General features: G+C 68.5%; 43 protein-coding genes (2 of these 43 cut by a window edge). 20 read left to right on the top strand and 23 right to left on the bottom strand.

The features are described from left to right. The 4 genes from PWS46_RS19425 to PWS46_RS19410 form a co-directional block, all read right to left on the bottom strand. Positions 1-1,442, bottom strand: the beginning of a protein-coding gene (locus tag PWS46_RS19425) for a tetratricopeptide repeat protein (protein ID WP_434622130.1). Its footprint begins 2,590 nt before the window's first position; 1,442 of the gene's 4,032 nt are visible here — the first part of the coding sequence; it begins with the start codon at positions 1,440-1,442; its stop codon lies off the left edge, out of view. 2 nt (positions 1,443-1,444) lie between these two features. Continuing rightward, the gene (locus PWS46_RS19420; RefSeq protein ID WP_434622128.1) at positions 1,445-3,463 is read right to left on the bottom strand and encodes a tetratricopeptide repeat protein; all 2,019 of its coding nucleotides are present in this window, start codon (positions 3,461-3,463) and stop codon (positions 1,445-1,447) included. A 97-nt stretch (positions 3,464-3,560) separates the two neighbouring features. Continuing rightward, positions 3,561-5,873 (bottom strand): NADP-dependent malic enzyme, encoded by a 2,313-nt coding sequence (locus tag PWS46_RS19415; protein WP_434622126.1) that lies wholly within the window; start codon positions 5,871-5,873, stop codon positions 3,561-3,563. Positions 5,874-6,113: 240 nt separating this feature from the next. Further along, a complete protein-coding gene (locus PWS46_RS19410) occupies positions 6,114-7,430 on the bottom strand; it encodes a dicarboxylate/amino acid:cation symporter (protein WP_434622124.1) in 1,317 nt (438 codons plus the stop codon). 271 nt (positions 7,431-7,701) lie between these two features. Between PWS46_RS19410 and PWS46_RS19405 the strand changes: the two genes are divergently transcribed. Continuing rightward, positions 7,702-9,537 carry an ATP-binding protein gene (locus tag PWS46_RS19405; protein ID WP_434622122.1) on the top strand — a complete coding sequence of 612 codons (1,836 nt, stop codon included), beginning with the start codon at positions 7,702-7,704 and terminating at the stop codon, positions 9,535-9,537. Then, positions 9,534-10,889 carry a sigma-54-dependent transcriptional regulator gene (locus tag PWS46_RS19400; protein WP_434622120.1) on the top strand — a complete coding sequence of 452 codons (1,356 nt, stop codon included), beginning with the start codon at positions 9,534-9,536 and terminating at the stop codon, positions 10,887-10,889. The genes PWS46_RS19405 and PWS46_RS19400 overlap by 4 nt, the downstream gene beginning before the upstream one ends. A gap of 26 nt (positions 10,890-10,915) precedes the next feature. Here PWS46_RS19400 and PWS46_RS19395 read toward each other — a convergent pair whose 3' ends face one another. After that, the gene (locus PWS46_RS19395; RefSeq protein WP_434622118.1) at positions 10,916-11,239 is read right to left on the bottom strand and encodes a hypothetical protein; all 324 of its coding nucleotides are present in this window, start codon (positions 11,237-11,239) and stop codon (positions 10,916-10,918) included. A 383-nt stretch (positions 11,240-11,622) separates the two neighbouring features. Here PWS46_RS19395 and PWS46_RS19390 point away from each other — a divergent pair, with 383 nt between their 5' ends. The 3 genes from PWS46_RS19390 to treY all read left to right on the top strand — a co-directional run bounded on the left by PWS46_RS19390 (position 11,623) and on the right by treY (position 20,505). Beyond that, positions 11,623-11,931, top strand: a complete 309-nt coding sequence (locus PWS46_RS19390; protein ID WP_434622116.1) for a hypothetical protein — start codon at positions 11,623-11,625, stop codon at positions 11,929-11,931. Positions 11,932-12,051: 120 nt separating this feature from the next. Next, entirely contained in the window at positions 12,052-17,670 is a 5,619-nt protein-coding gene (gene treZ, locus PWS46_RS19385; protein ID WP_434622114.1) for a malto-oligosyltrehalose trehalohydrolase, read from the top strand. 54 nt (positions 17,671-17,724) lie between these two features. After that, the gene (gene treY, locus PWS46_RS19380; RefSeq protein ID WP_434622112.1) at positions 17,725-20,505 is read left to right on the top strand and encodes a malto-oligosyltrehalose synthase; all 2,781 of its coding nucleotides are present in this window, start codon (positions 17,725-17,727) and stop codon (positions 20,503-20,505) included. Between the two features lie 68 nt (positions 20,506-20,573). On the opposite strand, the gene PWS46_RS19375 is transcribed toward treY, so the two are convergent. Then, positions 20,574-20,939, bottom strand: a complete 366-nt coding sequence (locus PWS46_RS19375; RefSeq protein ID WP_434622110.1) for a hypothetical protein — start codon at positions 20,937-20,939, stop codon at positions 20,574-20,576. 224 nt (positions 20,940-21,163) lie between these two features. After that, entirely contained in the window at positions 21,164-21,625 is a 462-nt protein-coding gene (locus PWS46_RS19370) for a response regulator (RefSeq protein WP_434622108.1), read from the bottom strand. Positions 21,626-21,853: 228 nt separating this feature from the next. Between PWS46_RS19370 and PWS46_RS19365 the strand changes: the two genes are divergently transcribed. Beyond that, positions 21,854-22,072 carry a hypothetical protein gene (locus tag PWS46_RS19365; RefSeq protein WP_434622106.1) on the top strand — a complete coding sequence of 73 codons (219 nt, stop codon included), beginning with the start codon at positions 21,854-21,856 and terminating at the stop codon, positions 22,070-22,072. Positions 22,073-22,080: 8 nt separating this feature from the next. On the opposite strand, the gene PWS46_RS19360 is transcribed toward PWS46_RS19365, so the two are convergent. From PWS46_RS19360 to PWS46_RS19320, 9 genes are all read right to left on the bottom strand, one after another. After that, on the bottom strand, positions 22,081-22,863 hold the full coding sequence (locus PWS46_RS19360; protein ID WP_434622104.1) for an oxepin-CoA hydrolase, alternative type: 783 nt from the start codon (positions 22,861-22,863) through the stop codon (positions 22,081-22,083). After that, entirely contained in the window at positions 22,860-23,291 is a 432-nt protein-coding gene (locus tag PWS46_RS19355; protein ID WP_434622102.1) for a PaaI family thioesterase, read from the bottom strand. The genes PWS46_RS19360 and PWS46_RS19355 overlap by 4 nt, the downstream gene beginning before the upstream one ends. An 11-nt stretch (positions 23,292-23,302) precedes the next feature. Then, on the bottom strand, positions 23,303-24,025 hold the full coding sequence (locus PWS46_RS19350) for an ABC transporter ATP-binding protein (protein ID WP_434622100.1): 723 nt from the start codon (positions 24,023-24,025) through the stop codon (positions 23,303-23,305). Beyond that, positions 24,022-24,747: an ABC transporter ATP-binding protein gene (locus PWS46_RS19345; RefSeq protein ID WP_434622098.1), complete on the bottom strand. Its 726-nt coding sequence runs from the start codon at positions 24,745-24,747 to the stop codon at positions 24,022-24,024. Before PWS46_RS19345 ends, PWS46_RS19350 begins: the two co-directional genes overlap by 4 nt. Further along, positions 24,734-25,690 carry a branched-chain amino acid ABC transporter permease gene (locus PWS46_RS19340; RefSeq protein ID WP_434622096.1) on the bottom strand — a complete coding sequence of 319 codons (957 nt, stop codon included), beginning with the start codon at positions 25,688-25,690 and terminating at the stop codon, positions 24,734-24,736. Before PWS46_RS19340 ends, PWS46_RS19345 begins: the two co-directional genes overlap by 14 nt. Before the next feature lie 11 nt (positions 25,691-25,701). After that, complete coding sequence (locus tag PWS46_RS19335; RefSeq protein WP_434622094.1) at positions 25,702-26,580, bottom strand: branched-chain amino acid ABC transporter permease; 879 nt, start codon at positions 26,578-26,580, stop codon at positions 25,702-25,704. 154 nt (positions 26,581-26,734) lie between these two features. Next, positions 26,735-27,913, bottom strand: a complete 1,179-nt coding sequence (locus PWS46_RS19330) for an ABC transporter substrate-binding protein (protein ID WP_434622092.1) — start codon at positions 27,911-27,913, stop codon at positions 26,735-26,737. A gap of 51 nt (positions 27,914-27,964) precedes the next feature. Next, positions 27,965-29,533, bottom strand: coding sequence for a class I adenylate-forming enzyme family protein (locus PWS46_RS19325; RefSeq protein ID WP_434622090.1), 1,569 nt, complete (start codon positions 29,531-29,533; stop codon positions 27,965-27,967). Continuing rightward, a complete protein-coding gene (locus tag PWS46_RS19320; protein WP_434622088.1) occupies positions 29,530-30,681 on the bottom strand; it encodes an acyl-CoA dehydrogenase family protein in 1,152 nt (383 codons plus the stop codon). The genes PWS46_RS19325 and PWS46_RS19320 overlap by 4 nt, the downstream gene beginning before the upstream one ends. A gap of 272 nt (positions 30,682-30,953) precedes the next feature. On the opposite strand from PWS46_RS19320, the gene PWS46_RS19315 reads away from it, so the two are divergent. The 6 genes from PWS46_RS19315 (at position 30,954) to PWS46_RS19290 (ending at position 39,374) form a co-directional block, all read left to right on the top strand. Then, positions 30,954-31,661, top strand: coding sequence for a glutathione binding-like protein (locus PWS46_RS19315; RefSeq protein ID WP_434622086.1), 708 nt, complete (start codon positions 30,954-30,956; stop codon positions 31,659-31,661). Positions 31,662-31,840: 179 nt separating this feature from the next. Continuing rightward, positions 31,841-33,058: a GNAT family N-acetyltransferase gene (locus tag PWS46_RS19310; protein ID WP_434622084.1), complete on the top strand. Its 1,218-nt coding sequence runs from the start codon at positions 31,841-31,843 to the stop codon at positions 33,056-33,058. An 18-nt stretch (positions 33,059-33,076) separates the two neighbouring features. Continuing rightward, the gene (locus PWS46_RS19305) at positions 33,077-34,267 is read left to right on the top strand and encodes an ATP-grasp domain-containing protein (protein WP_434622082.1); all 1,191 of its coding nucleotides are present in this window, start codon (positions 33,077-33,079) and stop codon (positions 34,265-34,267) included. 11 nt (positions 34,268-34,278) lie between these two features. After that, positions 34,279-35,112 (top strand): metallophosphoesterase family protein, encoded by an 834-nt coding sequence (locus PWS46_RS19300; protein ID WP_434622080.1) that lies wholly within the window; start codon positions 34,279-34,281, stop codon positions 35,110-35,112. 81 nt (positions 35,113-35,193) lie between these two features. Beyond that, entirely contained in the window at positions 35,194-36,825 is a 1,632-nt protein-coding gene (locus PWS46_RS19295; RefSeq protein ID WP_434622078.1) for a bifunctional metallophosphatase/5'-nucleotidase, read from the top strand. Continuing rightward, positions 36,825-39,374: an ATP-binding protein gene (locus PWS46_RS19290; RefSeq protein ID WP_434622076.1), complete on the top strand. Its 2,550-nt coding sequence runs from the start codon at positions 36,825-36,827 to the stop codon at positions 39,372-39,374. The genes PWS46_RS19295 and PWS46_RS19290 overlap by 1 nt, the downstream gene beginning before the upstream one ends. Before the next feature lie 8 nt (positions 39,375-39,382). On the opposite strand, the gene PWS46_RS19285 is transcribed toward PWS46_RS19290, so the two are convergent. After that, entirely contained in the window at positions 39,383-39,721 is a 339-nt protein-coding gene (locus PWS46_RS19285) for a DUF1491 family protein (RefSeq protein ID WP_434622074.1), read from the bottom strand. 82 nt (positions 39,722-39,803) lie between these two features. On the opposite strand from PWS46_RS19285, the gene PWS46_RS19280 reads away from it, so the two are divergent. The 4 genes from PWS46_RS19280 (at position 39,804) to PWS46_RS19265 (ending at position 47,744) form a co-directional block, all read left to right on the top strand. Continuing rightward, positions 39,804-41,306 (top strand): tetratricopeptide repeat protein, encoded by a 1,503-nt coding sequence (locus PWS46_RS19280; RefSeq protein ID WP_434622072.1) that lies wholly within the window; start codon positions 39,804-39,806, stop codon positions 41,304-41,306. Positions 41,307-41,515: 209 nt separating this feature from the next. Beyond that, entirely contained in the window at positions 41,516-44,146 is a 2,631-nt protein-coding gene (locus tag PWS46_RS19275; RefSeq protein WP_434622070.1) for a flagellar hook-basal body complex protein, read from the top strand. 143 nt (positions 44,147-44,289) lie between these two features. Then, on the top strand, positions 44,290-45,699 hold the full coding sequence (gene flgK / locus PWS46_RS19270) for a flagellar hook-associated protein FlgK (RefSeq protein ID WP_434622068.1): 1,410 nt from the start codon (positions 44,290-44,292) through the stop codon (positions 45,697-45,699). Then, positions 45,696-47,744, top strand: a complete 2,049-nt coding sequence (locus tag PWS46_RS19265) for a hypothetical protein (protein ID WP_434622066.1) — start codon at positions 45,696-45,698, stop codon at positions 47,742-47,744. Before flgK ends, PWS46_RS19265 begins: the two co-directional genes overlap by 4 nt. Positions 47,745-47,821: 77 nt before the next feature. Here PWS46_RS19265 and PWS46_RS19260 read toward each other — a convergent pair whose 3' ends face one another. Together PWS46_RS19260 and PWS46_RS19255 are read right to left on the bottom strand one after the other, a co-directional pair. Next, the gene (locus tag PWS46_RS19260; RefSeq protein WP_434622064.1) at positions 47,822-48,922 is read right to left on the bottom strand and encodes a TRAP transporter substrate-binding protein; all 1,101 of its coding nucleotides are present in this window, start codon (positions 48,920-48,922) and stop codon (positions 47,822-47,824) included. Between the two features lie 152 nt (positions 48,923-49,074). After that, complete coding sequence (locus tag PWS46_RS19255) at positions 49,075-50,736, bottom strand: alpha-amylase family glycosyl hydrolase (RefSeq protein WP_434622062.1); 1,662 nt, start codon at positions 50,734-50,736, stop codon at positions 49,075-49,077. Between the two features lie 213 nt (positions 50,737-50,949). On the opposite strand from PWS46_RS19255, the gene PWS46_RS19250 reads away from it, so the two are divergent. After that, entirely contained in the window at positions 50,950-52,521 is a 1,572-nt protein-coding gene (locus tag PWS46_RS19250) for a serine/threonine protein kinase (protein WP_434623023.1), read from the top strand. A gap of 9 nt (positions 52,522-52,530) precedes the next feature. On the opposite strand, the gene PWS46_RS19245 is transcribed toward PWS46_RS19250, so the two are convergent. Next, a complete protein-coding gene (locus tag PWS46_RS19245) occupies positions 52,531-53,364 on the bottom strand; it encodes a PP2C family protein-serine/threonine phosphatase (protein ID WP_434623022.1) in 834 nt (277 codons plus the stop codon). Positions 53,365-53,663: 299 nt separating this feature from the next. On the opposite strand from PWS46_RS19245, the gene PWS46_RS19240 reads away from it, so the two are divergent. After that, positions 53,664-54,068 (top strand): flagellar basal body rod protein FlgC, encoded by a 405-nt coding sequence (locus tag PWS46_RS19240; protein ID WP_434623021.1) that lies wholly within the window; start codon positions 53,664-53,666, stop codon positions 54,066-54,068. 26 nt (positions 54,069-54,094) lie between these two features. Here PWS46_RS19240 and PWS46_RS19235 read toward each other — a convergent pair whose 3' ends face one another. Both PWS46_RS19235 and PWS46_RS19230 read right to left on the bottom strand, forming a co-directional pair. After that, entirely contained in the window at positions 54,095-54,295 is a 201-nt protein-coding gene (locus PWS46_RS19235) for a putative motility protein (protein ID WP_085083569.1), read from the bottom strand. A 46-nt stretch (positions 54,296-54,341) separates the two neighbouring features. After that, positions 54,342-54,944: a hypothetical protein gene (locus PWS46_RS19230; RefSeq protein WP_434623020.1), complete on the bottom strand. Its 603-nt coding sequence runs from the start codon at positions 54,942-54,944 to the stop codon at positions 54,342-54,344. Between the two features lie 210 nt (positions 54,945-55,154). Between PWS46_RS19230 and PWS46_RS19225 the strand changes: the two genes are divergently transcribed. Then, complete coding sequence (locus tag PWS46_RS19225; protein ID WP_434623019.1) at positions 55,155-56,057, top strand: tetratricopeptide repeat protein; 903 nt, start codon at positions 55,155-55,157, stop codon at positions 56,055-56,057. Here PWS46_RS19225 and PWS46_RS19220 read toward each other — a convergent pair. After that, a complete protein-coding gene (locus tag PWS46_RS19220) occupies positions 56,054-57,307 on the bottom strand; it encodes a tetratricopeptide repeat protein (protein ID WP_434623018.1) in 1,254 nt (417 codons plus the stop codon). The genes PWS46_RS19225 and PWS46_RS19220 overlap by 4 nt on opposite strands. 150 nt (positions 57,308-57,457) lie before the next feature. Here PWS46_RS19220 and PWS46_RS19215 point away from each other — a divergent pair, with 150 nt between their 5' ends. Then, positions 57,458-57,671, top strand: partial view of a tetratricopeptide repeat protein gene (locus PWS46_RS19215; RefSeq protein ID WP_434623017.1) — the beginning only. The gene runs 3,344 nt beyond the window's last position; only the first 214 of its 3,558 coding nucleotides appear in the window; the start codon lies at positions 57,458-57,460; its stop codon lies beyond the right edge, outside the window.

The following is a 57,671-nucleotide window of genomic DNA, read 5'->3' as shown; positions in this document are numbered from 1 at the left end:
CGGCCCTGCCCGACCTGTCCCGAGCCGAAGCGCCAGGCGTAACCGGGCCAGCCTTGGTCGAGATCGCCGGCCTCCAGCCGCAGCAGACCCTTGTTGAAGTGAGCCAGCGACAAGTCGGGCCGCAGCGTCAGTGCCCGGTCATAGCATCGTTCCGCCCCGGCATTGTCGCCCAACCGCTGGCGGGCCAGCCCCAGATTGCTCCAGGCCTCGCCAAAGGCGGGGTCCAGCGCCAGTGCGCTGCGGTAGCAGTCGGCGGCGCCGGCATGGTCGTGCCGGCCCTGGCGCAGATGACCCAGGTTGTTGCGGGCGGGCGCCTCCAGCGGCGCGAGCCGGATTGCGCGGCATTGCGACCGCTCGGCCCCGGTGAAATACTCTGCGCCGCGCAGGGCGTTGCCCAGGTTGGTGTGGGTTTCCGGCAGGGCGGGATCGAGAGTGAGCGCCACATGCCAAGCCCTCCAGGCGTCGGACGTGCGGCCGGCGGCGTGGCGGGCATTGCCGAGATTGTTCCAGGCGCCGGCGAAGTCGGGACGGTGGCGGATCGCTTGCCCGTGCAGGGACTCCGCCTCGGCATGCCGGTTCTGGGCGTTGCGGATGCTGCCGAGATTGTCCAGCGCATCGGCGTGATCGGGCTGGATGGCGGTGGCCGCATCGAAGCAGGCGGCGGCATCATCCAGTTGACCAAGCGCCTTAAGACAGAGCCCCAACCCATTGAGGGAGAACGCATCACGCGGATGGACGCGAAGGGCGTCGGCGTAACGCTCCGCCGCGTCCTCCATCCGTCTGGCGGCATGGAGCGCGGCGGCGAGAGCGGACAGCGCCGTGGGGTCGGAGCTGCCGCCGCCCAGCGTCGCCGCCATGCGCAAGGCGTCGGCTGCCTCCTTCACACGACCGAGATGCTGAAGGCTGACGGCCCGGTTGGTCCAGGGGCGCGGGTCGCCGGGAAGCAGGTCCGCGGCGCGGGCGTGGGCCGCCAAGGCCTCTTCCGCCCGGCCGATCTGCTGCAGGGCGGCACCGAGATTCAGATGGGCGTCGGCCAAGCCGGGAGACAGCCGGGCGGCCTCGGCATACTCGGCGGCAGCTTCCGCCAGCCGGCCTTGCGCCGCCAGCACCAGCCCCAAATTGAAATGGGCGCCGACATGGGTGGGGTCGCGCTCCAGCGCGCCGCGCTGCGCCACCTCAGCTTCCTTCAGGCGGCCAAGCCGCTGCAGAACGATGCCCCGATTGGCGTGATAATCCGCCACCTCCGGCGCGATCTCAACCGCTTTATCAATCAGAGCAATGGCTTGAGCGTTGTCGTTGCGCTGGTGGTTTAGCACGCCCAGCAGATGCAGGGCGTCGGAATGGCGCGGTTCGGCATCCAATACGCGTCGGTACAGGGGTTCGGCTGCGGCCAGAGCGCCGGCTTGATGGTGGCGCAGCGCCTCGGCAAACCAGTCGGACACGCTCACAGATCACCTGCGGAAAGTCTGGTAAGCATCTGTACAGCCTTGGGAATAGTGCCAGCGATGCCGGCCTCCCCATCGGGATGGATGCAGCGCATGGTGGGGAACCAGGGACGTACCGCGGTGCCGAGTTGGGTCCAGTCGCGCCGGCACAGCCGCCAGACCGGCAGGCCCAGCGCCGCCGCCATTTCCCCGGCGGAGGACGCGACGGTGATCGCCAGATCCAGGTTCGCCATCAGGGCGGCGGTGCCCTCCAGATCGGCGATCTGGTCGAGGTCGGGCCAACGGTGGATGGGCCGGCCAATGCGCTCCTCGACGGCAGCGATCTCTTCCTCGCGTCCGTCATATTGCAGGCTGACGGCATGGATGCCGGGCAGGCGAAGCAGCGGAGCCCACTCCTTCAACTCCGTATAGGATTGCCGCCGCTCGGTGGTGAGGCGTTGGCTGGTCCAGGCGATGCCGACCTTCAGGCCCGGGCTGAGCGCGTCCAGCCGCGACCGCCATGCCGTCACCCTCTCCGGATCCGGCTTCAACCAGCCGGCGGGCGGGAGCGTGACTGGAGCGGTCTTCCACAGCAGGCGCGGCAGCGAGCCGAAGGACAGGTGGCAGTCGGCATCGTCCGGCCGCCGCGTCGGTGCTCGCACCGTGGTGCCGGGAAAGGAGCGCTGGAACAGCGGGACCAGCCGGGGTTCGCATTCGACGATGGCATCGGGGAAACGCGACAGGCCTTCCGGCAGAAGGGAGCCGAACATGAGTTCGTCGCCCAGCCCCTGCTCGGCCCACAGCAGCAGGCGGCGCCCGGCAAGCTCGCCCCCCTCCCATTCCGGGATGTTGAAAGGGCGTCTCGGGCGCAGGCGTCCGGACTCGAAGCGGACGGTGTAATCTTCCCATCCCTCGGCCAATCGGCCTTGCCGCAGGCGCAGGATGGCGCGGTTGAAGCGGGCGAGCGCCTGCGCCGGGTCGGCGTCCAGGGCATTGGTGAACTCCCGCTCCGCGCCGGCTTCGTCGCCCAGATCCTGAAGGGCAAGCGCCAGATTCGTATGGGCGGCGGCATATCCGGGGCGCAGGTCCAGCGCCCGGCGCTGCAACTCGGCGGAGACCGCGGCCTGTCCCTGCAGGCGGCGGATGGTGCCGAGATTGGTCATCGCCTCCGCCATAGTCGGGTCGAGCCGCAGGGCGCGGGCGAAGGCATCGGCGGCGGGTCCGATGTGGTCGGCGGCTTGCAGGGCAAGACCGTAAGCGTTCCAGCCCTCGGCATCCGCCGGTTCCAGCGTCAGGTAGCGGCGATAGGCCGGCTCCGCGTCCCCGCCCCGGCGTTGCCGCGATCCGGCCAATGCCAGAGCTGCCGCGGCATGATCCGGCCGGCGGGCCAGCACGGCCCGCAACGCCGCCTCCCCCTCGTCGGCATGCCCGAGGTCGAGCAGGGCAAGGCCCAAAGCGGCACGCGCCTCCGTCAGTGCGGGATTGGCGGCGAGCGCGTGGCGCAACAGCGGTTCCGCCTCCGCCGAGCGGCCGAGGCTGCGCAGCACGGCACCCAGGTTGCCCTCCGCCTCGGCATAGTCGGGACGGGCGCGCAGGGCGACACGGTAGGCCTCGGCGGCCTCGGCGGCCTTGCCTTGGGCGTTCAGGGCGTTGCCCAGCGTGTTGGCGGCCTCCGGGAACGGGCGGCGCAGGCGCAGGGCGTTGCGGGCGGCGCGTTCCGCCTCCGCCGAGCGGCCGAGCGCCTGGAGGGCGTAGGCGAGATTGGCGTGGTAATCGGCAACGTCGCGCTTGGCCGCCACCGCCTGCCCGATCAGCTCGGCGGCCTCAGCAAAGCGGCCGGTCTGGCAGGCGATCATGCCGAGCAGATGCAGGGCATCCGGCTGGCGCGGCTGGGTGGCGACCGCCTGTCGGTAGAGAGCTTCGGCGTCGGCCAAGCGGCCCGCCTGGTGCAGCGGCACGGCCTGCCCGACCAGCGCCGCGGCGGTGGCGGCAGCGGAATTGCCGGATTTGCGCTGGCCAGAATCGCGCTTGTTGCTCATGCCCCGTGCCGGATTGGTTGGCTACGGGTAAGGGATAGCACGAATTGGATGCAGGGAAATGGGGCGCGGCGAACACCGCGCCCCTGTCGTCCCTGATTTACGCTTCCACGCCCGCCGGCGGGGTCGGGGCAGCGTTGACCGGTTCGGCGAGCTGGGCGTCGACCACGGCGACAGCGGTCATGTTGACCAGGCCGCGGGTGGTGACAGACGGGGTGACGATGTGGACCGGCCGCTGGACGCCCAGCAGGATCGGGCCGACGTTCTGTGCCTCGCCCAGGATTTTCATCATGTTGAAGGCGATGTTGGCGGCATCCAGCGTCGGCATCACCAGCAGGTTCGCCTCGCCTTTCAGCGGACTGTCGGGCAGCAGCTCCTTGCGGATGGCGGGGGCGAGAGCGGCGTCGGCATGCATCTCGCCGTCGATCTCGACATCCGGCATCTGCTTCCAGGCCAGTTCCACCGCAGCGCGCATCTTGCGGGCCGACGGCGTGTCGGCGCTGCCGAAGTTGGAGTGGGACAGCAGGGCCACCTTCGGCTCGATGCCGAAGCGCATCACCTCGTCCGCCGCCAGCCGGGCGATCTCGGCCACCTGCTCGGCGGTCGGGTCGGGGTTGACGTAGGTGTCGGTGATGAAATGGACGCCCTTCTGCGAGATCAGCGCGTTCATCGTCGCGGCGACCTTGACGCCGTCACGCAGGCCGATCAGGCCGCAAATGTGCGCCCAATGCTCGTTGAAGCGGCCGGTGGTGCCGCAGACCAGCGCGTCGGCCTCGCCGCGGCGGACCATCAGGGCGCCGAAGACGGTCGGTTGGGTGCGGACGACGTTGGCGGCATGGGCGGGCGACACGCCGCGGCGGCCCATCAGCTTGCGGAAGTGCTCAGTGAAGTTGTGATAGCGCGGGTCGCGGATGATCTCGATGACCTCCACGTCCTGGCCGATCTTCAGGCGCAGGCCCATCTCGCCGATCACCCGTTCGATCACCTCGCGGCGGCCGATCAGCACCGGATGCGCGATGCCGTCATCGACCACCACCTGGGCACAGCGGATCACGCGCGGGTCCTCGCCTTCGGCATAGACGACGCGCTTGGGCGCGGTCTTGGCCTTGGTGATGACCGGCTTCATGAACAGGCCGGAGCGGATGACATACTGGTTCAACTGGTCGCGGTAGGCGCGGAAATCGGCGATCGGCCGGGTGGCGACGCCGCTGTCCATGGCGGCCTTGGCGACGGCCGACGACACTTCGACGATCAGGCGGGGATCGAAGGGCTTGGGCAGGATGTAGTCCGGGCCGAAGCGCAGCGATTCACCGACATAGGCCGCAGCCACCACGTCCGACGGTTCGGCGCGGGCGAGATTGGCCATGGCGTGGGTCGCCGCGATCTTCATCTCCTCGTTCACCGTGGTGGCGCCGACGTCCAGCGCGCCGCGGAAGATGAAGGGGAAGCACAGGACGTTGTTGACCTGATTGGGGAAATCGGAGCGGCCGGTGGCGATGATGGCGTCGGGACGCGCCTCACGGGCCAGATCCGGCATGATCTCCGGCTCCGGGTTGGCGAGCGCCAGGATCAGCGGCTTGTCGGCCATGCGGGCCAGCAGCTCCGGCTTCAGCACCTTGGCGCCGGACAGGCCGAGGAAGATGTCGGCGCCGTCGATGACGTCGGAGAGCGTGCGCGCCTCGGTGACGTGGGCGTAGGCTTCCTTGTACTCGTTCATCTCCTCGTTGCGGCCCTTGTGGACCACGCCGATGCGGTCGACCAGCCAGACATTCTCGCGGCGCACGCCCAGCGACAGCATCAGGTCGAGGCAGGCGATGCCGGCCGCGCCACCGCCGGTGGAAACCACCTTGACCTTGGAGATGTCCTTGCCGACCAGCGCCAGACCGTTCAGCACGGCGGCACCCACCACGATGGCGGTGCCGTGCTGATCGTCGTGGAACACCGGGATCTTCATGCGCTCGCGGCAGCGGCGCTCGATCTCGAAACAGGCGGGGGCGGCGATGTCTTCCAGATTGATGGCGCCGAAGGTCGGCTCCAGCCGGACGATGGTATCGACCAGACCATCGACATCCAACTCGTTCAGCTCGATGTCGAAGCAGTCGATGCCGGCGAACTTCTTGAAGAGGACGGCCTTGCCTTCCATCACCGGCTTGGCGGCCATCGGCCCGATGTTGCCCAAGCCCAGCACGGCGGTGCCGTTGGTGACAACGGCCACCAGATTGGCGCGTGCCGTCAGCTCCGCCGCCTTCGACGGATCCTCGGCGATGGCGGTGCAGGCATGGGCAACGCCCGGCGAATATGCCAGCGCCAGATCGCGCTGGTTGGCCATGGGCTTGGTCGCGACTACTGCCAGCTTACCGGGCCGCGGATTGCGGTGATACTCAAGCGCCATCGCCTCAAAATCGCCGGACATCGGGTCTCTTCCTCCGGTTAACAAGATTTCGGTTAATTCTTTGCGTTCACTTCACCTGATTGGCGGTTATAGCCCATTCGGACTGTTGCGCCAACCGCCCCGCGAAACGGACGGGGGACGATTCGAACCAAATCGAAGCGTCCCCCTTACCTTACAGGATCCTTATGCTGGCCGGATGGATCATCTTTGGAATTTCCAAAACCGTCGCCCGCATGTGTGCCGCGCGTTTGCGGCAGGTCGTCAGATCCGGGCCAAAGCCGGCTCCTTGAAGTGCTGCTGGTATTCGGCGACCGCCTTGCTCTCGTCGAACTCGCCTTCCATCTTGGCGACGACGACGGTGGCGACGCCGTTGCCGATCAGGTTGGTCAGCGCGCGGGCTTCCGACATGAAGCGGTCGACGCCCAGCAGCAGGGCCAGACCTTCGATCGGCAGGACGCCGGTGGCCGACAGGGTCGCGGCCAGCGTGACGAAGCCGCCGCCGGTGACCGCCGCCGCACCCTTGGAGGTCAGCATCAGGATGATGAGGATGTAGAGCTGCTGCCAGATCGTCAGATCGACGTTGAAGGCCTGGGCGATGAAGATCGCGGCCATCGACAGGTAGATCGAGGTGCCGTCGAGGTTGAACGAGTAGCCGGTGGGGATCACCAGACCGACGACATGCTTGGAGCAGCCGAACTTCTGCATCTTCTCCATCATGCGCGGCAGCACGGACTCCGAGGAGGAGGTGCCGAGCACGATCAGCAGTTCCTGGCGGATGTAGCGGATGAAGTTCCAGATGCTGAAGCCGTAGGCCTTGGCGATGCCGCCCAGCACGACGAAGATGAAGATCGCCATGGTGAGATAGACCGACGCCATCAGCTGGCCGAGCGCGGTCAGCGAGGAGATGCCGTACTTGCCGATGGTGAAGGACATGGCGCCGAAGGCGCCGACCGGGGCGACACGCATCAGGATGCCGATCACGCCGAACAGGGCATGGCCGATCTTGTCGAAGATGTCCTCGACCAGCTTGCCCTTCTGGCCCATGGCGGACAGCGCGACGCCGAACACCACGGCGAAGAACAGGATCTGCAGCATGTCGCCCTGAACGAAGGCGCCGACCACATTGTCGGGCACGATGCCGACGATGAAGTCGATGAAGCCGTGCTCGTGGGCGGAGGTGGCGTATTTCTGCACCGCGTCGGCCTTCAGCTGACCCGGCAGGATGTTCATGCCGGCGCCGGGGCGGATGAGGTTGACGACCAGCAGCCCGATGCCGAGCGCGAAGGTGGTCACCACCTCGAAATACAGCAGGGCCTTGCCGCCGACCTTGCCGACCTTCTTCAGGTTGCCGATCGAGGAGATGCCGGTCACCACCGTCAGGAAGACGATCGGGCCGATCACCATCTTGACCATCTTGATGAACAGGTCGCCCAGCGGCTTCATCTGCACGGCGATGGCCGGGTAGAAGTGCCCCAGCAGGATGCCGATGCTGATGGCGGTCAGAACCTGAACGGTCAGGTTGGTATAGAAGGGCTTCTTCACCGTGCCATGCCGGCCGGCGGTCGCGTCTGCGCTCATGCTGCTCTCCTCGTGGCGTTCCTCAGAACGGCGTTCCTGGCGGGGTGCCCGTTCTTTCGTCCGGCATTTGCACCGGCTGGGCGGGCGGCCCCCAACTGATTGCCAGTGAAAGCAAGCGGTGGGCCAATTGCTGAATCCAGCAACATCAAGCATTTGCCGAATGGCCGAGGGCGAGAATCCGCACGACATGGGGTCCGGCGATGTGCGAAAATCCGCACACTTTACAGCGCTGCGGCATCAATGTTGCGGCGCAGCATGATCAGGGGCGACGTTGCTTAGCAATCCGACCGACCCGGCGACAGATTCGACCGCCCTTCCCTCCCCGTCCGTGACGCTGTCGCCGGCGGCGCAACTGGTCGCCCGTGCGCTGGAACGGCCGCGCCGGCTGCTGATGGTGGCGCTGCTGCTCGGCGTTCCGGCGGCGGCGGCATTGGCGGCGGGCTGGGCCTCGTCCGTGGCGCTGGACGATCTTAAGGACAGCGCGCGGGCGCAATTGGCGCTCTACAACGCCAACCTGCGGGCGGAGCTGGAGCGCCATGCCGCCGTTCCCCTGGCGTTGGCCCAGGATGAGGAGGTGCGCGCCGTTCTGGTCAACCCGACGCCGGCTGCGGTCGACCGGCTGAACCGCAAGCTGCAGGGCATCGCCCAGGCGCTGGATGCGCTCGCGCTTTACGTGATGGACGCCAAGGGGACGACGCTGGCGGCCAGCAACTGGAATGGCGCCGCCAGCTTCGTGGGTGAGAATTTCTCCTACCGTCCCTATTTCCGCATGGCGATGGACCAGGGGGAAGGTCACCATTTCGCGCTGGGCACCACCTCGCTGGTGCCGGGCTATTACACGGCGAACCGGGTGGTGGCGGAAAACCGCACAGTGGGGGCGGTGGTGCTGAAGCTGGGGTTCGACCGGCTGGAGCGTGGCTGGACGCCGGGGCAGGAAAAGCTGCTGGTGACCGACCGCGACGGCGTGGTGTTCATCACCAACATGCCGTCCTGGCGCTACCATGCCCTGCCCCGCCGCCTGCCGATCAGCTTGCCCATCGTGCCGGAGGGCACCAGCGAGGGGCTGGACGTGCTGCCCTGGGCCTTCGGCGGCGCCTCCGACCGCATCGCGCTGGAGGAGAAGGACGGGCCGCGGCGCTATCTGCTGACCTCCGTCGCCATGCCCGGCGGCGACTGGACCCTGCACAGCCTGACCAGCCTGGATCCGGTGACCGCCCGCGCCTGGGTCGCCGGGCTGCTGGCGGCGGCGGCCGTGGCGATGGCGGCGCTCACCGCCTATGCCGTGGCGCTGCGCCGGGTGGCTCTGGTCGAGCGGATCGCCTTGCAGGAGGAATCGCGGGCGGAACTGGAACGCCGGGTCGCCGCCGCCACCGCCGACCTGCGCGCTGCGGAGAACGAGCTGACCCAGGCGGCCAAGCTTGCGGCGCTGGGCCAGATGTCTGCCGGCATCGCGCACGAGATCAACCAACCGCTGGCCGCCATGCGCAGCTTCGCCGACAATGCCGTGGTGCTGCTGGAGCGCGGGCGGATGGACGCGGTGCGCGGCAATCTGGCGGAGATCGCCGAACTGACCGACCGCATGGCCGCGATCACCCGCCAGTTGAAGGGCTTCGCCCGCCGCGCCTCCGGTACGCTGGGGCCGGTGTCGGTCCAGGGCGCGGTGACCCAGGCGCTTGCCCTGCTCGAATCCAAGCTGCGGCGCGAGGACATCACCGTGGAGGTCGATCTGCCCGACCAGCCGATCCGTGTGGTGGCGGAGGATGTGCGGCTGCAGCAGGTGCTTGTCAATCTGATCGGCAACGCAGCCGACGCCATGCGCGGCTGTCCGGTGCGCCGCCTGCGCATCGGGCTGGTCACGGCGGAGGGCGAGGCGCTGCTGAGCGTCGCCGACACCGGCGGCGGCATCGCCGAGGCCGATCTGCCCAGGCTGTTTGTCCCCTTCTTCACCACCAAGGAAGCCGGCGAGGGGCTGGGGCTGGGGCTGTCGATCAGCCACGGCATCGTCGAGGATTTCGGCGGCAGCCTGACCGCCGCCAACCGCAACGGGAAGCCCGGCCAAGGCGCCGTCTTCACCCTGCGGCTCACCACCACGGAGCAGGCCACATGAGTCAGTCCATTCCCGAGGCCGCCGGCGCCGTGCTGTTCGTCGATGACGAGCGGGCGGTGCGGCTGGCCGGACAGCAGGCGCTGGAGCTGGCGGGGTTCGATGTGACGGCCTGCGACGGGGCGGAGCGGGCCCTGCGCCATCTCGGCCGCGACTGGCCGGGCTGCCTCGTAACCGATGTGCGCATGCCGCAGATGGACGGGTTGGCCCTGCTGGCGCGGGTGCGGGAAATCGACCCCGACCTGCCGGTCATCCTGATCACCGGCCATGGCGACGTGCCGATGGCGGTGGAGGCGATGCGCAACGGCGCCTACGACTTCCTGGAAAAGCCCTTCCCGTCCGACCGGTTGACCGAAATCGCCCGGCGCGCGGTGGAGAAGCGGCGGCTGGTGCTGGAGAACCGCAGGCTGCGGGCGCAGATCGCCGGCGGAACCGATCCGGCAGGGACCATCGTCGGACGCACGCCGGGCATCGAGCGGCTGCGCGCCACCATCGCCGCGGTCGCCGACACCGATGCCGACGTTCTGGTGTTCGGCGAGACCGGCACCGGCAAGGAGATGGTCGCCCGCGCGCTGCACGACGCCAGCGGCCGGCGCAAGAACCCCTTCGTCGCGCTGAACTGCGGCGCCATGCCGGAGACGATCTTCGAGAGCGAGCTGTTCGGGCACGAGGCCGGCGCCTTCACCGGGGCCACCAAGCGTCGGGTCGGCCGGATCGAGCATGCCGGCGGCGGCACCCTGTTCCTGGACGAGATCGAAAGCATGCCGCTGGCCCTGCAGGTCAAGCTGCTGCGGGTGATTCAGGAGCGGGTGGTCGAGCCGCTGGGGTCGAACGAGCAGGTGCCGGTCGATCTGCGGGTGGTCGCCGCCACCAAGGCGGACCTACGCCAAGCGGCGGACGAGGGGAAATTCCGCGCCGACCTTTATTACCGGCTGAATGTGGTGGTGCTGACCATCCCGCCCTTGCGGGAACGGCGGGATGACATCCCGCTGCTGTTCCAGCATTTCGTCGCCCAGGCCGCCGCCCGCTACAACCGCGAGCCGCGGACGCCGACCCGCGAGCAGATGCAGCGGCTGATGAGCCAGGATTGGCCCGGCAACGTCCGCGAACTGCGCAACGCCGCCGACCGCTTCGTGCTGGGGCTGGAGGATGTGGCCCTGGCACCGGTATCGGCACCGTCGGTGCTGTCCCTGGCCGAGCAGGTTGACCTGTTCGAGAAGGGGCTGATCCAGTCGGAACTCGCCCGCCACCGCGGCAGCGTGAAGGCCGCCATCGAGGCGCTGAACATCCCGCGCAAGACCTTCTACGACAAGCTGAAACGCTACGGGCTGAGCCGGGAGGATTTCATCGAGTGAGTCCCTGCACTGGTTAGGAAACTAACTCAGATATGCAGGAACTTCGCGATTCCCGCGAGCGCCAGCACGCTGACGATGAAGCCCAGCAGATGAAGTGTGGTCGGGAGCTTTTCGACCGCGCCCTCGACCTTGGCGACACGCTCCCCCACTTTGGCGACATCTTCTTTTGTCGCCAGGGATTTCAACCGCTCGTCAATCCGTGCGAGCGTAGGCGCCATCTGGTCAAGGATGGTTTCCATCCGGTCAACGCGTCGGGTCAATTCGTCCATACCAGGAGGATGGCCCCCGCCACCGCTTCCGTCAACGGGGGCGCGCTCGCGGTCTTTCGCGATCGGTTGCCGATCGTCCATGCCGGATGCTCTGTTCGGAAGGGCCATCGCAACGTTATCCTGGATTGCTGGTGGACTCTGCTCGCTTTCTGCGCATCGCAATCGGAATGCAAATGTATTTTTGCGAAGTCGGGAGGCATTTTCCACAACTCATCACCTCCTGCGGTGGATCGCCGCCCCTCTCTTCCCCCATTCGTGCAGTTGGCGTCCGGTTCCGCTTGCCTGCCGCGCGTGCGGTTCCCATGTCGCTTCAGGTGTCCGGCCGCCTCTTCCATATTTCGGGAAGCCGGCCTTCGGACAGCTCGGCCGGGCGGACCTTTCCTTCGTTTCGGCTGTTGTACTGGAGACCACACAGCACCGACGTCGAAGGGGACGGCCTTAGAATGTCACCGAGGATTAGCACCATGACCCCCCGTCTCCTTGCGGAGCTTCTGGAACCGATCCTGACCGCAGCGGACGACGACGAAGAGGCCTTGTCCGAGGCCGTGAACCTGACCGCGGAAGCCATGGCGGCGCTGGGCGCCACCGTGCTCGATCCCGACGGGAAGCCGGCCCGTGGGGTGTCCGATGAACGGGCCGTCGTCGCCGCGCTGAACACCCACGCGCACAATCTGATGCGCGACGGGCGGCTGGACGACGTGGTCGAGGCCCTTCAAGTGGCCGAGCGGATCGGCCGGCTCGCCCATCTGCCGCACCACCCGCGGACCGTCTGACCACTCTTTCGGGAGAAAGGCGCGGTCGTTCGCGGAAGCGGCTTCGCGGGTGCGGGAATTTCTCCCCGCCGTGCTGTTTGAGCGACGTGCCACCCAGCGCTCAACAGGGGAGGAGCCCTCGTGCCCACCGCGCCGCAGCCACATGCCCAGCCGACTGTATTGGCAAACCCGCTGGAAAGCGGGATTCTGTCGCGCCTCCAGGACGACCTGCTGCCGGACCATCTCCTGACCCGCCGCTGGTACGCGGCGAAGGACGCCGGACGTCCGGTCGTGCGCATCGTCGACGCCCTGCCGCTGCCGCTCGCCGGCGGATCGCAGGCCCAGCTCTGCCTGTTGCGGGTGGAGCCGCCGGGGCAGGAGCCGCAGCTCTACCAGCTTCCCCTGATCCTCGACCGCGGCACCGGCGAGGATGCATCGGTGATCGCAGGTTCCAAGGACCTGCCGGTTCCGGGGCGTCTGCGCGACGGCTATGCCGATGACGGCGTCGTCCGTGCGCTGCTGGGCGCCATTCTGAAGCGTGATCCCGAGCCAAGCGAAACGGCGCTGTCCGCCGGCCTGACCGCCGGCCACACCCGTGCCTGCGAGGCGCTGGCGGAACGGCTGCATACCGACGCCCCGCTGCACCGGATGACCGCGGAACAGTCGAACACCTCCATCCGTATCGGCGACGCCGCCATCCTGAAGGGGCTGCGCAAGCTGGAACCCGGCATGCACCCCGAACTGGAGGTCAGCCGCTTCCTGACCGAGGTGGCGCAGTTCCCCAACACGCCGGCCCTGCTGGGCTGGGTCGAGCGGTCCAACAGCTCCGGCTCCACCACGCTGTGCGTCATGCAGCAGCTTGTGCCGGAAGCGAAGGACGCCTGGTGCCATGTCATCGGCCATCTGAACGACCGCGTTGCCAGCTTCGAGGACAGCGAAACGGCGCAGGCCGCCGATGCCGACAGCGTCGGCTTCCTGCGACTGCTGGGGCAGCGGACGGCGGAGCTTCACCGGGCGCTCGCCACCCCCGGCGGCGGCGACGCCTTCACGCCCGAGCCGGTGACGGCGGAGCGGCTGAAGGAATGGGCGGGCGGCGTGCGGACCCTGGCGAAGCGCGTGCTGGAGCGGCTGCGCGCTGCCGGGCAAACGGAAAAGCGGTCATTGGACCCGGCGATTGCCGCGCAGGCCACCGCCCTGGCGGCGAGCGAGCCGGCGGTGATGGCGCAGATCGACGCGCTTATTCCAGCGGCCGCAGACCTCAGCGCCATGCGGCTGCACGGCGACTATCATCTCGGGCAGGTGCTGGTGTCGCGCGGTGACGTGCAGATCGTCGATTTCGAAGGCGAGCCGATGCGCCCGCTGGCCGAACGGAGGGCCAAGCACTGCATCCTGCGCGATGTCGCCGGCATGCTGCGCTCCATCGCCTATGCCGCCGCCATGGTGCGCGATGGGATCCCGGCCGGCCTTGACGGCCCGTCGCGCGATGCCCGCACGGCGTGGCTGTCCTGGTGGGAGGGGGCTGCGTCGGCGGCCTTCCTCGACGGTTATCGCACCGCCATCGGTGACTGTCCCGGCTTCCCGCGCGACCCCCATGCCGCCGCGGCGCTGCTGAAGCTGTTCCTGCTGGAAAAGGCCCTGTACGAGGTCGGATACGAGCTTGCCAACCGGCCGGGCTGGGTGGGAATCCCGCTGGCCGGCGTCACCGCCATCATCCGTGCCGATGCCGGGCCGGAAATCGCCAGCCGCGACCGTGACCGCATTCCCCCGGTGGACGAGCGCCGCCGCAGCCATTCCATGCCCTTCGGGGCGGAGGTCCAGGCCGACGGGGCTGTGCGCTTCTCCCTGTGGGCACCGACGGCGGCGTCCGTCCTGCTGTCGCTGGACGACGGCGGGCCGCCGCTGGCGATGGAGGGGCAGCATGACGGCTGGTTCAGCCTGACCACCGCGCGGGCGCAGGCGGGCAGCCGCTACCGCTTCGTCCTGCCGGACGGGCTGGGGGTGCCGGATCCGGCCTCCCGCTTCCAGCCGGACGACGTGCATGGCTCCTCGGAGGTGATCGACCCTGGTGTGCATGCCTGGACCGACGCCGCCTGGACCGGCCGCCCCTGGCACGAGACGGTGCTGTACGAGCTGCATGTCGGCACCTTCACGCCCGAAGGCACCTTTCTATCCGCCATTGAGCGGCTGGACGATCTGGTCGAACTGGGCGTCACCGCCATCGAGCTGATGCCGGTAGCCGATTTCCCCGGCTCGCGCAACTGGGGCTATGACGGCGTGCTGCCCTTCGCGCCGGACAGCGCCTATGGCCGGCCGGAGGACCTGAAGACCCTGGTGCAGGAGGCGCATGCCCGCGGTCTGATGGTCTTCCTCGACGTCGTCTACAACCATTTCGGACCGGAGGGGAATTACCTCCACGCCTTCGCCAACAGCTTCTTCACCGACCGCCACAAGACGCCCTGGGGCGCCGCGATCAACGTCGACGGCGAGCACAGCGGGCCGGTGCGCGACTTCTTCGTCCACAATGCGCTTTACTGGCTGGAGGAATACCACCTCGACGGCCTACGGCTGGACGCGGTCCACGCCATCATCGACGATGGCGACCGCCACGTTCTGGAGGAACTGGCGGAGCGGGTGCATGACCATTTCCAGAACCAGCGCCATGTCCATCTGGTGCTGGAGAATGACGCCAATCAGGCGCGTTTCCTGGCCCGCCACCGCGAGGGCGACCCCCGCTGGCACACTGCCCAGTGGAACGACGACCTGCACCATTGCCTGCATAGTGCTGCGACCGGCGAGGATGGCGGCTATTACGCCGACTACGCCCACGATCCGGCCAAATGGGGCCGCGCGCTGGCGGAGGGCTTCACCTTCCAGGGCGATCCCTCGGCCTATCGCGACGGCGAGTTGCGCGGGGAGCCGTCGGCCCACCTGCCGCCGACCGCCTTCGTCACCTTCATCCAGAACCACGACCAGATCGGCAACCGGGCCTTCGGCGAGCGCATCACCCACATCGCCAAGGCCGAGGCGGTGCGCGCGGCCACCATTCTCTACCTGCTGGGTCCCGGCATCCCCATGCTGTTCATGGGCGAGGAATGGGCGTCGGCCAAGCCCTTCCCCTTCTTCTGCGACTTCGGCGAGGAACTGGCGGAGGCGGTGCGCAAGGGCCGGGCGGAGGAGTTCGCCAAGTTCCCCGAATTCCAGAATCCCGACGCCCGCGCCCGCATCCCGGATCCGACCTCGCCGGGGACCATGGAGTCGGCGAAGCTGGATTGGGATGCCCGCGCACGGCCGGAGCATGCCGGCTGGCTCGACTGGTATCGCCGGGCGCTGGCGTTGCGCCGGGCGGAGATCGTGCCGCGGCTGGACGGCGTTCCCGGCGGGGCGTCTAGCCATAAGACGGTCGGGCAGACCGGGCTGACCGTCTGCTGGAAGCTGGGCGACGGCAGCCGCCTGCATGCCTTCGCCAACCTCGGCGACACGCCTGCCGCCGGCTTTCCGGAGGCGTCGGGCCGCGTGCTGTGGACGGAGGGAGACAGTCTCAAGGGCGACAGGCTCGGCCCGTGGTCGGTGGTGCTGTGGCTGGAGGAGGCCTCGGCGCTCGACCGGCTGGCCGATCGCATGGGGGTGGAACGCTCCTTCGACAATGCCGCAGGGGAAACCGTGACGGCCAGCGAGGAGACCATCCGCGCCCTGTTATCGGCGATGGGGGTGGAGGCGGGCGACGAGGCCGCGGCCCTTGCCCATCTCGACCGGTTGGACGAGGAGGAGTATGGCCGTGCCCTGCCCCCGTCGGTGGTCCGCCGCGCCGGGGCGGCGGTCACCGTGCCGATCACCCTGCCCGACGGCACCCGGACCCTGCGCTATACCCTGACGCTGGAAAGCGGAGTGACGCAGAGCGGCGTCGTCGGCTTCGCCAGCCTGCCGCGCTGCCGTTGCATCACCGCCGGCGACGTGACCTATGCCGAGCGGCGCCTGCCGTTGGGCAAACTGGACAAGGCCGGTTACCACTCGCTGCGGGTGGAGACGGAGCATGGCGTAGCGGAAACCCGCCTGATCCTGGCGCCCGCCCGCTGCCATCTGCCGACGCCGATGCTGGTGGGCGAGAAGCTGTGGGGCCTGTCGGCGCAGCTCTACACCCTGCGCAGCGACCATGACTGGGGCATCGGCGATTTCGGCGATTTGCGGACGCTGGCCGACATCGCGGCGGCGCGCGGGGCGGCGGTGATCGGGCTGAACCCGCTGCACGCCCTGTTCCTTGACAATCCGGACCATGCCAGCCCCTATTCCCCGGCCAGCCGGCTGTTCCTGAACCCGCTCTACATCGACGTCACCGCCGTGCCGGAGTTCCTGGACGATGCCGGCCTGCGCCGCCAAGTGGCATCGCCGGAGTTCCGGCATGCGCTGGAGGCGGCGCGGTCCACCACTCACGTCGATTATGCCGCGGTCGCCAGGCTGAAGCTGCCGATCCTGGAAAAGCTCTTCACCGATTTCCAGACCTCGGCGAAGCCGGAGCGTCGCGCCGCCTTCGACGCCTTCTGGACCGAAAGCGGCATCGGGTTGGAGCGGTTCGCCACCTTCCAGGCGTTGCGGGAACGCTTCGCGCAAGAGGGCAAGGCCGACTGGCACCAATGGCCGGCGGAGTACCATGACGCCACCGCACCGGCGGTGGAGCGGTTCGCGAAGGAGCATTCCGACCGGGTCGCCTTTTACGCCTGGCTGCAATGGCTGGCCGACGATCAACTGCGCGTGGCGGCGGAGAGGGCGACCGAACTCGGCATGACCATCGGCTTCTACCGCGACCTCGCGGTCGGGGCCGATGCCAGCGGGGCGGAGACCTGGATGACGCCGCAGGCGGTGGTGGACGCCGCCCATGTCGGCGCCCCGCCCGACCTGTTCAACCCGGCCGGACAGGATTGGGGGCTGCCGCCCTTCCATCCGCAGGCGTTGAGCGCGGCCGGCTATCAGCCCTTCATCGATCTGGTGCGCGCCAACATGCGCCATGCCGGCGCGCTGCGCATCGACCATGTCATGGCATTGCAGCATGTCTACTGGATCCCGGACGGCCATCCGCCGGGCGAAGGCGCCTATGTCGCATACCCGATGGAAGACCTGCTGGGCATCCTGGCGCTGGAAAGCCAGCGTCACCGCTGCCTCGTCGTCGGCGAGGATCTTGGCACCGTGCCCGATGGCTTCCGCGAGCGGATGACCGAGGCCGGGGTGCTGAGCTACCGGGTCGTCTTCTTCGAATGGACGGAGGATGGCGCCTTCAAGGGACCGGACGAGTATCCGGAACTGGCGCTCGCCACCATCGGAAGCCATGACCTCGCCACGCTGCGCGGCTGGTGGGAGGGCGACGACATCGTGCTGAAGGCCGAAAAGGGTCTCTATCCGGCCGAGGACGAGGCGGAGAAGCAGCAGGCCCGCCGCGCCGCCGACCGCAACGCCCTGGTCGATGCCCTGCGCGCCGCCGACATCGCCCTACCCGTCGGGTTCGGGCCGGACAGCCCCTATGACGCGGCGCTTGACCATGCGGTTCATGCCTTCCTCGCCCGCACCAACGCGGCGCTGGCGGTGGCGCAGTTGGACGACCTGACCCGCGAGCGCGATCAGGTCAATCTGCCGGGGACCACCGACCAGTACCCCAACTGGCGCCGCAAGCTGTCGATGACGCTGGAGGAACTGGCCGATGCGCCGGAACCGGCGGCGGTCGCCGACATCCTGGCCGCGGCGCGCCAGTCCTCTTCCCCCGTCCGCCGCTAACTGAAAAACGCCCTTCCCTACTCCGCCATCGTCTATTCCGAGGAGCACACACCCATGGCCCCCGCCGCCGGCAAGCCCATCCCTCGTGCGACGTACCGGGTCCAACTGAATGGCGAGTTCGGCTTCGACCGCACCGCCGCCATCACCGATTACATCGCCCGTCTGGGCGTCAGCCATCTTTACGCCTCCCCCTACATGAAGGCGCGGCCGGGCAGCACCCACGGCTACGACATCGTCAACCACAATGAGCTGAATCCGGAGGTCGGCGACCAGAACGATTTCCGCGATTTGGTGGAGGCGCTGAAGCGCAACAACCTGGGCCAGATCCTGGACTTCGTCCCCAACCATATGGGTGTCGGCGGCAGCGACAACGAATGGTGGCTGAATGTCCTGGAGTGGGGTCCGGACAGCCCGTATGCCGGGTATTTCGACATCGAATGGGAATCCGACTACCGCTATCTCCAGGGCAAGGTCCTGGTGCCGTTCCTGGGCGACCAATATGGCGCGGTGCTGGTGTCGGGCGGACTGGAGCTTCGCTTCGATCCGGAGACCGGCAGCTTCGCCGTCTGGGCCTATGGCAGCCACAAGCTGCCGGTGCGTCCGCAGGATTACGGCACCATCCTGGGCAGCGACCACCCGGATCTGGAGCGGATCGCCGACGCCTTCACCCATCTGGACGACGCCCACCCTCACCAGCTTCGCGGCGCATCCGACCTGAAGGCGGAACTGGCGGCTCTGGTGGCGACCCGGACGGACGTGGCCGACGCGATCAACCAGCGGCTTGCGGTCTTCCGCGGCTATCAAGGAGAGATCGACACCTGGGGCCATCTGCATGATCTGATCGGCCGCCAGAACTGGCGCGTCGCCTATTTCAAGGTGGCGGCCGACGACATCAACTATCGCCGCTTCTTCAACATCAACGAGCTGGCCGGCCTGCGCATGGACGAGCCGGAATTGTTCGACGTCGCCCACCGGATGGTGCTGGCGATGGTGGCGGACGGCACGCTCGACGGTATCCGCATCGACCACATCGACGGGCTGATCGACCCGAAGAGCTATTGCGAGCGGCTGGTCGCCGCCAGCTCCAAGCCATTCTATCTGGTGGTGGAAAAGATCCTCGCCCGGCATGAGCGGCTGCGCGAGGATTGGCCGATCGACGGCACCACCGGTTACGAATATGCCAACCTGATGGGCGGCCTGTTCGTCGATCCGAAGGCGGAGGAGGCCTTCACCCGCCTCTACGCCGACTTCATCGGCCGGCGCGACGATTTCGATGAGGTGGTGCGCCAGTGCAAGATCCGCATCATGGAAAGCGAGATGGCGAGCGAGCTGAACGTGCTGTCGCGCAAGGCGTCGCGCATCGCCCGCTCCAACCCAGCCACCGCCGACTTTACCGCCAACATCCTGCATCAGGCGCTGAAGGAGACCATCGCCCGCTTCCCGGTCTATCGCACCTATGTCGACGGCGGCGTGCCGAGCGACCTCGACCGCCGCGACATCGACTGGGCGATCTCCCAGGCGCGGCGGGTGGAACAGGGGCCGGACGGCTCGGTCTATGATTTCCTGCAGCGGTTGCTGACCACCGATCTGGTGGCGGCTCCCAAGAGCGGCTACAGCCATCGGCAGGTCACCCGCTTCGCCATGCGGTTCCAGCAGTATAGCGGGCCGGTGATGGCGAAGGGGCTGGAGGACACCGCCTTCTACCGCTACAACCGGCTGGTGGCGCTGAACGAGGTCGGCGGCCATCCCGACCATTTCGGCGTCAGCGTCTCCGCCTTCCATCGTGCCAACCAGGACCGTGCCCGCAACTGGCCGAACAACATGCTGGCCAGCACCACCCACGACACCAAGCGCGGCGAGGACACCCGCGCCCGCCTCTACGCCCTGTCGGAGATGCCGGAGGAGTGGGAGCGGCAAGTGCAGACCTGGAGCCGTCTTCTGCGCGCCCGCCGCGGCGACGTGGAGGGCACCGCCCCGCCCGACCGCAACGACGAGTATCTGTTCTATCAACTTCTGCTCGGTGCTTGGCCGGTGGAACTGACCGGCGCCTCGGTGGAGCAGATCGACCAGCCGGCGATGACCGCCTTCGCCGAGCGCATCGTCGGCGCCATGACCAAGTCGATGCGCGAGGCCAAGGTCCATTCGACCTGGGCGGCGCCGAACGAGACCTATGAGGGGGCTGTCGTCAGCTTCATCCATGATGCGTTGGACGTGACCCGCCGCAACGCCTTCCTGGAGGCCTTCCTGCCCTTCCAGGCGGCGCTGGCGCGCATCGGCATGGTCAATGGACTGTCCCAGGCCCTGCTGAAGCTGACCAGCCCCGGTGTGCCCGACATCTACCAGGGTTGCGAGCTGTGGAATCTCAGCCTCGTCGATCCCGACAACCGCCTGCCGGTGGATTACGACGCCTGCCGCAAGCTGCTGGACGAGGTCGAGGATGTGGTGGAGCGCGGCGCCGTGCCCGCCCTACTGGAGCGCTGGACCGATGGCGCGGTGAAGCTGGCGGTGACCCGGCAGGCTCTGGCGGTGCGTGCGGAGCTGCCGGAGGTCTTCAGCGCCGGCGAGTATCTGCCGCTGGAGGCGACCGGTGACCGCGCCGACCATGTGGTGGCCTACGCCCGCCGCAGCGGCGACGATACGGTGCTGGTGGCGGTGCCGCGGCTGGTCGGGCAGTTGGGCGACAGCCCGGATTGGGGAAACACCGCGATCCCGCTGCCGCGTGGCAGCCGCTGGCGCAACCGGTTGACCGGGGCGGAGGTGGAGGGCGGCGACACGGTGATGGCGGCGACGCTGTTCGCCGATCTGCCGGTTGCCCTGCTGTCGCAGGAAGGCTGACGCCGAAGCCGAGAGAAAAGGGCGCGCGATCGCTCGCGCGCCCTATTTCTTTGTCGGGACTGCGAAGGTCAGCGGGTCGTGCTGCCGGTGCCCGAAGTGGAACCGCCGGTCGAACCGCCCATGGAGCCCGACGGCTGCTGCGTGCCGACCGCGCCGTCGGAGCCGGTGCCCATCGAGCCGCTGCCCATGGCAGACCCGCTGGAGGACGAGCCGCTGGAGCCGCTGGTCGCGCTGCTGTTGCTGTCGACGCCGCCCATGCTGCCGCAACCCAGCTGGTTGTTGGAGGTGCAGGGCGGGTTGGTCTGGTTGGCGTTGGTGCTTGGACCGGCGCTGGTCGCGGCGGGGCTGCCGGAGATGGAACCGCTGCTGTCGGCGAAGGCCGGGGCGGCCATCAGGGCGAGAGCGGCGGCGGTGCCGATCATCAGGCTCTTCATGACAGGTCCTTTCGCTGTGCGTGCCCCTCGACGCCGGTCTGCCGGCGGCCGGGCTGCTGTTGTCCGGAAACATCGAAATCCGTGGGCGGAGCCGGGGTCGTCTCCGTCATCCACGCAACCAACAGCGGCAGTCGGCAATCATTGCGTCGGCGTCTCGCCCGCAAAAAGAAAACGCCCACCGAAGGGCGGGCGTTCTCAGGAGGACGATGCGTGAGGAGGACCGGTCAGGCCGTGCGTGCCTTGGGCAGGTTGGCGGCGCTCAGGCTGGCGGTGGTGGCGACGGAGCCGTGGAAGATTTCCAGCGCGGCCGGCGTGGAGGACGGCCGCAGGCCACCCAGGATTTCACCCGCCGCGCCGACGGCCTGGACCAGCGCGTCCGGCATCACCGGCTTGCGCAGCAGGCCCATCGCGAATTCGCGGGCTTCGGCCGCATGGTGGTCGAAGCCGGTCATCAGCAGCGACGGAACGCCGTTTTCCTCCCACAGCCGCCGGGCGAGCACGAGACCATTCTCACCCCCGGCGAGATTGACGTCGACCAGCGCCAGGTCGGGACATTCGCGGGCACCGACCCGCGCGGCCTTCACGGCATCGCGCAGCGGTCCAACCACGGTATAGCCCGCATTCTCCAGAACGGCCTTCACGGCCGGACCGATCAGCGGATCGTCCTCGACGACAAGCAACTTCAAGACGGCATGCTCCCTTGATTGACGGTGCGGGCTTATAGCCCGTCCCGTCCGGTTTTCGAAGCGCGTTCGGCTTCGATCAACTGAACCGCCCATGTTTGTCGCGGTTCCGCTCCGTTCAAGAGGTCTAAGGGGTACTCCCTTACGGGTATGCCGCCTCACTGAACGTCCGGGATGGAAACATACACCATTTCGGGCTGTTTTACCCGTACGCGAGAGAGGAAAGATGCAATGTCATTCGTTGAACTGACCGATACGACCGGGGAAACCGTTCTGGTAAACCCGATTGCGGTGGCCTATCTGCGGGCGACGGCGGACGGGGGCACCGACCTGTATTTTGCCGGGCGGCCGGAGCCATTGAGGCTGCCGGGCGCGCCGGCCGACGTCGCCCGTTCCCTGGAAGATGCAGCCCCCACCCCGCCCGATCCTACCCTGTCGTTGCTGGCCTGACGATAAGCTCAGCCTCTGGGATAGTTGGGAGCGCGCTTCTCGAAGAAGGCGGTGATGCCCTCCGCCGCCTCCGCTCCGTGCAGGGCCTCTACGAAGAAGGCGGCCTCGCGGTCGAGCTGGTCGTCGGGCGCGCCGAAACCGCTTTCGATCAGGCGCTTGGCCCGGCCGATGGCGAGCGTCGGCCCCTCGGCCAAACGCTCCGCCCAGGCCAGGGCTTCGGCAAGCGCGGTACCGGGCGCAACCACCCGGTTGACGATGGCGAGCTGGGCCAGCCGCGCCGCGCCGATCCTCCCGCCCTCGAACATGATCTCGGCGGCGAGCTGCGGCGTCGCCGCGCGGGCGAGGAAGGCGGATGCGCCGCCATCCGGGTTCAGGCCGACCTTCACGTAGGCCAGCGTGAACACCGCATCCTCCGCCGCGACGATCAGGTCGCAGCCGAGCGCGACGGAGAAGCCGGCTCCGGCGGCGGCCCCCTCGACGGCGGCGATCACCGGCTTCGGGCAGGCGCGCATGGCGCGGGTCCAGCCATGGAAGCGTTCAAGGCTGGCGCGCGTCACCTCCGGGTCGGCCTTGGCATTGCCGAGCAGCCGGCCGAGATTGCCGCCGGAGCAGAAGCTGCCGTTGGCCCCGGTCAGCACGATGGCGCCCACCCCCGGATCCTCGGCCGCCTGGGCCAGCGCGTCGCGCGCGGCGACCATCATCTCCGGCCCCAGCGCGTTCTTGGTGGCCGCGTCGTCCATCGTCAGCACCATCACGCGGCCTTGGCGCGCGACGGTCAATTGTCCACTCATAGCTCGGTCCCCTCCCGGTTCTCGCTGCCCGGCCGGTATTTGAACATGCCTTCCGACGTGGCGATCAGGGCTCCGGTGTCGCCGTGGCGGAGTTCCGCCGCCACGCCCACGATCTTGCGCCCGCCGCCGCGCAGCCGGCCGGTGGCGACCAGCGTACCGGTGCGCGCCTGTCCCAGGAAGCTGGTCGACAGCGACAGCGTCACCACCCGCCGCACCCGGCCGGGGAAGGGACAGTATGTTGCCGAGAATCCGGAAACCGTGTCCAAAAGCGTCGTCATCACCCCGCCATGCACGACGCCGGCCCGGTTCAGGTGTCGCTCGTCGATGACCATGGTGAGTTCCGCCGCCCCGTCCTCCCAGCGATTCAAGGCGTAGCCCAGCAGGCGCTGGAAGCCGGATTCCGGCTCCCCGTTCATCAGATCGTCCATACCCTGTCCCATCACGCGGCTGTTTCGTGTGCGAAGTAAAGCGCGTGCAGGCGCTCCAGGTCCACCCGGTCGCCGCGTTCGGACAGCACCACCTTGCCGGACTGCATCAGATAGACATGGTCGGCGATCTTCAGCGCGCGGCTGGTGTTCTGTTCCACCAGCAGGATGGTGAGCCCCTCCGCCCGCAGCCGGGCCAGGATGCGGAAGATCTCGTCCACCACCACGGGGGCGAGGCCCAGCGACGGCTCGTCGATCAGGCAGACGCGCGGCTGCTCCATCAGGCCGCGGCCGATGGCGAGCATCTGCGCCTCGCCGCCCGACAGGGTGCCGGCGATCTGGCCGCGCCGTTCCGCCAGCCGGGGGAACATGTCCATGACCATCGCCTTGTTGCGCTTCCAGTCCTTGCGGCAGCCGCGCGGGAAGGCGCCCATCATCAGGTTGTCCTCCACCGTCATGTCGGGGAAGATCATCCGGCCTTCCGGAATCATCACCACCCCGTCGGCCACCCGGTCCCAGGTCTTCATCGCCTTGCGGCTCTGCCCGTCGACGCGGATGTCGCCCGCGGTGGCGGGTACCAGACCCATGATGGCGCGCAGCAGCGTGGTCTTGCCGGCGCCGTTCGGGCCGACGATCACCGTGGTCTTGCCGGTCTCCACCGACAGCGAGACGTCCCACAGCACATTGATCGCGCCATAACCGGCCCGAAGCGTCAGGATGTCGAGCGCGTTGGTCATGACGCCTCCGCAAGTGTGGTTTCGCCGGTGTAGCTGCGGATCACCTCCGGGTCGCGGAACACCGCGTCGGGGGAGCCGTCGGCGATGATCTGGCCGAAATTCAGCACCAGCACCCGCGGGCAGAGCGCTGCGATGGTGGCGATGTCATGCTCGATGATGACCATGGCGAGGCGGTAGCGGTCGCGTACCGCCGCCAAGCGCTCCATGAAGGCGCGCTTGCTGCTGGTCTCCAGCCCGGCCAACACCTCGTCGAGCAGGAGCAGGCTGGGCTCTGTCGCCAGGGCCTTGCCCACCTCCAGTGCCTTGTGCTCGGTCAACGCCAGTTCGGTGGTGGCATCGCGGTCGGCCTTGTCGCGCAGGTTCAGGATGTCGAGGATCTCGTCGATCCGCTTCGGGTCCTTTTTCCCGGCGCCGAAGCGCTGGGCGACCAGCAGGTTCTCCCGCACCGTGCAGTGACCGAAGGGGCGCGGGATTTGGAAGCTGCGGCCGATGCCGAGCCGCGCCCGCTTCCATTCCGGCAACTTCAGCAGCGAGGTGCCGCAGAAGTCCAGGCGCCCGGCGGTCGGCCGCACCACGCCGGAGATGACGTTGAACAGGGTGGTCTTGCCGGCGCCGTTCGGGCCGACCAGACCGATGCTCTCGCCTTCCGCGACGGAGAAGCTGGCGCTCTTCAATGCCTGGACGCCGCCGAAATTGACCTGGACGCCTTCAAGCGTGAGCATGGCGGTTCTCCTTCACCGGGCGGCGGCGCAGGGCCGGCATCAACCCGCCGGGGCTGAACAGGATCATGGCGCAGAGCAGCACGCCGAGGATCATCTGGTGGCCGTGCGGCAGGATCGGCTTGAACAGCAACTGGTCGACCAGATAGATCGCCAGCGCCCCGACCACCGGACCCCACACCGTGCGATAGCCGCCGAAGATTGCCGCGGCGATGGGCAGCACGGTCCAACCGCTGGAGAAGGCGTAATCAGGATCGAGGAAGCTGATGAAATGGGCGTTGAAGGCGCCGACCACCCCGGTGATGAAGGCCGACAGCACCAGCATCGCCGCCTTCAGGTGGGTGCTGGGCACGCCGACGACGCGGGTCGCCACCTCGGTGTCGTGCATCGCCTTCAGCGCAAGGCCCCAGGTGCTGCGCCGGATGGCGTCATAGGCGAGCGCCGCCAGCACGACGATGGTCAGGATGATGAGGTAGCCGCCCAGCTTCTCGCCGAACTCGAAGCCCAGCACGGTGGGGAAGCGCGGGATCGACAGCAGCCCGCCGGCCCCGCCGGTGACCGAGGTCATCTCGGTCGCCAGGATCTGGAAGATGTGGGCGTAGGCGAGGATGGCGAGCGCGAAATAGGGACCGCGCAGCCGCAGCGCCGGCAGCATGGCGATGGACGACACCGCCGCCCCCACCCCGCCCAGCAGCATGGCGGCGAAGACGGGCACCCCCAGCTTCATCGCCAGCACGGCCGAGGTGTAGGAGCCGACGCCGAAGAAGGCGGCGTGCCCGAAGCTGACCATGCCGCCGAGGTTGCCCAGCAGCGCCCAGGCCACCGCCACACCGGCGATGGTCAGCGCCGCGACGATCAGCCCCAGCACATAGGCGTTGCCGCCGAACAGCAGCGGCACGCCGATATAGGCGATGGCGAGGGCCGCGATCAGGAACAGACGGTTCATCAGGGAATTCCTCATCGCGCCAGTGCCCTCCCGCCGCCGAACAGGCCCGAGGGCGAGACGAACAGCACGACCAGGAACAGGATCATTCCCGCCAACTCCTGCAGCGAGGCCGACAGATAGGTGACCGTCAGCGATTCGATGACGCCGATCATGATGGCGCCGATCAGCACGCCGGGGATCGATCCCATCCCGGCCAGCACGGTGATGATGAAGGCCTTGACCGTCAGCACATGGCCCAAGGCCGGGAAGACGGTCTTGCCGGTGTAGATGGCGAAGCCGGCAAAGGTGGCGAGCAGGGCCGCGATCAGGAAGGACAGGATCTCGATCTTGCGCGGGTTGACGCCCATCAGGGTCGCCGCCGCCCGGTTCGACGACAGCGCCCGCACCGCCCGCCCCTGCCAGGAATGGTTCAGCCACCACCAGACGCCGGCCATCAGCACCAGCCCGCCAACGAAGGCCGCGACCTCCGCGTTCATCGCGAACAGCGTGTCGGCGATCACCATCGAATCCTGGAACCAGGGGTCGGAGGTCGAATGGATGTCGGCCGCCCAGATCGACAGGATGGCGTTGGTCAGGATGATCCCCAGCCCGAAGGTGAGGATCAGCGAGTTGATCTCGCGGTCCTGATTGATCCGGCTGAGCAGCGCGTAGACGATGGCCGACGCCGTCCCGACGATCACCAGCGCCACCGGGATCGCCATCACCGGGTTGACGCCATAGTTGGTTTCCGCCGCATAGGCGACATAGGCGGCCAGCAGCACCAGCTCGCCATGGGCGAGGTTGATGACCCGCATGGTGCCGAACACCAGCGCCAGCCCGACCGCCACGGTCGCGTAATAGCCGCCGGCGAGCAGGCCCGAGAACAGTGCCTGGAGCGTCAGTTCAAGCATGGATTACGCCCTGTTGGGGGTGGGACTTCATCCCCTCTCCCCCCCGGGGAGAGGGTTAGGGTGAGGGGGTCGCGCAGCAGGGATTCTTGGGATATCCACGCTGTGCATCCCCCTCACCCCGCCCCTCTCCCCGGGGGGGAGAGGGGGTATCCACTCACCACGGAACCGCCGGGAAGTTCATCTTTCCGTTGGCGGCGTCGCTCGGCCAGACCAGGACCACCTTGCCGCCCTGGTGCTGGCCCATGCGGTGGGTGAAGTTCAGGTTGTCGCCGTTCTTGTCGAAGGTGACGCGGCCGATCAGGGTGTTGGCGTCGGTCTTGCGCAGCTGTTCCGGCAGGCCGCCCTTGCCCAGCGTTCCGGCCTCGTCGGCGCGGACGACGGCGTCGATCAGCAGGCGGGTCTGGACATAGCCGAACTGACCCAGATAGTCGGGGTCCTTGTTGAACAGCTTCTTGTAGGTGGCGGCGAACTCCACCGCCTCAGGCTGGGTGAACTCCACCGGGTAGGGCAGCATGGAGGTGCCGTAGACATTCTCCATCAAATCGGGAAATTCCTTGGCCATCTGCGCGGTGGCGAGCGACCAGACGCCGACCATCGCCTTGACCTGCGGCTTCAGCACCTTGGATGCCCGCAGGATACCGACATAGTCGTTCTCGTAGCCGACCATGGCGATGACGTCGGGGCGGTCCTGCAGCTTCACCTTGTTCATCAGCGGTTTGAAGTCGCTGGTGGAACCGTCGAACTCGTGCATGCCCACCGTGACGCCCTTGCCGGTCAGCGCGGTGTTGACTTGGCGGGCGAGACTGCTGGTCGCGTCCTTGTTCAGGTAGACGATGGAGACCTTCTTGGCTCCCATCTCCTGGATCAGGCCGATCATCGCCAGCGCATAGCCGTCGGTGTTGTTGATGCGGAAGAAGGTGGGATAGCCGCGCTGGGTCAGTTCCGGCGCCACGCCGCCCGAGGTGATGTAGACCAGCCCGGCCTTCTGCGCCGCCTCCGACGCCGGGCCGATGATGTTGGAGCCGTAGCCGCCGGTGATCGCCACCACCCCGTCGCCCGCAAGCTTCTCCACCGCCGCGACCGCCTTGGCCGGGGAGGTCTCGTCGTCGATGGTCTCGACCTTGAAGCTGTGCTTGCCGGCATAGCTCTTGTTCGCCATGTCGATGGCGACGGCGATGCCCTCATGCATGCCCTGGCCGACGCGGGCGAGGCTGCCGGTCAGCGGCAGTTCGGAGCCCAGCAGGAACTCCTTGGCCTGCGCCGCCCCGGCGCCGAGCGCCACCGACAGGGCCAGCGCGGATACGGTTGCGAATTTGGCGATCGTCCGGGTCATGCTTTCGTTCCCTCCCATGGGCTTTGTCGTTTTAGGGCTTTGTTCGTTGAGTCAGGCGGCCATCACTTCGGCGGCCAGGGCGCGAAGGCCGCTTTTCAGCAGCTTGCCGGTCGGGCTGGCCGGCAGGGCGTCCATGGCGACGATGCGTGACGGGCGCTTGTAGGGGGCGAGGCGTTCGGCGGCCCAGGCCTTCAACTCGTCCTCGCTGGCGCTGCGGCCGGGGACGAACTGGACGAAGGCGACCACCTCCTCGTTGCCGGCGACGGCGTGGCCGACCACGGCGGCCAAGGTCACCGCCGGGTGGCTGGTCAGCACACCCTCCACCTCCTCCGGATAGACGTTGAAGCCGGAGCGGATGACGATCTCGCGGATGCGGCCGACCACGGCGACGCAGCCGTCAGGTTCCAGCCGGGCGACGTCGCCGGTCTTCAGCCAGCCGTCGTCGGTGATGGCCTGGGACGTCAGCGCCGGCTCGCGGTAATAGCCGAGCATCACGTTGGGGGCGCGGACCCACAGCTCCCCCGGCTCGCCGTCGGCCACGTCGCGGCCGGTGACGTGATCGACGAAGCGCATCTCCACCAGCGGCAGGGCCGGGCCGATGGAGGTGTCGGTTCGCGGGGCATCCAGCCGGGTCTGCGTCACGGTCGGCGAGCATTCGGTCAGGCCGTAGCCGTTGTGCAGCGGCAGGCCGAAGACCCGCTCCACCGCCAGCTTGAGGTCGAGGTCCAGCACCGAGCCACCCGAGGACAGGTAGCGCAGGGCTGGAGCATTGGGCGTCCGGCCGGTGACGGTGGCGTGCTCCACCAGCTTGGCGTACATGGCTGGAACACCCTGGAACACCGTGACCCCATCCTGTTCCAACGCCTGCCATACGGCGGCAGGAGCGAAGCGGGGGATCGTGTGCAGGCAGCCGCCGGCATAGAGCGTGCCGAGGCAGGTGGAGGCGAGGCCGAAGACATGGCTGACCGGCAGCACGCCATAGGTGCGGTCGCTGGGGCCGAGCCCGCGCATCCAGCCCGACACCGAGGCGACGAACAGCAGGCCGCGGTGGGACAGCATCACGCCCTTGGGCTTGCCGGTGGTGCCGGAGGTGTAGATCAGGGCGCCGACCTGCCGCTGGTTGCCGGCATGGACCGGCTCCGGATCGGCCTCCAGCAGCGGGCCGACCGCCATCGGCGGCAGGTCGGGGTCGCCGAGAGGCTCCGCGCCGTGGCGGGCGGCGTGGGCGGCGGCGTCGGGGGATACCGTATCGGTATAGAAGATGCGGCGCGGCCGGCAGTGATCGCGGATGGTGTCGATCTCGCGATCCGACAGGCGGGCGTTGACGATGACCGGCCAGGCGTCGCACTCGCTCGCCGCCAGGATCAGGGTGACCGCGGCGAGGCCGTTCTCGCAGACGATCATCACCCGGTCGCCGCCGACCACCCCCAGCCGCCGGAGATGCGTCGTGGCGCTGCCGACCGCCTGGGCAAGGCGGCGATAGCTCCATTCCTGCGTCCCGTCGAACAGGGCGGGGGCGTCCGGCGTCCGTTCCGCCCAGGCGAGCGCGGCGTGGCTGATGCGCGGCGGCAGCGCCGCCACCATCGCGGCGAAGTCGGGAACCGGCCGCCCCACAGTCATGCCGCCTCCCGGATCATGTTGCGGGCGATGACGAGCTGCTGGATCTGGGTGGTGCCCTCATAGATGCGGAACAGGCGGACGTCGCGATAGAAACGCTCGATCCCGTAGTCGGCGATGTAGCCGGCACCGCCGTGGATCTGCACCGCCCGGTCGGCGACGCGGCCGACCATCTCGGTCGAGAACATCTTGCAGCAGGCGGCGTCGGTGTTGACGTTCTGCCCGTCGTCGCGACGGCGCGCGGTTTCCACCACCATGCAGCGGGCGGCATAGGCTTCCGCCCGGCTGTCGGCCAGCATCGCCTGGATCAGCTGGAATTCGGCGAGCGGCTGGCCGAACTGCTTGCGCTCCATGGCGTAGGACAGGCTGTCGCGGATCAGCCGCTCCGCCAGACCGACGCAGACGGCGCCGATGTGCAGGCGGCCGCGGTCCAGCACCTTCATCGCCGTCTTGAAGCCCTGCCCTTCCTTGCCGCCCAGGATGGCGCTGGCCGGAACGCGGCAGTCCTCGAAGATCACGTCGCAGGTGTGGGCGCCCTTCTGGCCCATCTTCCTGTCGATGGGGCCGAGCGACAGGCCGGGCGTCCCCGCCTCCACCAGGAAGGCCGACACGCCGCGGGCGTCGCGGCTGTCCAGGTCGGTGCGGGCGAAGACGGTGAAGAGACCGGCCTGCGGCGCGTTGGTGATGTAGCGCTTGGTGCCGTTCAGGATGAAATGGTCGCCGTCGCGCCGAGCCGTGGTGCGGAGCGAGCCGGCATCGGAACCCGATTCCGGCTCGGTCAGGGCGAAGGCGCCGACGATCTCACCGGCGGCCAGACGCGGCAGATAGCGCTGCTTCTGCTCCTCCGTCCCGTCGATGACGATGCCCTGCGAGCCGATGCCGTTGTTGGTGCCGATCAGCGAGCGGAAGGCCGGCGAGGTCTGGCCCAGTTGGAAGGCGACCTGCACCTCGTCCGACATCGACAGGCCGAGCCCGCCATATTCCTCCGGGATCGACAGGCCGAACAGGCCCATCTCGCGCATCGCGGCGATCACCTCGGGCGGGATGGCGTCGTCCTCCGCCACCTTATGCTCAAGCGGGACCAGCTTTTCGCGGACGAAGCGCCCCAGCGTGTCCAGAAGTTGATCCAAAACGTCCTTGTCCAAGGCCATGCGTGCTCTCCGTCCGGGGAGAATGATTTCAGGGGAAACCAAGCATCAAGGGGGATTGAGGGGGCGCCGCCTCATCTGTTCGTTGGCCACGCTGACAGATGGCGCAGAGGCTGTCAACAAAATGAAATTGCATTCCGATATGCGGAATTAGCGCGGCGGATCGAGGGTCTGCCGCGCGTGCGTGCGGGCTTGCCAGCCGGGGCGAAGCGGTTAACCTTTTCGGAAATCAGCGGCCCCGCACCACGGGCCGATAAATCACAGGAGGGTTTGGGATGATCGACCTCTACTTCTGGCCGACGCCGAACGGCCACAAGATCACGATCTTTTTGGAAGAAGCCGGGCTGGACTACCAGTTCAAGCCGGTGAACATCTCCACCGGTGACCAGTTCAAGCCGGAATTCCTCGCCTTTTCGCCGAACAACCGCATGCCGGCGATCATCGACAACGCACCGGCCGACGGCGGCGAGCCGATCAGCGTCTTCGAATCCGGCGCCATCCTGGTCTATCTGGCCGAGAAGACCGGCAAGTTCCTGCCCAGCGACGTGCGCGGGCGCAAGACGGTTCTCGAATGGCTGTTCTGGCAGGTCGGCGGCCTCGGCCCGATGGCCGGTCAGAACCACCATTTCGTGCAGTACGCGCCGGAGCGTATCCCCTACGCCATGGAGCGCTACGTCAAGGAGACGGGTCGCCTCTATGGCGTGATGGACAAGCGCCTTGCCGACAACGAGTTCCTCGGCGGGGCGGAGCTGTCCATCGCCGATATGGCGAGCTATCCCTGGATCGTCCCGCATGAACGCCAGCAGCAGGATCTGGACAACTTCCCCAACCTGAAGCGCTGGTTCAACGCGATCAAGGAGCGGCCGGCGGTGGTGCGCGCCTATGAGAAGGGGCAGGCCGTCAACCCCAACCGCACGCCCACGGTGAATGACGAAAGCAAGAAGATCCTGTTCGGCCAGTCCGCCGACACGGTCAAGCGCTGAGGTCCCCGACAGCCGGCCCGGCATCGACCGCCGGGCCGGCGTATCGGTATAGAATCCGCTTCTTTCGCCTCATCCATTTGCGTCGCGCAGACTTTCGGGGCTCCCCGGCGTAGACGGGACCGTTCCCGGATCCAGCGTGTTGTTTTCGGTAGAGAATATCTTCCGGAGACGCCGCGCCGATGAGCATCTGGCCCAGCCCCGACTCCGCCCGCCCGACCTCCGGCGGTTCCGCCCCCTCAACCGAGATACGGATCGCCCTGCACCCCCTGCCCTCCATGCCGGAACTGGCGCGGGCATGGACGGAGCTGGAGAGCCGCGCCGACCCGTCCTTCTTTCTCTCCTGGACCTGGATCGGCTCCTGGCTGGCGCAGATGCCGGACGGGATCGAGCCGCATCTGCTGGCGGCCTTGCGGGGCGAAGAGACGGTCGGTCTGGCCGTGCTCTGCCCGCGCGTGCGGCGGCGGTTCGGGCTGCTGCACAGCCGTTGCTGGATGCTGCACGAGACCGGCGACCGCGGCTATGACCGCCTGTTCATGGAGTATAACGGCATCCTCGTCGACCGCCGCTTCGCCGACGAGGTGACGGACGCCATGCTGCACTGGCTGGACGAGCGTCTGGCCGGCAACGACGAACTGGTGCTGGGGGGCCTGACCCTGGCGGCGGAGCGGGCCGCCCGGCGGGTGGCGGCGCGGACCGGTCATTCGCTTCAGTTGCGCATCGCGGATTCGGCGCAGTGGGTCGATTTCGGCACGGTGCGGGCCGGCGGCGGCGACTTCCGCGGCGGCCTCGGCCGCAACACGCGGGCGGCGGTGAACCGGACGGAGCGGCTTTACCGCGCCCGCGGCGCGCTGGAACACCGCGTCGCCGCGACGGTGGACGAGGCGATGGAGTATTTCACCCGGCTGGAGGTGCTGCATCAGGCCGGCTGGCAGGCGCGCGGACAGGCGGGCGCCTTCGCCAACCCGGCCTTCCGCCCCTTCCACGAAAGGCTGATCGCCGAAGGGCTGCCGCGTGGCGCGGTGCGGCTGAGCCGGGTCAGCGCCGGAGGCCAGCCGATCGGCTATCTCTACAACTTCGTCCATCGCAACCGCGTATTGAACTATCAGGGCGGCTTCGCCTTCGAGGCCGACAACCGGCTGAAGCCGGGGCTGCTGAGCCATGTGCTGGCCATCGAGGATGCGCTGGCCCGCGGCGAGGACTGCTACGACTTCATGTCGACGCCGGCCGGACATAAGCCGCTGCTCTCCAACGCCGAACAGCCGATGAACTGGCTGACGCTCGGCCCCGACCGGCTCAGCCGGCGGATGGAGGCGCATTGCCGCCGGGCGCGCGGGGTGATGGTCGATGCCGTCAAACGGTCGCTGCGCGGTTGGATCGCTCCGGCAAAGGGAATCTGAGAAGGGAGAGCGTTCGCCATGGCAACGGGGACGAAAGCCGGGCCGCTGGCCTGCGTGTTGGGCGACATGGATCTGGTGCGCCCGCTGGGTCTGGCCGGCATCCGCTGTGCCGTGGTCGGGCCGCCGGGCGGGGCGACCGCCCATTCCCGCTTCACCGAGCGGCTGATCCCCTGGGAGGGCGGTAATGACGGGGTACTGGTCGACCGTCTGCTGCGCTTCGGCGCCGCGCGGGCCGAAAAGCCGGTACTCTATATGGAGGAGGACTCGCAGCTTCTGATGGTGTCGCGCCACCGCGACCGGCTGTCCGCCGTCTTCCGCATCGCGCTTGCCGACGCCGATCTGGTGGAGACGCTGGTCGACAAGGGCCGGTTCCAGGCGCTGGCGGAGCGGCTGGACCTGCCGGTTCCCCGCACACGGCGCCTGCGCCCCCTGCCCGGCAGCGAGGCGCCGGATCTTGACCTGCGCTATCCGATCATCGTCAAGCCGCTGACCCGTCGCCCGCCCTGGGACGAGATCGAGGGGCTGGGCAAGGCGATCCGCCTGGACGGGCCGGAGGAACTTCGCGCCCTGTGGCCGAGACTGATCCCGGTCGGCATCGATCTGCTTGCGCAAGAGCTGATCCCCGGCCCGGAGACGCGGATCGAAAGCCACCATGTCTATATCGACGCCGGCGGCAGCGTGGCCGGCGAGTTCACCGGCCGCAAGATCCGCACATATCCGGTCGATTACGGCCACAGCACCGCGCTGACCATCACCGACATCGACGGCGAGGGCGCCGATGTGGCGGCGCTGGGACGGGATATCGCGGCGCGCATCGGCCTCACGGGCGTCGCCAAATTCGATTTCAAACGCGATCCCGACGGCCGCCTGCACCTGCTGGAGATCAATCCGCGCTTCAACCTGTGGCACCATCTGGGCGCCGTCGCCGGGGTGAATCTGCCGGCGCTGGTGCAAGCCGACCTGACCGGCCGCCCGCGCCCTGCTCCGGCTAAGGCGCGGCCCGGCGCCTGCTGGTGCCACATCAGCAAGGACCGGCTGGCGGCACGGGACGGCGGGGTGCCGACGGCGCGCTGGCTGGCCTGGGTGGCGGGTTGCGAGGCGAAGGCGATCACGCCGGACGACCCGATGCCCTTCCTGCGGCCGAAGCTGGACCGGCTGCTTGCCCGCATTCCCGGCTTTGCCGGCCCGGCACGGCTGGCGAAGCCGTGAGCGCAAGAACCATGAAGATCGCGCTGATCTCCGACATCCACGCCAATCTGGAGGCGTTGCAGGCAACGCTCGACGCCGTCCGGGCGGAGGGGGTGGAGCGCATCGTCTGCCTTGGCGACATCGTCGGCTACAACACCGACGCCGCCGCCTGCATCGCCCTGCTGCGGCAGGCCGGCGCCGTCTGCATCGCCGGCAACCATGACCGGGCGGTGACCGGCGCCATCGGGACCGAGGGATTCAGCGGGCCGGCGGCGCGCGCCGTCGCGTGGACGAAGGCGCGGCTGGACGGGGAAAGCCGGGCCTTCCTGTCCGACCTGCCGCTGACGGCCGTGGTGGATGGCGCGCTGGTCGCCGTCCATGGCGCCCTGCATCCGGAGGTGGGGAAGGAACTGGTGCGGCTGGACGATGACGGCAAACGGCGCCTGAGCCTGCAGGCGCTTCTCGGGCATCCGTCAGGCGCGCGCGTCTGCGCCTTCGGCCACACCCACCGGGCGGGGCTGTGGGAATGGCGCGACGGAACGGTGCGGGCGGTGCCGCTCGACGGCGGGGCGGAGCTGCGGTCCGACGGGCTTTATCTGCTGAACCCCGGCACGGTGGGGGAGCCGCGCGGCGCCGATCCCCGTGCCAGCTTCGCCTGCTTCGACACCACCAGCCGCCGCGTCACCCTGCACCGCGTCGCCTATGCCCGCGGTGCCACACTGTCGAAAACCCGGCGCGCCGGACTGGCGCCACGTTTTGCCGCAGTTCCGGCGCCGGTGAGGATGAAGTTGATCGGGATTCTGCGAGTTCTCGGTGTCTACGAATGGGTAAAACGGGCTCTTCCACGCCGTGTGCCGTCAATATGACAATCCCGTAACGCGGCTTTGCTTCAACAGTGACGTGGAAATGAGCATAATCCGGCGCGGGGGCAGAGGTGACGCCGGGCTATGGACACTATCGCTATATTCAACGGCACTGCCGGCGGGATGCGGATCCGGTTCGGCAGGACATTGTCGTGTCTGGCCGCATCGCTGGCGCTCGGCCTCGGACTTGTCGCCGCTGCGGTTCTTCCGGCGCAGGCGCAGCAACCTGACGCCGCGGCCGAGGCCCGGGCCGGGAAGACCGCGGCGGATACCGGGCCGGTCCATCTGACCATCCTCTATACCCAGGGCACCACCGACCTGGACGAGACCGCCGGGCGCGGCGGCATGGCCCGGCTGGCCGGCACGATCCGCCAGGAACGGGCCGCCCACCCCAATCTGCTGGTCCTGCATGGCGGGCAGACGCTGGCGCCGTCGGTGCTCGCCTTCTACGACCAGGGCGCGCACATCATCGACCTGCTGAACGGCATGACCATCGACGCGATGGCCGCGCTGAACCGCGAATTCCACCATGGCGACGACCGGCTGAGCGCCCGCGCCTTCGAGGCCGGCTTTCCCATCGTCACCACCAACACGGTGGACCGCGCCACCGGCCGGACGCCGGACGGGCTGGAGGATGCGGTGGTGCTGAGCGCCGGCCCCTTGCGCATCGGCGTGATGGCGGCGACGCCGGTGCTGACGCGGGAGACCACCCGCGCCCAGCGGACGGAGTTCCGCGACCCGGTTCCGGCACTGCGGGCCAAGGCCGCGGCGCTGCGGGCCGACGGCGTCGATCTGGTGGTGGCGATGACCGGCTATGCCGGCGACACCCACCGCAGCGTGCTGGCCGCCCGCCCCGCCGACATCGTGCTGTACCAGGACCGCAACCGCCCCTTCGCCGTCGATTACGACGGGCGTTTCCTGTCCGCCACCGTCGGGCCGCAGGCCGCCTGGGTGCTGGCCTTGGATTTGACGGTCGAACGCGGGGCCGGGCCGGACGGCAAGCCGCAGGTGACCTGGACCCCGGCGCCCCGCCTGATCGACAGCGCGACGGTGCCCCCCGATCCCGCCGTCCTGATCCAGGCCAGGGCTTATGCGGCGCGGCTCGACACCATGCTGCGGATGGAGGTGGGACGTCTCACCGCACCGCTCGACACCCGCAAGGAGTCGCTGCGGACGGGCGAGAACGCCTTTGCCAACGCGGTGGTCGATACGCTGCGCGATACGCTGGACGCCGACGTGGCGCTGATCAACGGCGGCGGCATCCGCGGCGACCGCCAATATCCGGCCGACTCCCTGCTGACCCGGCGCGACATCTACACGATCCTTCCCTTTCACGATGTCGGCGTCGTGCTGGACGTCACCGGCCAGCAGCTTTGGGAGGCGGTGGAAAGCGGCGTTTCGGCGGTGGAGCAGTTGCAGGGCCGCTTCCCCCACCTGTCCAACGCCCGCGCGGAGATCGACCTGACCCGCCCACCCGGCCAGCGGCTGCGCAGCCTGTCGGTCGGCGGCAAGCCGGTCGGCCGCTCCACCCGCTACCGACTGGCGACCAGCAGCTTCCTGGCGGCGGGCGGCGACGGGTACGGCGTGCTGGCTGGCGTGCCGAGGCTGGTCGAGGACCGCAATGCCGAGTTCATTTCTACCCAGATGATCGACCAGATCGCCCGCAGCGGCGAGTTCGTTCCCCGGCTGGACGGCCGCATGACGGTGAGGCGGTAATGGACGGCCAGCTTTCCTCCAGCCTGTCTTCCTCCACCGTGCCGGGCATCTTGCAGAGCTCCTCGGCCATCTTGCAGAGCACATCGGCTATCGTGCAGAGCCCGGTGCGGGCCGCCGCGCTGACCGCGCCGGCCCCGGGCGCGGCGCCGGGGCCGCAGACGCCGCCGCCCATTCGGACGCGGCGGTTCGGCATCGCGGTGCGCATCACGCTGGGGCTGTCGGTGATGGCGCTGCTGGTGGTGCTGATCGGCGGCGTGTCGATGTCGTCCTTCCGCCTGTTCCGGGCCGAGGTGACGGTGCTGTCGACCAACACCCTGCCGGAGGTCATCACCAGCGCCGAGCTGCACGGGTCGCTGCAGAAGCTGGTGGCGCAGCTGCCGCAGCTTGCCGCCGCGAATTCGACGCCGCAGCGACGCTCCATCTATGACGGGCTGGTGACGGAGCTGGATTCGATGCAGCTTCTGGTCGCCCGCATGCGCGGCCTGATGAAGGACAACCACGGGGATGGGCACGGGGACGGGGACGGGAAGGAGCGCGACGGCAATGTCCGCCTGCTGGAGCAGACCCGCTCCACCCTGCTGATTCTGGCCGCCACCGTCGCCGACCTGAATGCCGAGGTCACCCGCCAGATCGACTATGGCGACCGTCAGGCCGAGGCCGCCCGCGCGCTCGGCCGGCTGGCGACCTCGATGGAAAGCATGCCGGAGACGGGGGCATGGGCCGCGCGCATCGGTGCGCTGATGGCACGGGCGGCAGGGGCCATGCAGCTCGACCATCTCAGCCGTCTGAAGGGAGAGGCGAGAGCGGTGGAGCGCACGCTGGCCGAGCTTGCACGGCTGTCGTCCGGCGCGCCGGATCCCACCGGCCAGATGATCTCCACGGTGCAGGAGGAGCTGTTCTCGCTGCTGGTGGCGCCGGGCGGGATGTTCGAGAGCGCCATCGACCGGCTGCAGGCGCGCAACCGCGCCCAGGCGCTGACCGGGCAGGCCCAGGTTCTGGTGGAGACGGTCGAGCGGTCAACCGGCGCGCTCTACGACTCAATCCGCGACCAGTCGGCCGAGCGCACCGATGCGCTGGCCGAGCTGATCGCGGAACGCACCCGCACGGTGATGATGCTGGCCGGCGCGTCGATCCTGCTGGCGGTCGGCGTCTATTTCATCTTCCGCCGATTCCTGTCCTCGCGGCTGGTGGCGATGAACCGGGCGGTGCTGGCCCGGCTGTCCGGAAACCGGCCGGTCGCCGGGGGAGCGGGTGGGACGGTTCCGGTGCCGGTGGACGGCGACGACGAGATCACCGACATCGGCGCCTCGATCCGCTACTTCATCGACGAGATCGACCGGCGCCAGCAGGCGCTGGCCGACAACGAGCGGCGTTTTCGCGATCTGGTCGAGGGCTCGATCCAGGGCATCATCATCCATCGCGATTTCCACGCGCTCTACGCCAACGACAGCTTCGCCGCCATGCTGGGGTTGACGGTGGCGGAGGTGATGGCCCTGCCCTCCCTGCTGTCCATCGTCGCGGTGGAGGCGCGGCAGTCGATGATCGACAATTACGATCATCTGCTGGAGGGCGGGCAGACCACGCCGCGCCGCCGGATCCGCGCCTGCCGCCCCGACGGCGCCGAATTGTGGGTGGAGCTGACCGGCCGGCGGGTCGACTGGATGGACGGCCCGGCGGTCCAGGCGGTGGTGGTCGATGTGACGCGCGAGGTCGAGGCGGAAAATGCGCTGCGCCAGTCGCGCGACGCCGCCGAACGGGCGCTCGGCGAACTGAAGGCGACGCAGGCGAGCCTGATCCAGGCGGAAAAGATGGCGTCGCTCGGCCAGCTGGTCGCCGGCGTGGCGCATGAGGTGAACACGCCCATCGGCATCACCATCACCGGCGCCTCGCAGTTGCAGGCGCTGATCGGCGAGCTGTCGGACCGCCACACGGCGAATGCGCTGAAGAAGTCGGATTTCCAGCGCTTCCTCAGCGACGGGATGGAGATGGCCAACCTGATCCTGTCCAACAGCACCCGTGCGGCCAATCTGGTGCAGAGCTTCAAGCTGGTCGCCGTCGACCAGTCCAGCGACGAGCGCCGCGCCTTCCTGCTGCGGGATTACATCGACGAGCTGCTGCGCAGCCTGCATCCGACCTACAAGGCTCGGACGGCGCTGACCATCGACATCGATTGCCCGGCGGATCTGGAGCTGGACGGCTATCCGGGAGCGCTGTCGCAGATCCTGACCAACCTGATCATGAATGCGCTGGTCCATGCGCTGGATCCGGAGCAGCCCGGCTGCATCGCCATCGCCGCCCGCGTGATCGACGGCGACATGGTCGAGCTGTCGATCGCCGACGACGGCGCCGGCATCGCGCCGGAGGTCCTGCCCAAGGTCTTCGACCCCTTCTTCACCACGCGGCGCGGGGCGGGCGGCAGCGGGCTGGGGCTGCACATCGTCTACAATCTGGTGACCGGCCGCCTGCACGGCACCATCGGGGTGGAAAGCCGCCCCGGCGACGGCACCCGCTTCACCCTGCGCTTTCCCCGGGTCACCGCCGCCGCGTAACGGCGCAGTCAGCGCACCGGGCCGTCGAACCAGTGACGGCCCTGGCGGTCCTCGACCTCGACCACCCAGACGTCGGGGTCGTAGCGGAGCTGCCGGGCGATGTAGGCGTCGGCATCGGCCTCCGGTACCGGGTCGGCGCCGGTACCGCGCGCCCAGAACAGCCGCTCGCCGTCCGCCTCGCGGGTCTGGACCAGCACGGTGAAGCTGCGGTCGAGCCGGTTTATCTTCAGGATCACCGTGCCGCGGCTGGGGTCCCCCTTGCGGACCACGGTCATCGCCACGCCCTGGGCATCGGCGGCGCGGATATGGGCCGAAACCCAGAGATGAGTCGGAAGGCGGTCGTCCATTGCCGTGACAGGCTCCTGATCGTCGGCTCACGCTGATTTTCGAATCTCGCCCTGCCCGGCCGGCCGGTGTAGAGAAGAGAGTATGGCAACACTCCTGGACGCTCTGAACGCCGCCGTCAACCACCACATGGCCGGCCATGCCCAAGCGGCGGCCGACGCCTATCGCCATATCCTGACCGCGGAGCCGGCACAGCCGGACGCGCTGCACCTGTCGGGTGTGCTGCGGGCGCAGACGGGCGACCCGGCGGCGGCGGTGCGGTGGATCGGCCGCGCCGTTCGGGTCCGCCCCGCGGCGGCGACCCCCTGGGGCCATCTGGGCGCGGCGCTGCGGGCGGCGGAGATGCCGGAGCGGGCGGAACCGGTGCTGCGGCGCGCCCTGGCGCTCGACCCCGGCGACGGCGATGCGCTGGAGGCGTTGGGCGCCTCGCTGCACGCGCTGGCGCGCTACCCCGAGGCGCGGCGCTGGCTGGAGCGCGCGGCGCGTCTGCGGCCCGGCCATGCGGCGACCCTGCTGAATCTCGGCACCGTGCTGCGCGACCAGCGCCGCTTCGACGAGGCGGAGGCCTGCTTCGACGCCGTGCTGGCGCGCAATCCCGCCAGCGGCGACGCCCATCTGGCGCGCGCGGTCGGGCGGCTGGTCCGTGGCGACCTGCGCGCGGGCTGGGAGGGGTTCGAGCATCGCTGGCACCGTTTCGCCAGCCCGCCTTGGGCCGGCCAACCGCCGGGCGGCGCCACCATCCTGCTGCACATGGACCAGGGATACGGCGACGCCATCCAGTTCGTGCGCTACGCCCCGCTGGTGGCACGGATCGCGGCGCAGGGCGGCGGCCGGGTGGTGCTGGAAACGCATCTGCTGCTGTACCGCCTGTTCAACCAGAATCTGGGGCGTTGCTTGGGGCAATCCCCCGGGTCGTCGATCCAGGTGCTGGTGCGTGGGGAGGACCCGCCGCCGCATGACCTCCACTGTCCGTTGATGAGCCTGCCGCGGGCCTTCGGCACCGACCTGGGGAACATCCCCGCCGACGTGCCCTATCTCGCCCCCGACCCCGGCGACGTCGAGCGCTGGCGCGACCGGCTGGCCGAGCCGGACGGCGATGGAAACGGGGCCGGCCTGCGGGTCGGGCTGGTCTGGGCCGGCAATCCGCAGCACCGCAACGACCGCAACCGCTCGATCCCCGTGGCGGCCCTGGCACCGCTGCTGTCGGTGCCGGGGGTGCGGTTCCTCAGCCTGCAGACCGGCGACGCGGCGGCGGCCCTCGACCGCCTGCCCGGCGTGGCGATTCCGAACGCGATGGCGCGGGTGCGCGATTTCGCCGATACCGCCGCCATCCTCGCCAACCTGGACCTGCTGGTGACGGTCGACACCGCCGTCGCCCATCTGGCCGGGGCGATGGGCGTGCCGTGCTGGCTGATGCTGCCCCATGTGCCGGACTGGCGCTGGATGCTCGACCGCGCCGACAGCCCCTGGTACCCGTCGCTTCGGCTGTTCCGCCAGCCGCGTCCCGGTGACTGGATCACCACGCTCGGCACCGCCGCCGCCGTGCTGAAGGCGCAGGCCGCCCGCGCCGCCCGGCGATTGGGGTAAGGCCGGCAACTTCGGCGGGACCTTTCTGCCCGCCCGGCCCGGCGGCACTAGGCGAAACTTTCCTACCTGCCGGCAAATTCCGGCCCGGCCGCAGCGCTCCCGCAAAAAATCGGCTGTTTCCAAGGGGTTGAGATCGGCACAGCAGTTGGCACTCCGCTTGCTAGACAGGGCGCAGAAGACCTTTGCCCTTTCTTTCGGAGACCCCGGCCATGAGCATCTTCGGTTCGATGACAACCGCCGTTCTCGGCCTGAATGCCCAGTCGAAGGCGCTCGGACATATCTCGGACAACATCGCGAACAGCTCGACCATCGGCTACAAGCGTGTGGATTCGGCTTTCGAGACGATGGTCCTGCAGTCCAGCCAGCGCCTGCACGAGCCGGGCGGGGTCACGGCGCAACCGGTCTTCATGAACAACATCCAGGGCAGCCTGACCCAGGTGCAGAGCCCGACCAACATCGCCATCCAGGGCCAGGGCTTCTTCAGCGTCACCAAGGTGGCGACCCAGGGGTCGAGCACGCTGGTGCAGACGCAGACGGGCACGGTCAACTCCTCGGCCGCCTTCTACACCCGCGCCGGCGACTTCGAACTGGACAAGAGCCGCTATCTGGTCAACAGCTCCGGCTATGCCCTGAACGGCTGGCTGGTCGATCCGGTGACGGGCGTCCTGCACAAGGACCAGGTGGCGCCGATCCAGGTGAACTCGCTGATCGACAAGCCGGTGGCGACCAACACCATCGACCTGTCGGCCAACCTGCCGGCGACGCCGAAGCCGGGCGAGAAGATTCCCGACAGCAGCATCCAGATCTTCGACAGCCAGGGCAACCCGCGCACCGTCAATTTCAAGTGGCGGCAGCAGGCGGACAGCAGCTGGCGTATGGTCCTGGACGCGCCGGGTTCCAACAGCAAGCCGGTCGACGGCACCTTCACCGGCAATCCCGCCACCGTGACCTTCGGCCAGAACATCGCCGGCCAGACCGCGGTCGCACAGGTCAACGTCATCACGCTGGCCGGCAACAACACCAACGGCCAGGACAACCTGCGCATCGGCGACACCTATACGGTGAAGGTCGACGGCACCAACTACAGCCTGAAGATCACGGCCGACAACATCGGGTCGATCCGGACCTATTCGGGTCTGGCCGGCGCGCTGGCCAACCAGATCAACTCCGCCTCGCCGGCGGCATCGGTGCTCGCCACCTCCTCGGGCCAGACGATCCGCGTCACCGCCCGCGAACCCGGCACGCCGTTCAAGCTGAACACCGACGTGGTGTCCGGCACCAACACCACCAACACCATCGTCAGCCAGACCTCGACGGCGGCGACGGCGAGTGCCGGCGAGATCGACAAGTTCCAGTTCCCGCAGACCCAGGTCGAGGTCGGCGACTCCTTCACCATCAACGTGAACGGCACGCCGATCAGCTACACGGTGACCGCCGCCACCTATCAGAGCTACTCGACGGTGAGCGACGTCGTGTCCCAGCTGGCCGGCAAGATCAACCAGGCGCTGGGCTCCACCGTCACCGCCTCGTCGGCCGGGAACATCCTGTCGATCCAGGCCAATGCGGTGAACACCAACGTCACCTCCAGCGCGACGGTGACCAATTCCAGCGCGTCGGTGAACACGATGAGCTCGCTGCCGTCGGTCGCCAGCGTGGCCGGCGTGCGCCAGAGCCGCACGGTGACGCTGACCGGCACGCCGGGCGACATCGGCACGCAATACACCCTCAGCATCAACGGCACGGCGGTGACCTACAGCACCACCGGCGAAGAGATGACGATGGAGGACATCACCGCGGCGCTGGCGAACAAGATCAACTCCAACACCTCGCTGCCGGTGACCGCCACCGCGCAGGGCGGCGTCATCACCGTCACCGCCAAGACCGCGGCGACGCCGGCCAACACCAACACGATGACCGGCACCGGTTCCATCACGCTGGGCGGAACGACGGTGGACGTCGGCGATACCTATACCGTGACGGCCGGCGGCACGACCTATTCGCTGACCCTGGACAACGCCAACATCAACACCTACAGCACGCCGAACGCGGTTCTGAACTATTTCGCCACGCAGATCACCGCCGCCGGCGGCACTGCGACGGTGACCGGCAACGTGCTGGCCGTGACCAGCGATGCGACGGCGACCGGCACCGTGAGCGACGCGACCGCCTATCAGTTCACCCTGGACCAGAGCGCGGTCGCCGGCCAGACGCCGGCCCATATCGGCCTGACCTTCGGCAAGACGCCGGAGACGGTCGGCACGCTGACCAACATCTCCACCGCCCTGGTCGGCACCGGCACGGCGGTCAGCGCCGCCAACCAGTCGGCCGGCTCCGACGCCACCGTCACCTTCACCGTCGATTACGGCTTCGGCCCGCAGCAGATCTCGCTGAACCTCGGCAAATACCAGAAGCCGGGCGGCCTGACCCAGTATGCCGGCGAGGAGATCAACGTCACCCAGCTGGTCCAGAACGGCGCGCCGCGCGGGCAGTTCAAGGACGTGGTGTTCGGCGACAACGGCACCGTCCTGGTCAACTACGACAACGGACGGTCGAAGATGATCGCGAAGGTGCCGATCATCACCTTCAACAACCCGAACGCCCTGCAGCGTGAATCCGGCGGCGTCTTCGTCGAGAGCGAAGAGGCCGGCAAGCCGAACTTCAACGATCCGGAGACGAACGGCGCCGGCGCGGTGGTGGCGAACAGCGTGGAAAGCTCCAACGTCGATATCGCCGACGAGTTCACCAAGATGATCGTCACCCAGCGGAGCTATTCCGCCAACGCGAAGATCGTCACCACGTCCGACGAAATGCTTCAGGAAGTGCTGGGGCTGAAGCGCTAGGCGCGGCCCTGACCTTCTGATTGCCTGATCGCCCGTCTACCGATCGCCAGTTCCCTGATCGCCAGTTCCTGATCGTCTGAATGGGGGGCGGCGGCCATCCCGGCACCGCCCCGACCATCCCGATCCGTGAAAGGTCTCCTGCCATGTCCCTCTTCGCAGCCTTGAACAGTGCCACGGCCGGGCTGCGCACGGTCCAGACCAACGTCAAGCTGGTTTCGGACAACATCGCGCAGGCCAACGACCCGAACCGCACCCGCCACACCGCCCAACAGTCGGTGGACGCCAGCGGTCAGGTCATCAGCACGACCTATCGCCGGGAAGTCGACAAGGCGCTGATGGCCCAGGTGATGGATCTGACCTCGCGCGACGGCGGATCGCAGGTGACCTCGACCTACATGCAGCAGCTGGGCGACCTGATGCGGACCACCAACGGGACGCCGCTGCTGAACGACTATGCCGACAAGTTCCAGGCGGCGATCAAGACGCTGTCGACCTCGCCGGAGGACGAGACGGCGCAGTACCAGCTGGTCCAGGCGGCCGAGAGCTTCTCGCGCGAGATCCGCCGCGTGTCGGAAGGCGTGGAGCAGCTCGACCGCGACATGTCGACCGACATCACCAAGTCGGTCGACACGGTCAACGACCTGCTGAAACAGATCAACTCGATCAACAACGACATGGTGTCGCTGCAGGGCCAGGGCTCCGCCGCCAACGCCGTCGCCGACAAGCGCGACGGTCTGGTGCGCGAGCTGAGCACCTACATGGGCATCCGCACCGTCGAGCGGCCGGACGGCCGGCTGGCGATCTTCACCCCGTCGGGGCTGGCGCTGGTCGATGCCCAGCCGGCAAATCTTTCCTATGACGGCGGCAACATCAACCTACAGGTCGGCAATCAGATCACCTCGATCAACAGCCACCTGACCACCGGCAAGCTGGGCTCGCTGATCCAGATGCGCAAGGACGGCTCGACCACCGAGCCGCCGACGCCGGCCAGCGGCGACCCGACGACCGAGGTCATCCGCAAGCTGCGCTCGCAGCTGGACGAGTTCGCCAAGGCCTTCACCGGCCCGACCAAGGCGGGCGAACCGACCAGCTTCGCCGACGCCTACAACGATGCCAGCCCGGCCGCCGACGGCGAACAGGCCAACCAGTTCTTCACCGGCAGCGACCGCTTCACCATCGCGATCAACCCCAAGCTCCTGGACAACACCAGCAAAATCAAGCAGTCCGCCATCGACGGCATGGTCCAGGCGGTCAATGCCGCCGGCCGCAGCTTCAGCGCCGACGGGCTGCAGATGAAGGACACCACCTACAGCGCCATGGGCAGCGCCATCACCGGGACCTGGATGGCCGCGGCCAAGACGGCCAACACCGCCGCTGATTCCAACAAGGCCTCCATGCAGCTCCTCAGCGAGCGCTACCAGTCGCAGACGGGCGTGAACATCGACGAGGAAATCGCCCAGCTTCAGCAGCTCCAGACCTCCTACCAGGCGTCGGCACGGGTCATGCAAGTGGCCAATGCAATGTTTGACGCGCTGGAGGCGGTGGTCCGATGAGCTCGATAACGGGAGTCAGCAGCTACTCGAAATATCTGAGCCTTGTCCGGAACCTGTCCGGCGGCCAGAACGACATCAACCGGCTGTCCGAACAGCTGACCACGGGCAAGAAGTCGGTCGATCTCAACGCCTACGGCCCGGAGGTGCAGAAGCTTCTGGACCTGCGGTCGGAGATGGCGAAGAAGGACAATTACGTCCAGAGCATCAACATGGCGGCGCCGCGCGTGCAGGCGACCGACAAGGTGCTGACCTCGCTGGAATCGATCGTGTCGAGCTGGACCTCCAGCACCACGATGCCGTTCGAGCCGGGTCCGGCCAGCGTCGCCACGCCGATCAACACCAATCCCGACGGGATGAAGATGTCGGTGGACGCCACCAAGTCGAAGCTGACGGTCGGCGCCAACTACACCGTCACCGCGGTTCCGTCGCAGCAGGGCCCGAACGGCACCTTCGACGTGACCGTGACCGACGGGCTGGGCGGCAAGACCACCCGCGCCATCAACCTGGGCACCACCCCGCCCAACGACGGCAAGGGATACAACTTCAACATCTCCGGCGGCCCCGGCGAGGGCGCGATCCTGAACCTCAGCTTCGACACGCTGAAGGCGTCGGCGAGCAGCAGCTTCTCCGTCACCTTCCCGCAGGCCGATCAGGTCAAGGACCGCGCCGAGGGCGCCATGCGCGACATCCAGGCGCTGATGAACCAGCGTTTCGGCGACCGCTACCTGTTCTCCGGCTCGCGGTTCGGGACGGAGCCGGTCACCGACCTGATGGCGACGAAGCAGACCAGCAAGATCACGCTGAACGGCGCCGTGGTGAACGCCGACGATTATTTCGAGGTGACGGTCTCCGGTCAGACCTTCGGCTACCAGATCCAGGCGACCGACCCGAAGACGCTGACCTTCGTCGCCCAGACGCTGACCACCCAGATCAACGCCGCCAGCCCGCCGCTGCCGATGACGGTGTCGACCTCCAACGGCATCATCACGCTGGTCGGCCAGGATCCGGGGCAGAAGTTCGACCTGTCGGCCCGCGTCATCAACTCCGCCACGGTGGAGAACACCGTCACCGCGCCGACCACCACCCAGGCGCCGACGACCGCCCTGCCGCAGGTCGACAGCTTCACCCTGAACGGTGCCGCGGTGGACATCGGCGACACCTTCGAATTCACGGTCGCAGTCGGCGATCCCGACGATCCGTACAACCAGAACTACTACACGAAGAACCCCAACGAGCCGCGCGACCTGCCGCCCTACCAGACCTACACGGTGCGCTACACGGTCAGCGACACCGACTATGCCGCCGGCGTCACCGACGTCAGCCAGGTGGCCGACAAGCTGCGCCAGAACTTCGCCAACCTGAACCCGGCCCCGCCGGTCACCATCGACGCGGTCGGCAACGGCCCCGGCATCGCGCTGACCAGCACGGCCAACGCCGACCCCAACCACCCCAACCGCAGCTCGCTGTTCTCGACCAGCGCCAAGGTGACGAACGGGTCGCTGCAGAACACCATCTCGGTCGGCACCCTGCCGCCGGAGCAGGACAGTCTGATCGACGTCCCCTATGCCGATCCGCCCGACCTGCCCTTCTACGATTCCGAATATCTGACCAAGGGCAAGAACGCCGAGGCGTACCGCAAGTCGCAGGTGACCATCGACGACAACCTGAACCTGACCTATGGCGTCAGCGCCGACGACAAGGCGTTCCAGACGCTGGTGAAGGCGATGCAACTGGTACGGACGGCGGCGGCCAATCCCGGCAAATGGACGGAGTACAGCACCCAGGCGCGCGAGATGCTGACCCAGGCGACCGACCAGATCCGGTCGATCCACGCCAAGGTCGCGTCCGACGCCGCCACGCTGGAAACCACCAAGAACGCCCACACGGACTCGATCGCCACCCTGACCGACCGCATCGCCAAGATCGAAGGCATCGACCAGACCGAGGTCGCGGCCCGGCTGAGCAGCGCGATGAACGTCCAGCAGGCGACCTACACCGTCGCCGGCCAGACGCAGAAGCTGTCGCTGCTGAACTATCTGGCCTGACAGGGGCTGGTCTGAAAAGAAAAAGGGGGCGGCCGGACCGGCCACCCCCGCTTTCCATCACCAGGACCCGAACGCGGTTACTTACCGCGGCCGGCCGTCTGCATGAAGTTGTCGTAGGGCAGTTCCGCGACGCGGAACCACAGCTGCACCTCCTCCAGGAAGGGCTTCCAGCTGTCGTAGACGGCCTTGAAGTCCGGATTGGTCTTCGCGATGTCGTCGTACAGCTCGTAGGCGATCTTGTGGGCGGCTTCCATCAGGTCGCGCGGATAGGGGCGCAGCAGGGCACCCTTGGCGACCAGACGCTTCAGCGCCTTGGCGTTCTCCGCGTCGTAGCGGGCGGTCATCGCGCTGTTCGCCTCGGCGCAGGCCGCCGTCAGGATCGCCTGATAGGATTTGGGCAGCGCGTCCCATTCCTTCTGGTTGATGTAGAGCGAGACCTGCGGCCCGCCTTCCCACCAGCCCGGATAGTAGTAGTATTTGGCGACCTGGACGAAGCCCAGCTTCTCGTCGTCATAGGGGCCGACGAACTCGACGGCGTCGATGGTGCCCTTTTCCAGCGCCGGGTAGATGTCGCTGCCGGCGATCTGGGTCGGGGCGGCGCCCAGCTTGGCCATGATCTGGCCGGTGATGCCGGCGATGCGGATCTTCAGGCCGTTGAAGTCGGCCAGCGACTTGATCTCCTTGCGGTACCAGCCGCCCATCTGGGCGCCGGTGTTGCCGGCCGGGAACTGGACGATGCCGTGCTTGGCGAAGAAGGTGCGCATCACCTCCTGGCCGCCGCCATACTGGTACCAGGCATTCTGCTGGCGGGCGTTGGGCCCGAAGGGAATGGCGGTGTCGAAGGCGAAGGTCGGGTCCTTGCCGACATAATAGTAGCCGCAGGTGTGGCCGCACTGGACGGTGCCGTTCTGCACGGCGTCCAGCACCTGCAGGCCGGGGACGATCTCACCGGCGGCATGGACGCGGATCTGGAACTTGCCGTCGGTCGCCTCGGACACGCGCTTGGCGATCATCTCGGACGTGCCGACGAGGATGTCGGTGCTCTTCGGGAAGCTCGAAGCCAGGCGCCACTGGATCGCCGGCTGGGTCTGCGCGATGGCCGGGGCCGCGAGGGTCGAGGCGGCAACGGTCGAAACGGCACCGACGCCGGCCTTGGTGAGAAACGCTCTTCTTTCCACTCCCGCTACTCCGCAAGATTATTGCTGTTGCTGACGATTTCCGTGACCCGCGATGAATCAGGGAATTACAGCGACTTAGGCGAGAGTGTAACAAAGCATCCGCTGCCGGGCCCCGCATCGCATAAATGTGCATGCCTGCCTTTCGAGGGGGTTCAGGAGGCGGTGCGCAGCCGTCCCAGGAAGACCGACAGCGGCGGCATCACCAGCGTCCGGCCATCGGCGGTCAGCTCCGGCGGCAGGGCACCCGGAGCGCGCGGGACAGGCAGTTCCTCCAGATCGCCGCGACCGCGCAGGGCGAACTCCGCCGGCCGGTCGGCCATGTTGAAGACGGCCAGCAGGCGGTCCTCCCCCGACACCCGTTCGAAGGACAGCAGGTCGCCATGCTCCTCCACCGCGCTGACGGAGCCGGCGCGCAGCGCCTCCAGATCACGACGCAGGGAGAGTGCCGCACGCCACACCGCCAGCGGGCTGCCGGCCGTCCGCTCCTGCCGGTCGACAGCGAGATCCAGATGGGCGTCGGGTACCGGCAGCCAGGGCTCGGCATTGGTGAAACCGGCATGGGTTTCGGCGGCGCGCCAGGGCATGGGCGTGCGGCTGCCGTCACGGCCCTGGAAATCGGGCCAGTAGGTGATACCGAAGGGGTCGCGCAGCTGATGCTGTTCCAGCGCCGCGTTGGGCAGGGCCAGTTCCTCCCCCTGATAGAGGCAGACGGTGCCGGGCAGCGCCGCCGCCAGCGTCGCCAGCAGGGCGTTGAACGACTGCGGATCGGCACCGGCGGGCAGCCAGCGGCTGGCGGCGCGCTCCACATCGTGGTTGGACAGGCTCCAGCAGATCGACTCCGGCCGGCCCGCCGCGCTCAACGCTTGGGCGAAGCCCTTGGCGCTGAAGGGCTGTTTGGCCAACGACAGGGTGTAGGCGGCGTGCAGACCCTGCGGCGTGCAATAGGCGGCGATGCGCTGGCCGGCGCCGGGCTGGCTCGACAGCTCGCCCAGCAGGACGCGGCCGGGATAGCGCTCCACCGTCTCGCGCAGGCGGGACAGGATGCCGCCGATCGCCGGGTGCATCATGTCGTAGACATGCTGTTGCAGGGCGAAGGGCTTCAGCGGCGGTTCGGCCTCGCGCCAGACGGTGGCGGGGTTGGAGCGCAGCTGCGGATCATGGGCGAAGAAATCGACGGCGTCGATGCGGAAGCCGTCGACCCCGCGCTCCATCCAGAATTCCGCCGTCTCGCACAGCGCGTCCATCACCGCCGGATGGTGCAGGTTCAGCGCCGGCTGGCTGGACAGGAAATGATGCAGGTAATATTGCCGCCGCCGCGGCTCCCAGGTCCAGGCGGCGCCGCCGAACACCGACAGCCAGTTGTTGGGTGCGGTGCCATCGGGCTTGGCATCGGCCCAGACATACCAATCGGACTTGTCGCCGTCCCGCGACCGCCGGCTGTCGACGAACCAGGGATGGGCGTTGGAGGTGTGGCCGCAGACCAGATCGACCAGGACCTTCAGCCCCAGCCCATGGGCGCGCTCGACCAGCCGGTCGAAGACGGCGAGGTTGCCCATGCGCGGGTCCACCGCCCGGTGGTCGGCGACGTCATAGCCGAAGTCGGTGCGCGGCGACGGGTAGAAGGGGCTGATCCACACCCCGTCGACACCCAGCGAGGCGACATGGTCCAGCCCCTCGATCACGCCGTCGAGGTCGCCCCAGCCGTCGCCGCCGCGGTCGCGGAAGCTCAGCGGATAGATCTGGTAGAGCGCCGCCCCGTTCAGCCAGGACGCGTTGGGGGCCGACGGTTGGGACTGGGAAGAGGTGTGGGGCAAGGCAGAGGGCTCCGCGCCGGGGATCGCATAAGCGGTTCGCGACGCCAGAGTCGCCTGTCGTGGCTAACGAAAGGTTACCGGCCAATCGTAATCACAGGACCCCGCCTTTCGTAAGGGGCGGCCATCGGGACAGAAACTTGCGGATGACGGTTCCGGGGCTTGGCCGTCGCGCTGCGCTGCGGCTATACCAGCGGCTCAGTTCGAGGAGTGGGGATGCGACGCGGCGGGACGGTGACGGAATCGGCGACGAAGGAGCGGGAGCAGCGGCTTGGCCGTTACCGGCTGCTCGACCTGATCGGGCGGGATGGCGACGCCCGGCTGCATCGCGCGCTGGACGCCAATGGTCAGGCGGTGGAGCTGTGGACGGTCCTGCTGACCCGCCTGTGTGCCGATGCCGCCGGGCTGGAGCGGTTCCGGCAGATGGCGACCGCCGCGGCCCGGCTGTCCCACCCGGCGATCCCCACGGTCCTCGCGTCCGGCGAACATGCCGGTACCGCCTTCGTCGCCACCACCCCGGCGGAAGGCCCGACGCTCGCCGCACGGCTGGAGGGTGATCCGCTGCCGTGGGACGAGGCGGTCGCGACGCTCGACCGTGTGCTGGATGCGCTGGCCGCCGCGCACCGGGCGGGGGTGATGCATGGCGCGCTGACTGCCGGAGTCGTCCGCCACAGCGGATCGGCGACCGTGGTCAGCGGCTTCGGCCGGGCAGCGCTGACCGCGGCGGACGCTGACCGCAGGGGCGATTTGGAGGCTGCCGCCCGGCTGACGGAGCGGGTGCTGGCGGGGCATGATGAGCGGCCGGCAGTCGCGGCCCTGCTGGCGGATCTGCGGGACGGCGGCACTTTCCCGGATGTTGCTTCGCTGCATCTTGCGGTGAGCGGGCTGACCGGAACTTCCCGCCCGCGGGCCGCCGCGCCTGTACGCTCCACCCGCTGGCCGTGGTGGGCCGGCGGAGTGGTTCTGGCGGGCGGCTTGGCTGCCGCCGCCGTGATCGTCGTGAACGCTCCCTCCAAACCCCGCACCGGAACGGAGGGACCGACCGTAGAATCGGCGGCGATTGCCCCACCCGCGCCGCCTGCACCGCCGGCAGCAAGCAGGCAGCCGCCGGTCGCGGCGATGGAAAAGGCGCTGCACGCCATCCCCTGTGCGCTGGTCACGGTGGAGAAGACCGGCGGCCGGCTGCTGGTTGCCGGGACGGTGGCGGGCGAGCGGGCGGCGACGGAGGTGCGCGAGACGGTCGAGGGGCTTGCCGCCGGCTGGGACCACGGCTTCGACCTCGCCGGCGCGGATGCGCGGTTCTGTGCGCCCCTGAGCAGCGTCGCCGCGGCGCTGGATGCCAATCGCGGGCTGGAGGAGCCGTTGGCGGCGAGCGTGCTGGACGGGCCGGATCTCAGTGCCGGCGATCCGCTGGTTCTGGAGATCCGGGCGCCGGCCCGACCGGTGCAGTTGCAGGTCGATTACTTCACCATCGACGGCAGCGTCGTCCATCTGCTGCCCAACCCGTCGGACAGCGGAACGGCGCTGGCCGCCGGTGCGTCGCGCAGGCTCGGCGATAAGGCCGGAGAGGATAAGCCGCAGAGCGGCCGGTACTGGACCATCGGCCCGCCCTTCGGCACCGAGATGCTGCTGACCATCGCCACGGCGGCGCCCCTGTTTCCGACTCCGCGGCCGGAGCAGGAACCGGCGGCCGACTATCTGGCCGCCCTGACGGACGCGCTGGCGACCTTGCCGGACGACGCCCCGGCCCCGCTGGCGGATGCGCGATTCATCGCCACCGGCCCCTGACAAACGGCATCAGGCCGTCGCGGCGAAGCGTCCGACCACGACGGTGACGTTGTCCTGCCCGCCGGCGGCGTTGGCCGCTTCGACCAGGGTGGCGGCGGCGCGGGCCGGATCCGGCTGCTCCCGCAGGATGCGGGCGATGAGCCCATCCGGCAGCATGCCGTTCAGACCGTCGGAACAGAGCATGACGACATCCTCCGGCATCAGCGAATGCACGCCGACCTCCGGTTCCACATCCTCCGCGGTGCCGAGCGCCCGGACGATGATGTTCCGCTGCGGCGCAGTCCCCCGCCCGCCATTGTCGAGCCAGATCTGGTAGAGGCTGTGGTCGCGGGTCAGGGTGCGCAATTCGCCGTCGCGCAGGCGGTAGACCCGGCTGTCGCCTGCGTGGAAGACGACCATTTGCGCCGTGCCCGGAACCCGCCAGACTCCGGCCACGGTGGTGCCCATGCCGCGGCCCTGCGCGAAGCCGCGGGACGTGTTCAAGTCGAAGATCGACCGGTTGGCCTGCTGCACCGCCGCGCGTGCCAGCGCCAGGGCCCGGCGCACCGCCGGTTCGCCCGCCGCCGGGTCGGTCAGGGTGCGGTCGGCATCGTCGTGGTCCGCCGCGGAGATCCCACCCACCAGCGTGATCGGCTCGACATCCCCATGATCGCGCAGAAGCCCGCAGATCACCTCGACCGCCTTGCCGCTGGCGATGTCACCGCCGGCATGACCGCCCATTCCGTCGCAGACCACCGCGAATTCGCCGTCGCTGCTGGCCTGGAAACTATCCTCGTTGCGGGAGCGGGTGCGCCCGACGTCGGTCAGGCCGGCGACGGTCAGGACATAGGGTAAGTTCGGCATTCAGGCGGCGGCTCCCGTCTCGCGACTGTCTGGTCCCATGGATGGTGGAACCTGAATTCCGGGCCGGCTCCATCGGGACCGGAAGCACCGGGAGACCCGGCAATACGGGAAGGGAGCGGCGGCCGTTTGTGCGATAATGGCGCAAGCACCCCAAAAGATACAGCGGTGATTGTGTCGGACGATTGCACCAGGCGATTGTAAAGGCCGGACGATTGCCTCTGCCGATGATCGCCCGGCTGGCCTTGGAAATCCGATGTGGTAGACTTCGCCCATTCACAGCGGACGAAGGATGGACAGCCATGGCCGCCAGCATCGGAATCGCGCTCAGCGGCCTGACCGCCCAGACGCGGCGGCTGGACGCCTCGGCCTCCAACGTCGCCAATGTCCGCTCCACCGGGGCTGTTCCCACGACCGATGGGTCGGCGGAGGGCAAGCGCGCGCCCTACCAGCCGCTGGCGGTCGCACAGACCGATGCCAATCCCGGAACGCGCGCGACCTTCACGCCGATCACCCCGGCCTATCTGCAGGAATACGCGCCGGACGACAGCGCGGCGAACGGTGACGGAATGGTGGCGTCGCCAAACGTCGATCTGGCGACGGAGCGGGTCAACCAGATGGCAGCCAGCCGCGCCTATGGCGCCAACATCGCGGTCGTCCGCACACAGGATGAAATGCTGACGTCTCTGCTCGACTCGAAAGTCTGAGCGGCCGGCGGTGCTTGCGGTCGGGTTCAGACGGTGATGTTCAAATTCTGGCCGCGCGTCGGCGTGACGTTGCCGCCGCCGGAACCACCGGCCGGCTGGACCAGCGCGGCGACGGTCGCCTGCTGCTGATCGGCGTTCTGGCTCAGCGCCTTCACACCGAAATTCACCTGGTTCTGCGCCTGCTTCAGGGCAATCGCTGCGCCTGCGGTCGATGAGGTGACGTCCATGGCGATCCTTGCCCCCGGAAAAAAGCGCCCCGCGAGGAGAGCGTCCTCAGATGACCACATTCACCCGCGCGGCGGCCCCGCCGGCGGATGCGATGGTGGTTGAGGACGATTGTGCCACGGGCGAGGACGTGGCGGAAGTGGCAAGTGCAACCGGGGCGGCAGTGGACGTGGAAGCGGTGGAGGCCGAAGTCGCCGTTCCGGCAGAGAATCCGGTGCCGGAGACCGGTGAAGCGCCGGAAGTGCCGCGACCGTAAGCCGCAGACTGGCCGCCCGCCTGTCCGCTCCCTTGCCCATCCCCACCACCGACGGTCAGCTTCAGCAGCGACGCGCGCTCGGCGTTCTTTTCCTTCTGCTGGGCTTCCTTGTACTGCTTCAGCGCCGATTCCGTCGGAATCTGCGACACCGTTTTCCCGTTGGCCGGGTCGCGGTACAGCATCACCAGCCGCGAGGCATCGGTGTCGTAGCTGAAGGCGATGGTCGGGAAACGGTTGACCAGCGGATCGGTGCCGCCGGTGTCCGGCTGGGGATCGGCAGGGGCGGCAGTGGTCGGAGTCCGGGTGCCGGCCCCTGTTTCTACGGCATCGCTGCCGCGGGGCGTCATGAAGGCGAACGGCCGCGAGACCGTCGATGTGGCTGCCGCCACGTTCATGACCGGCTATCCGAATCGGTGAGAATTGAACATTAAATTACCGTAACCCCGGCAACGCGTAAAGGCTTTCTTTACTCTTATTTGGGTTGGCGAAACTAACCCTTTCGGCGAAACGCAGTTTCGCGTTACGGGCGTATTCATGTCGAAAATCCGGGTTTCCGCGCGGGCGGGCTTGCGGCGACGGCACCGGCCGTCCTAAAGCGTTGAGCCATGGTCACGATCCTCGAAGCCTTGACGCTGGCGCTCGACCTTCATCTTGCCGGTCGCTTCGGCGAGGCGCAGGAACTGTACACCCGCATCCTTGATGCCGAGCCGGAACAGCCGGACGCTCTGCATTACCTCGGCGTCCTGGCCGGCCAGATCGGCCGTGGCGAGTTCGGCCTGACGCTGATCGACAAGGCGCTCTCGCTGCGGCCGGAGGCGGCGGACATCCACGCCAACCGAGCCAACCTGCTGCGTGGCCTGGATCGCCTGGGCGAGGCGGAAGCGGGCTATCGCCGCGCATTGGCCCTGCGCCCCGATTTTGCGGAGGCCTGGACCGACCGTGCCTTCTCCCGCCATGGCCGCGGCGATGCGGCAGCCGTCGATGCCGCCGCCGAGCTGTTGGAGCGTGCCTTGCGGATCGAACCGGCGCTGGAGCCGGCGCGGGAAAAGCTGACCGACCTGCTGCACGCGCGCGGGCGGTTGCGGCTGGAATCGGGACAGGTGACACCCGCCCTGGCCGACCTGATCCGGGCCGCCGCTCTCGACCCGCGGGATGCCGACATTGCCTTCCTGCTGGGCAACGCCCTGTTCGCCGCCGGGCTGCGCGCGGATTCGGTGATTGCCTTCCGCAATGCGCTGGCGCTGGTGCCGGATTTCCTGTCGGCCGCGCTCAACCTCGGCATCGCGCTTGCCGCCACCAACCGGGCCGCGGCGGCATTGGCCCCGCTGCGCCACGCCGTGCGCATCGACCCGGCGCACCCGGCGCCGCGCGATACGCTGGCCCTGGCGTTGCGGGCGCTGGGGCGTGGCGAAGAGGCCGATGCGCTGGCCCAGCCGCCGCCGACCCCGCCCCAAGCGATACAGGCGTCGAAACCACCGTCCGCCCGCCGGCCGCGCCGGCCCCGCTAGGCGGCGGACCGCTCCGCCAGCACCACCAGCCCCATCACCGGCTCGCCGCTTTCGTAGCGCAGCCGGTCATGGTCGCACCGCCGGAGCGCGAGCCCGGCACCCGCCACCGCCGCACGAACGTAGGCCTCGGCATGGGCATAGCGGCCGTGGGTGGCGACGCGGTGGGGCCGTCCGTCGGCGGGATCCAGTTCTTCCACCGTGAAGGCCAGCCGGCCGCCCGGACGCAGCGCCGCGCGGGCGGCGGCGAATGCCTCGTCCAGGACGCCGAAGTAACAGAAGACGTCGGCGGCGACGACGAGGTCGAAGGCGCCCGGCCGCCCGGCGAGGAAACCGACCAGCTCGGCCGCCTGAAGTTCGTCATACAGGCCGCGTGTGCGGGCGCGGTCCAGCATGCCGTCGGACAGGTCGACGCCGACCAGCCGGCGGGCATAGGGGCGGAGCGAGGCGGCGCACAGCCCGGTGCCGCAGCCGGCGTCGAGCACGTCCAGGCCGCTGCGCCGTTCCTCCTCCGCCAGCAGGCCGGCGAGCAGCGACGGGGCGCGGTAATCCAGCTCCGCCAGCTTGCGGTCGAACTCCTCGGCGAACAGGTCGAAGGTCTGGCGCACATAGTCGTCGGGGGCGCGCGCATCGGCCTCCTCCCCGGCGATGGCGGCGCCGATGTGGCGGGCCAGCGGGTTGGCGGGGTGGTCGCGCCGCCACAGCCGGGCCAGCATCGCCGCCTCCTCCGCCCCGCCCTGCTCGTGCAGCAGGTAGAGCACGGCGCCGAGATTGTCGTGGGCGTCGGCCCAGTCCGGCCGCAGGGCCAGCGCCCGCCGGTAGCCCATCGCCGCCTCGCCGAAGCGGCCGAGGTCGCGCAGCAGGTTGCCGCGGTTGTTCCACGCCTCCGCATGGTCGGGCCGCAGCGCCAGGGACTGGCGGAAGGCATCGTCGGCCTCGCCATGCCGCTCCGCCTGCCGCAGGACGGAACCGAGATTGTAGTGCGCCATCCCCTCATGCAGGCCATGGGCGACTGCGGCGTGGTAGGCGGCGGCGGCCTCCTCCAGACGACCGAGAGCACGCAGGGCGTTGCCGTGGTTGTTGTGGGTGCCCGCCAGGGTCGGATCTGCCTCCAGCGCCCGCGCATAGAGCGGCTCCGCCCCCGCCGCGTCGCCGGCCGCCGCCAGCGCGTCCGCCTGCCGGCTGAGCCTGACCGCCGGCGCCACGGCGGCTCCCCGCAGTCCACTGCGCAAGGACAAGCGTGACCCCGCCATCGCGTGCTCTCCTCTTTCCCGCCGCCGGCGCCTGCACCGGACGATCTGCCGCCGACATGACTGTCATCTTTATCAATGGCATCTTTACCGTGATCCACCGATGATGGCACTCCCTTTGAGGGTGCGGACAGTCAGGGACGGGGCCGGAACGTGGCGAAGCAGACCAACATGCTGGCACAGGCCGTGGCACACCATCAGGCCGGGCGCATCGCCGAGGCGGAGCGTGGATATCGCGCGGTGCTGGCGGCGGACCCGCGCAATGCCGACGCCCTGCATCTGCTGGGGGTGGCGGCCCTGCAGTCCGGCCGCGCCGACGAGGCGGTGACCCTGATCGGCAAGGCGCTGGCGCAGACGAAGGGCGTCG

This window comes from Azospirillum sp. B2RO_4 (assembly GCF_051124815.1).
GTDB lineage: Bacteria > Pseudomonadota > Alphaproteobacteria > Azospirillales > Azospirillaceae > Azospirillum.
This window is presented reverse-complemented; position numbering and strand designations above follow the sequence as displayed.

Excerpts from the sequence above, each read along its gene's own strand:
- PWS46_RS19350 (WP_434622100.1), bottom strand. The coding sequence starts at position 24,025 with ATGACCAACGCGCTCGACATCCTGACGCTTCGGGCCGGTTATGGCGCG.
- PWS46_RS19225 (WP_434623019.1), top strand. The coding sequence starts at position 55,155 with ATGGTCACGATCCTCGAAGCCTTGACGCTGGCGCTCGACCTTCATCTT.
- treY (WP_434622112.1), top strand. The coding sequence starts at position 17,725 with ATGGCCCCCGCCGCCGGCAAGCCCATCCCTCGTGCGACGTACCGGGTC.
- PWS46_RS19325 (WP_434622090.1), bottom strand. The coding sequence starts at position 29,533 with ATGACTGTGGGGCGGCCGGTTCCCGACTTCGCCGCGATGGTGGCGGCG.
- PWS46_RS19295 (WP_434622078.1), top strand. The coding sequence starts at position 35,194 with ATGGACACTATCGCTATATTCAACGGCACTGCCGGCGGGATGCGGATC.
- PWS46_RS19305 (WP_434622082.1), top strand. The coding sequence starts at position 33,077 with ATGGCAACGGGGACGAAAGCCGGGCCGCTGGCCTGCGTGTTGGGCGAC.
- PWS46_RS19265 (WP_434622066.1), top strand. The coding sequence starts at position 45,696 with ATGAGCTCGATAACGGGAGTCAGCAGCTACTCGAAATATCTGAGCCTT.
- PWS46_RS19335 (WP_434622094.1), bottom strand. The coding sequence starts at position 26,580 with ATGCTTGAACTGACGCTCCAGGCACTGTTCTCGGGCCTGCTCGCCGGC.
- PWS46_RS19365 (WP_434622106.1), top strand. The coding sequence starts at position 21,854 with ATGTCATTCGTTGAACTGACCGATACGACCGGGGAAACCGTTCTGGTA.
- PWS46_RS19320 (WP_434622088.1), bottom strand. The coding sequence starts at position 30,681 with ATGGCCTTGGACAAGGACGTTTTGGATCAACTTCTGGACACGCTGGGG.
- PWS46_RS19240 (WP_434623021.1), top strand. The coding sequence starts at position 53,664 with ATGGCCGCCAGCATCGGAATCGCGCTCAGCGGCCTGACCGCCCAGACG.
- PWS46_RS19330 (WP_434622092.1), bottom strand. The coding sequence starts at position 27,913 with ATGACCCGGACGATCGCCAAATTCGCAACCGTATCCGCGCTGGCCCTG.
- PWS46_RS19300 (WP_434622080.1), top strand. The coding sequence starts at position 34,279 with ATGAAGATCGCGCTGATCTCCGACATCCACGCCAATCTGGAGGCGTTG.
- PWS46_RS19410 (WP_434622124.1), bottom strand. The coding sequence starts at position 7,430 with ATGAGCGCAGACGCGACCGCCGGCCGGCATGGCACGGTGAAGAAGCCC.
- flgK (WP_434622068.1), top strand. The coding sequence starts at position 44,290 with ATGTCCCTCTTCGCAGCCTTGAACAGTGCCACGGCCGGGCTGCGCACG.
- PWS46_RS19395 (WP_434622118.1), bottom strand. The coding sequence starts at position 11,239 with ATGGACGATCGGCAACCGATCGCGAAAGACCGCGAGCGCGCCCCCGTT.
- PWS46_RS19310 (WP_434622084.1), top strand. The coding sequence starts at position 31,841 with ATGAGCATCTGGCCCAGCCCCGACTCCGCCCGCCCGACCTCCGGCGGT.
- PWS46_RS19285 (WP_434622074.1), bottom strand. The coding sequence starts at position 39,721 with ATGGACGACCGCCTTCCGACTCATCTCTGGGTTTCGGCCCATATCCGC.
- PWS46_RS19355 (WP_434622102.1), bottom strand. The coding sequence starts at position 23,291 with ATGGACGATCTGATGAACGGGGAGCCGGAATCCGGCTTCCAGCGCCTG.
- PWS46_RS19290 (WP_434622076.1), top strand. The coding sequence starts at position 36,825 with ATGGACGGCCAGCTTTCCTCCAGCCTGTCTTCCTCCACCGTGCCGGGC.
- PWS46_RS19415 (WP_434622126.1), bottom strand. The coding sequence starts at position 5,873 with ATGTCCGGCGATTTTGAGGCGATGGCGCTTGAGTATCACCGCAATCCG.
- PWS46_RS19400 (WP_434622120.1), top strand. The coding sequence starts at position 9,534 with ATGAGTCAGTCCATTCCCGAGGCCGCCGGCGCCGTGCTGTTCGTCGAT.
- PWS46_RS19340 (WP_434622096.1), bottom strand. The coding sequence starts at position 25,690 with ATGAACCGTCTGTTCCTGATCGCGGCCCTCGCCATCGCCTATATCGGC.
- PWS46_RS19375 (WP_434622110.1), bottom strand. The coding sequence starts at position 20,939 with ATGAAGAGCCTGATGATCGGCACCGCCGCCGCTCTCGCCCTGATGGCC.
- PWS46_RS19315 (WP_434622086.1), top strand. The coding sequence starts at position 30,954 with ATGATCGACCTCTACTTCTGGCCGACGCCGAACGGCCACAAGATCACG.
- PWS46_RS19280 (WP_434622072.1), top strand. The coding sequence starts at position 39,804 with ATGGCAACACTCCTGGACGCTCTGAACGCCGCCGTCAACCACCACATG.
- PWS46_RS19420 (WP_434622128.1), bottom strand. The coding sequence starts at position 3,463 with ATGAGCAACAAGCGCGATTCTGGCCAGCGCAAATCCGGCAATTCCGCT.
- PWS46_RS19275 (WP_434622070.1), top strand. The coding sequence starts at position 41,516 with ATGAGCATCTTCGGTTCGATGACAACCGCCGTTCTCGGCCTGAATGCC.
- PWS46_RS19235 (WP_085083569.1), bottom strand. The coding sequence starts at position 54,295 with ATGGACGTCACCTCATCGACCGCAGGCGCAGCGATTGCCCTGAAGCAG.
- PWS46_RS19360 (WP_434622104.1), bottom strand. The coding sequence starts at position 22,863 with ATGAGTGGACAATTGACCGTCGCGCGCCAAGGCCGCGTGATGGTGCTG.
- PWS46_RS19245 (WP_434623022.1), bottom strand. The coding sequence starts at position 53,364 with ATGCCGAACTTACCCTATGTCCTGACCGTCGCCGGCCTGACCGACGTC.
- PWS46_RS19230 (WP_434623020.1), bottom strand. The coding sequence starts at position 54,944 with ATGAACGTGGCGGCAGCCACATCGACGGTCTCGCGGCCGTTCGCCTTC.
- PWS46_RS19220 (WP_434623018.1), bottom strand. The coding sequence starts at position 57,307 with ATGGCGGGGTCACGCTTGTCCTTGCGCAGTGGACTGCGGGGAGCCGCC.
- PWS46_RS19250 (WP_434623023.1), top strand. The coding sequence starts at position 50,950 with ATGCGACGCGGCGGGACGGTGACGGAATCGGCGACGAAGGAGCGGGAG.
- PWS46_RS19345 (WP_434622098.1), bottom strand. The coding sequence starts at position 24,747 with ATGCTCACGCTTGAAGGCGTCCAGGTCAATTTCGGCGGCGTCCAGGCA.
- PWS46_RS19390 (WP_434622116.1), top strand. The coding sequence starts at position 11,623 with ATGACCCCCCGTCTCCTTGCGGAGCTTCTGGAACCGATCCTGACCGCA.